Source organism: Tenacibaculum sp. DPLXC6, from assembly GCF_056815515.1.
In genome coordinates this window covers 832,672-890,342 of the sequence record NZ_CP141806.1, presented here as the reverse complement: position 1 = coordinate 890,342, position 57,671 = coordinate 832,672, and the positions used below count along the sequence as shown (strand labels likewise).

Genomic DNA, 57,671 nt, shown 5'->3' with positions numbered 1-57,671 from the left:
CAAATTCCTGCTTTCTATTTTGGAGATGGAAAGGAAGATTTTGTAGTAGCTGAAAATATTGAAGATGCAGTAAAATTAGCTCAAGAAAAAACAGGTAATTCTTCGTTGTCTGCGTCAGATTTAAAACAAGATCCAGATGCATTAGATACATGGTTCTCATCTTGGTTATGGCCAATGTCTGTTTTCGACGGAATCCGCAATCCTGAGAATGAAGAAATCAAGTATTATTATCCAACAAACGATTTAGTTACCGGACCAGATATTTTATTCTTCTGGGTAGCACGTATGATTATTGCTGGATATGAGTACAAAGATGAGCGTCCGTTTGAAAATGTATACCTAACAGGGTTAGTACGTGACAAACAACGTAGAAAAATGAGTAAATCCTTAGGGAACTCACCAGATGCTTTAAAGCTAATTGAAGATTTTGGAGCTGACGGAGTTCGTGTAGGGCTTTTATTAAGTGCATCGGCTGGAAACGATTTATTGTTTGATGAAGATTTATGTCAACAAGGAAAAGGGTTTGCAAATAAAATTTGGAATACCTTCCGTTTGATTAAAGGTTGGGAAATAGATGAAAGTTTAGCGCAACCAGAGACAGCTAAAATAGGATTGGTTTGGTATGAAGCTAAGTTTAATAAAGTGTTGTTAGAAATAGAAGATCACTTTAGTAAGTATCGTTTATCAGATGCATTAATGGCAATTTATAAGTTAATTACAGATGATTTTTCATCATGGTTATTAGAAATTGTAAAGCCAGGATACCAACAACCAATTGATGCAAAAACCTATAAGGCTGTAATAGAAGTATTAGAGAATAACTTAAAAGTATTACATCCATTTATGCCTTTCTTAACAGAAGAGATATGGCAACACATTACTGAAAGAACCCCAGAAGATGCGTTAATTATAGCTAAATATCCGACAGTAGGAGAAACAAACGAAGAGTTGATTACGAATTTTGAGTTTGCTACAGGTGTAGTTTCTGGAATTAGAACGATTAGAAAGAACAAAAATATTTCGTTTAAAGATGCTATAGAGTTATCAGTTGTAAATAACGAAAACTTCACTAAAGAGTTTGATGTAGTAATTCAAAAGTTAACAAATGCTTCAGAAATTAGTTATGTTTCTGATAAAGTTGACGGAGCTGCATCTTTCCGTGTGAAATCAAATGAATATTTTGTTCCAATTTCATTAGATACCATTGATGTAGAAGCAGAAATAACTAAACTAAATGCGGAGTTAAAAAGAGCGGAAGGTTTCTTAACAGGAATCCAAAAGAAGTTATCTAACGAGCGTTTTGTAAGTAATGCACCAGAAAAAGTAATTACTTTAGAACGTAAAAAAGAATCAGATACATTAGCAAAAATTGAAACGATTAAAGCTAGTTTAGCTTCGTTGCAATAAAGAAAGTAAATCTAGATAAATAAAAAATCCGCTGTAAGCTTACAGCGGATTTTTTTATTGTGGTTATTTAATTTTAATTTCTGTCAATAACATCTCCAGAACCTAGAGAGTTACTATCTATTTGTGAAGGTTTTCCTTTATAATATACACTTCCAGAACCTACTATTGTAGCTTTAATTTTTTTACTAACAGTGGCTAACACATCACCAGAACCTGCAATACTAGCTTTTAAAGAGTTAGTTTTTAAATCGTAACCTTTTACATTTCCAGAGCCACCAATAGCACATTTTAAGTTATCAGTTTTTCCTTTAAGCTTAATATTTCCAGAACCACCTATAGATGCTTTAACAGTATTAGCGTCAACACTAGCAACGATATTTCCAGAACCTCCTAAAGCAAAAGAAGTCTCATCAGCTTTTATACGTTTTTTGGCAATTACATTTCCTGACCCTCCTAAAGCAACCGATTTAATATTTTCAAAAGGAACAGTAACTATTAATTTTTTAGTGGTTTTAATATTGGTGTTTTCTTTAAAGTTAATATTTAACTTTCCTTTTTTAACCTCTGTTTCAATATATTTTAAAATATTTTCTTCCCCTTCTAAGGTTATTTTACCTTCAGCTCCATCTATCAAATAAACATCAAAGGAACCTCCAACGTTCACTTTGTCAAAAGAGCTAATCTTTCTAGTTTCTGTAATAACCTTTCCATTACCTTTAACTTTTTTAGAACTCCACCAGCTTTGAGAGTTAACGGTGAATGATAAGAGAATTAAAAGGCTAGTAATAAATTGTTTTTTCATTTTTAGTTATATTTAGCGTTAGTATGATGTCATTTAGTTTTAAAACTTTTAGTATAGCTTACATTGTAGTAAGTGTTTTATCATTATTTTTTATTGATGTTGATAAACCTATTACAGAGCTAATTCTAAAAATATTTTCTTTACAGTTTTTATCTTTTTTGTACTTAAGTTCTTCTCAAAAAATAAATTATTGGTACTTACTTATATTAATGAGTTCTGTTGTATCAGATGCTCTTTTAATTTTTGAGGATGATTTTTTAAAAGGAGGAGTTTTTTTATTGTTACTAAATAGAGTTTTATATTTAATAATAGCCAGAAAAGCTATGTATAAAACAAAACTTAAAACGTTGCTTACCTACCTTGTACCAGGGTTAATACTTTTTTTTATTATTTCGGTTTTATTAAGACCTTATTTAAAAGAACTCTCGTATTCAATTTTTATAATTTGCTTTTTAAATGCTACTATAGTTGGAATAACCTTTTTTAATTTTTTAAATAAAATGAGTAAAGAAAATTTGTTTTTCTTCTTAGGAATCTTTCTAATTATTACAGCTGATTTTTTAATAGCGTATAATAAATATATAGATTATAAGCTTTACTATGTTATCACGTACACTATAGTATATTATATTGCTCGTTACTTAATTTGTATTTCCATGATCGAGAAAAAAAGAGGAATTAATCATTTAATTTTAAAGAAACGCCTCCGTATCTAGACTTTATAGTAATAGTAGAGTTAGAGTTACCTTTACCAAAAGTCCCTTCATAATATTTCTTAGATGACTTACTAATGCTTTTAAACATTTTTACATGGTTATCAGGGTATCCAAATCCAGCGTAGCCTAAGTCAACAATAAAGTTAAAGTTGTTATCACTATTAGTACCAAGTTTAATTCCAGCATAACTACCATCAATAACAATACTTTCAAATCCTTTTTTAATATTTCTAACTCTTACACCACCATAGTCGGTATCAATTTTTAAGTTTTTTCTAAGAGTTCCTATTTTTATACTAGCATAATCAGAATTACCAGTAATATTTGAGGCGTCATCCACAGAAATACTTCCGTAGTCACTATTAAAGTCAACATTGTTTGCTGTACCTATTTTCATGGTAGAATAGTCGGCATTTACTTTTAAGTTTTCTGACTTCATAATAGCTAACTTAGAGTAATCAACACTTAGGTTTCCTGATTTCATAAAATTAATTTCAGAAGTACCACAATAATCTAAGTTAATGTTATTAGTTTCATTTAGTAATTGGTCAATTTGTATTTTACCATAATCACAGTTAATATTGGATTTACCTTCTAGTTTGTCTAATTCAATATTTCCGTACTTATTGTTTAAATCGGCATTATTGGTAACAGGCATTTTAACAAAGTAATTAATCTTGTAGTTTGTGTTATTACTGCCCCACCAAGACCAGCTAGATTTTGTTTTTTCAATAATAGTTCTAGCTTCTACTAAACTGGGAGTAGACTCAAATCGAACATCAATCGCTTTTAATTTACGTTCAACGTTAGACAAATCATTACCTTTTACAGTTATTTTTACATTAATCTCTATCCTGTTTTCGTTCCAAGTAGTCACGTTTACATTACCATATTTATTGTTAATATATAAGGTAGCGTTTTTGTTAACAGCAAAAGTTTTACGTATGTTTTTGCTTTTTTCGTGTTTTTTATCATTAGCTACTAAAAGAGTAGGAATGAATAGTAGTAGGAAAAATAATTTATATAATTTCATCTTCTAATATTTCTATTTTAGCGGGGTTTTGTTGTAATTCTAATCGTAAAAGAAGTTTTTCTAACACATCTAATCTTTGTTGATAATTTTGTATCATTTCTCTGATAATTTGATGCTTATTTTCTCTTTTAGATAATTCTTTTACAAGGGTTTTATACTGGTCCTCTAGTTCTTCAATTTCGTTTAAAGAATCTTCAATAACCGTTTCAGTTTCTAAATTTCTATATTGTTCAACCTCTTTTAACTCTTGATTTATAGTTGTTACAAAAAAGTTTTGAGCTTCAGCCATTTTAGGTGAAATATCAGCTAAATCGTAGGTGTTCTTTTGCTGATAACTACCTAGATAAAAACCTAAAACTAATACCACAGATGCTGCAATACTCATCCAAAAATAAGATGATTTTTTAGATCTTTTCGGTGTTTCTAGTTTTCGTTGAAAGCGATTTAAATGCCCTTGATGAGGCTCAAAAACATCAAAGTCATTTTCTTTGAAAAATTGATGCAGTTTATCCTCCATATACTTCTGTTTTATTAGTATTACTTGCTAATACTTGTTTTAACTTCTTTTTTGCTCTAGATACCGTTGTACGTACATTTTCATTAGTATAATTTAGTATTTGAGCGATTTCTTCATAATCATAGCCTTCAATTAGGTTTAAAGTCAATACAATTCTGTAATTATCCTTTAAGCTTTGTAAACAGTTTATAACTCTTTTAACTTCTAGTGAGCTATAATCTATCTCTATATCTTCAACTTCATAGCTAGGAATCACGTCCATCCTTACTTCATCATATCGAGTAACTTTTTTTAACTGGGTTAAACTTTTATTAATTACAATTCTTTTTAACCACGCACCAAAAGTAACTTCACCTTTAAAAGTATCTAATTTCGAAAAAGCAGTTAAAAATGCTTCTTGAATTAAATCTTCTGCTTCGAACTCGTCTTTTAATATACGATACGATGTGTTATACATAGCTTTGTAATAGCCCTGATATACCTGCATTTGAGCAGAGTTATCGTTCTTTTTACAGCGTTCGATTAGTTGGTTGATATGTGTTTGTTGCGACTCCAATGAAATCATTCTATACTAGAGACAATTTAACTTTTAAATTGTGACAGTTTACATCAATAAAAATAAATATTTTTCATAATTCAATCTTTTATTTATTGTATTTTACTGATAATTAAATGGTTGTGTGTTTGTTTTTTTGTTAAAGTTGAGTGAGCAATGCTAAGTAAAAAAAATGAATCAAAATATGTATATTTGACACAATGGTTAACAGTGTTAAAATTATTGAATGTCCAAGGGATGCAATGCAAGGAATTAAAAGCCATTTTATTCCCACAGAGACGAAGGCTAAATACATCAATTCACTGTTAAAAGTGGGATTTGATACGATTGATTTTGGAAGTTTTGTGTCACCAAAGGCAATTCCGCAAATGAGAGATACAGCTGAAGTTTTATCGAAGTTAGATTTATCTACTACTACAAGTAAACTTTTAGCAATTGTAGCAAATGTGCGAGGAGCAAATGATGCTTCACAGTTTGAAGAAATTGATTATTTAGGATATCCTTTTTCGATATCAGAAAACTTTCAAATGCGTAATACGCACAAAACAATAGATCAATCTATAGATACTTTAAGAGAGGTATTAGCAATAGCAAACCGAACAAATAAAGAGGTAGTAGCTTATTTATCAATGGGGTTTGGAAACCCTTATGGAGACCCTTGGAGTGTTGAAATAGTAGGAGAATGGACAGAAAAACTTTCGTCGTTTGGTGTTAAAATCTTATCTTTGTCAGACACAATTGGGAGCTCAACACCTGAAGATATAGACTACTTGTTTTCAAACTTAATACCTAGTTATCCTCAAATAGAATTTGGAGCTCATTTACATACAACACCAACTAAATGGCATGAAAAAGTTGACAGTGCTTTTAAAGCAGGTTGCCGACGTTTTGATGGAGCTATTAAAGGTTATGGAGGTTGTCCAATGGCTAAAGATGAGTTAACAGGTAATATGCCAACTGAAAAGTTATTGTCTTATTTTACAACAAATAAAGTAGCAACTAATATTAAACCAATGAGTTTTGAAAGTGCTTATAACAAAGCACTAGAAGTTTTTTAAAAGATTATGAAACTAAATATTATTTTTCTTTTTTTCTTTTTCTCAGTTTTTTCACAATCTACAGATAGTGAAAGAATAGGGGTATGGGATGTGAAAGGTAGTAAAGTGATTAAAAATCAAACAGTAAGTGATGATTTAGCTGCTTATTATTGGGGAGAATTTAACAGGATATTCCCAAAAGAACTCACTCAGAAATATATAAAACGTATCGTTTTAATGACGGATGGGGTAGATGAAAAAACGGGTGCTTTAGTTGCATTGAGTTCAAAAAACGATAAATGGCAGTTAGAAATAGACATTAGAGATGTTAATTTTGAAACTAAAGATAAAAGAAGGTTACACGAGTCAGTATATACTTTAGTACATGAGTTTGGGCACTTACTAACACTAAATAGAACTCAGATAAGACCAACAGATAAGAGGCAACAAGAAGAAGGAGAGTTATATTTAACTCTTGAAGGAGAAGCCTATAAAAACAGTTATATAAATAGGTTTGTTAACATATTTTGGAAAGGAGCATTATTAAATCGTTGGGATGTTATTCAAAGAAAATATTGTTATACAGAAGCAAACTGTGTAGAAAAACTGTATGATTTATATTTAAATAATAGAACAGAGTTTCTTACAGATTACGCAGCTGAAAGTCCAGAAGAAGATATTGTTGAAAGCTGGACAGCCTTTGTGTTAAGACCTAAGATTAAAAAACCTAGAACTATAGCACATAAAAAAATAAACTTTTTTTATCAATTTCCAGAATTGGTAGAGTATAGAAAAATGATAAGACAAAACACTCGTCAATATCTTCATTAGAATTCGTAAATTTGGTTTTCTTATAAAAAAAGCCAAATGAAGCAATTTAAAACCCTATTACTACTTTTAATAACTTACACTTTAGTTAGTTGTGGTTCTCCTCAAAAGAAAATAAATACAACTACATCAGAGACAACGTATCAGTTTAAAAAAGATAATGATAAAATCTATTTTACATTACTGCAATTAAACGATGTGTATGAAATTGCCCCAATTCAAGGAGGAATGTATGGAGGAATGGCAAGAGTAGAAACAGTTCACAAACAACTTTTAAAAGAAGATAAAAACACCATGCTAGTATTAGCAGGAGATTTTTTATCACCTTCTTTACTAGGAACAATGAAGTATAATGGTGAGCGAGTAAGAGGGAAACAAATGGTAGAAGTAATGAATACTATGAACTTTGACCTTGTTGCATTTGGAAACCACGAATTCGATTTAAGTTTTACACATTTACAAGATCGTTTGAATGAGAGTAAGTTTGATTGGATATCAGCCAATGTATTGCATAATGTTGATGGTAAACATTCTTATTTTCATAAAATCGTTGATGGTAAAAAAGAAACGTTAAAAGATTCTTTCATTAAAGAATTTAAGAATTCAGATGGAACTACTTTAAAAGTAGGGTTTATAAGTGTTTGTATTCCATCAAACCCCAAAAGTTACGTGTATTATGGAGATATGTATAAAGAAATAAAACGTTCTTATAACGAAATAAAAGATAAAGTTGACATCGTACTAGGGTTAACTCATGCATCACTTACACAGGATAAAGAAATAGCAAAACTTTTACCAAATGTGCCATTAATTATGGGAGGGCACGAACACACAAATAGTTACACAAAAGTAGGAGAGGTTACAATTACAAAAGCAGATGCTAACGCAAAAACAGCCTATATTCATAGGTTTGAATATAACCCAAAAACCAAAAAAGTTAACTTTAAATCTGAGTTAAAAGAAATTAATAAATCAATCCCTTTTGATGGGAATGTAAAAGAAGTTGTAGATAAATGGCAAGCAGTCTTAGAAGATAAAATTCAAGAAGTAGTATCGAATCCTTATGAAGTAATATACAAGGCAGCTGAACCTTTAGATGCAAGAGAAAGTACAATTAGAGTTGTACAAACCAATATGGGTAAAATTATTGCAGAATCAATGAGCTTAGCTTATAATAATGAAGTAGACTGTGCTTTGGTAAATGGAGGATCTGTACGAATAGATGATAAATTATCAGGAAATATAAATGCTGTTGATATTTTTAGAGTATTACCATATGGAGGAGAGATTTTAAAAGTTGAAATTAAAGGAAGCTTATTAAAGAAGGTGTTAGATTTTGGTGTAGAATCTTCAGGAACAGGAGCCTATTTACAAAGATTTAATGCTAATAAACATAATGGGGAATGGATACTTAAGAATGGTAAACTTCAAGAAAACCAAACTTATACAGTTGCTTTTTCAGATTATTTATTAAGAGGACTTGATATTCCGATGCTTTCAAGTAAAAGTAAAGGGGTTTTAAGTATTTATACGCCAAAAAAAGAAGAAGTAGCATATGATATACGTAAAGCAGTTGTTAATTTCCTTAAGCTAAAATAGTTTTAAAGTCTTGTTTATTAGTGATATAATTAGAAGTGTTAAAATTTATTTAAAATAAGTCTTAATAAGATTTGTGAGGTTGGATTTCTTATATAAATTTGCCAAATAAAATTAATTAAAACTTAATCTAAATAAGATGAAAAGAGTAATCCTTTCTATGATAGCTGTATCAGCTTTAGTGTTTACTTCTTGTTCGAGTGATGACGAGCCAGTAAATTCAGTAAAAGCACCAGCAACTTACAAGTTTGAAAGAAATAATGAATCCTCAGTAAGTTTTTCAGGTCAAACGACTCGAATTAAAATGGCTACTGAGTTAATTACTGAACTTAAAAACCCAGTAAAAACAGAAGCAGATTTAGATAAGATGTTTGCACATGCTGAAGGAGATGCAGACTTTACCGATGCAACATTAAACGCTTCAGGTAAAAATGTACGTAGTAAAACAGCAGCTTCAACCGATTTCTTTTCTGCAAATACAACAGAAGCTAATGCAATTAAAGCTCAATTTGATGCTTGGATAAAAGAGCAAGTAGATGATGTATTTCCAAACTGGGATGTTGACGCGGTAGCAGGAACAGCAGGTAAACTTCAACAAAATGGAGGAGGTTCTATTAGATACATAAACGGAAAAGGAGTTGAGCTGAATCAAATTTTTGCAAAATCATTAATCGGAGGTTTAATGGTTGATCAAATGTTAAACAACTACTTAGGTACAGCTGTATTAGATGCAGGAAATAATATTACTAACAACGATAATGATGTTGTTGAGGAAGGAAAAAGTTATACAACAATGGAGCATAAGTGGGATGAGGCTTACGGTTACTTATATGGTAACGAAGCTAACCCAGCTGAACCAGTATTAGAAGCTGATAAGTTTTTAAACGAATATTTATCAAAAGTAAATGGTGACGCTGATTTTGCTGGTATAGCAGATGATATTTACAATGCATTTAAGTTAGGAAGAGCAGCTATTGTTGCTAAAAATTATGATGTTCGTAATGAGCAAGCAGAAATTATTCGTGAAAAAATTTCAAATGTAATTGCAATTAGAGGAGTATATTACTTACAACAAGGTAAAAATTTATGGGCGACCGATAAGGCAGCAGCATTTCATGCTATTTCAGAAGGTTTAGGATTTGTTTACAGTTTACAATTTACTCGTAAAAATAATGCTACAGAAGCATACTTTACCAAAACAGAAGTAGAAGGTTTATTAGAAGACTTATTAGGAACAGGAAATGGTTTATGGGAAGATACTACACCAACAACATTAGATACTGTTTCTGAAACTATCGCTGCTAAATTTAACTTCACCGTAACAGAAGCAGGGAGCTAACAAGCAAATAATTTAAGAATTCTTATAAAAAGTAGTTATGATTTCATAGCTACTTTTTATATTTGCAAAAGTTTTATTTAGAATAAATAGAAATAAAAATGATTAAAAAGTTTTTACCTTTCCTATTACTTGCAGTTGTAGTTTATGCTTGTAGTTCAGATAGTTCAGATAATCCAACACCATCAGATGGCTTTGATAGAGGAGCAATGCTAACACATTTAGCAGATAATGTAATTATACCTTCTTTTGAAGCATTTGATAGCCAGTTAACTACGTTAGAAACAAAAGCAACTTCTTTTACAGATGCTCCTAATGCAACAACTTTAGCAGAAGTACGTACCGCTTGGTTAAATGCTTACAAAGCATGGCAACACGTGGAAATGTTTAATATAGGTAAGGCAGAAGAATTAGGTTTCGTAAACTTTTTTAATATTTATCCGCTTACGGTTCTAGATGTAGAAAGTAATATAAGTAACGGAACATACGATTTAAATAGTTCTAACAACCATGACGCACAAGGTTTTCCAGCGTTAGATTATTTATTGTACGGTGTAGCAGCAAATGATACTGCTATTTTAGAAAAATACACAACGGATGCAAATGCCGCTAATTACAAAAAGTATATAACTGATGTGATTGCTCAAATGACTGGATTAACAACTACAATTCTTAACGATTGGAAAGGAAGTTATAAGAATGAGTTTGTAGGTGCAACAGGAAATACAGTGACTTCTTCTGTAAATAAAATGGTAAATGATTATGTTCAACACTATGAAAAATCAATTAGGACTAATAAGGTCGGAATACCAACAGGAACTTTTTCAAGTGGAACTACCTTTCCTGAAAAAGTAGAAGCATATTACAGTAAAACATTTTCAAAAGAGTTAGCTTTAGAAGCATTGAATGCTTCACAAAATTTCTTTAATGGAAAACATTTCACAAGTAATATAACAGGAGTTTCATTTAAAAGTTATTTAGAGTATTTAGATAGAAATGATTTATCAGTAGCTATAATCAATCAATTCAATAGTGTTAGAACTCAAATTAATACTTTAAATGATAGTTTTTCAGATCAAATTATTACTGATAATACAGCTATGACAAAAACGTATGATGAACTACAGAAAAACGTTATATTACTAAAAACAGATATGATGCAAGCATTTAATATTAGTATTGATGCTGGTTATGTAGATAATGATGGAGATTAAAAGCTATGAATATTAATATAAGAACATAAATCCAATGAAAAAAATGAAAATGAAAAAAAAATACTATTTAACTTTTTTAATAGCCATATTTACGCTATTTGTACAATCTCAAACGACTACACAAAAATGTGCCAATTTTAGAGGATCGGGAGACCATTTTTGGTATGGATATAATAATGACTATGAATATTATGATGAATACGCTGTTCCAAAATACTTGTTCTATTCTCATATTTATATGGAAACACCTATCAGTAAAGGAAATAATAATGGAATTCCCATTATAGCAAAAAGTCATATAGAGAAAGTTAGATTTAAGATGTGGTTTAGTGATGTTTACCCAACTAATCTTTTAAATGGTTTTGGGGTTAATATGTATCCAAGTACTATAAAAAATTTTGATAGTTCAACTAGTTATATTGAGCTTACATATAATAATCTAAATATAAGTAATAGCTTTTCTGATGTAAGTATGTATTTAGGGGGGCAAGAAAACTTTCCTTCTAACCCCGTGTTTGAAAAAATACGATTTACTTTCTATATTTATGTTAAAAGTGAATACGCTAGCTTATATCCAGGAGGGACTTCTAATAGAGTATATCAAATGCATTCAGGAGATCAGCTAAGTACTAATGGAACATATTATTATGAGAGAAGCTACAGAAAATTAGTAGATGAAGACGGTGATGGTATACTTAATGACAAAGATAATTGTCCAACAACATACAACTCTGATCAGAAAGATACAGACGGAGATGGAAGAGGAGATGTTTGTGATAATTGTCCAAGCATAGCTTCAACTCATGAAATGATAGATACGGATGGAGATGGAAAAGGAAATGGTTGTGATGATGATGATGACAATGATGGAGTTTTAGATGGAAAAGATAATTGTCCTACAACTTATAATCCAGATCAGAAAGATACAGATGGAGATGGTAAAGGAGATGTTTGTGATACAGTAAATAATAATGAATTACCAAATTTAAAACCAACAAGGTTAGTGTTAACTGTAGGAGGTAGTACTTATGATACTAATGCAGCTAGTAATAATATACCAATATTGAAAAAGGGTAAAAGTCACACTTTTAAATTTACTATAGCTAATATTGATAAAGGAGTGGCTAAGAATGTAACTTACAGACTATTTGTATCTAAAAGCTCTACAGCATATCCTAATACGACTTCAATTCCAGCTTATCAGTTTAGAGGAAATGATGTTTTAGTAGGTGATATTTATGGTAATTCTCAGAAAACACATACATTCTCTGAATATATTTTTGATTGGATATCTAGCTTAAAATTAGAGGAAAATAAGGTTTATTATATGTTTGTTCATGTAGATTACAAAAAACAAATTACAGAAAGTAAAGAAAGTGATAATATTAGCATTATACAGTTTAAGTGGGATGATGGAAAATCAGGGAGATATTTATATTTAAACTTAGGAAATGGGCAAGTAATAGATGTCCCATTATTTACTGAAGTTAATAATGAACTTAAAAGTTCTCTAAATTCTTTAGAAGACCCAATAAAATTAGAAAGTAATTTAAAAATATATGATATTAATAATACTTATCGCCCAATTGTAGACATAAATACTTACCCTAATCAAGAGATAGACTTATCATATTTACAAACAGGTAAGATTTATGTAATTCATCTAAATGGGAGGTATGTGAAAAAATTTGTAAAAAGCGATTTGGTTATGCAACCTACTTCTGTTGATTTAAACAGGTAAAAAAGAAAAACTTAATACAGTGTGGAACTATACTAAATCAATTTTAAATAAAAAAACGAAAGCAGCCCCTTTGGCTGTTTTTCGTGTTTTTTTTGGGGTTATGATGCTTTTTGGTATCCTACGATTTTGGTATCATGGCTGGATAGAAAAACTATATTTACAACCTACATTTCACTTTTCATATTACGGTTTTGAATGGGTAAAACCTATTGGAAATTATACATATTTACTATTTATAATTAGTGGTTTATCAGCAGCATTGGTGGCTTTAGGATTTAAATATAGATTGGCTATTATAACATTCTTTCTAAGCTTTACCTATATAGAGTTAATGGATAAAACAACCTATTTAAACCATTACTACTTTATAAGCATACTAAGTTTTTTGCTAATCTTTTTACCCGCAAATGCTCGCTTTTCTTTAGATGCTTACCTAAGAAAAAGAGAATATACAAATGTGCCAAAATGGACAATAGATAGTGTAAAATTGCTTTTAGGAATTGTATACTTTTATGCAGGTTTAGCAAAATTAAATTCCGATTGGTTATTTAGAGCACAACCACTAAAAATATGGTTACCATCAAAATACGATTTACCTTTTATTGGGAATAATTTAATGCAACAAGAATGGTTTCACTACACAATGAGTTGGAGTGGAGCTTTGTATGATTTATCAATTCCCTTTTTATTATTGTATAAAAGAACACGTTTGTTAGCTTTCGGATTGGTTGTGTTTTTTCATGTATTTACTAGGGTTTTATTTCCTATAGGCATGTTTCCTTTTATAATGATTGTTGCGACACTTATTTTTTTCGATGCTTCTTTGCACGAGAAAATTATTCAATATATAAAACGAGTGTTCTCAATTTCATCAGAAACAGTTCAACAAGTTAAAGAATATACATATCCAAAACTTAAAAAGAAAGTCATCTTATCAATCTTAGGAACTCTTTTTATACTTCAAATTCTATTGCCATGGCGTTACTTATTGTATCCAGGAGAATTATTCTGGACAGAAGAAGGTTTTCGTTTTTCGTGGCGAGTTATGTTAATGGAGAAAGCAGGTTATGCAAACTTTAAAATTGTTGAAGGGGAAACAGGGAAGTTTTTTTATGTAAACAATACTGATTTTTTAACCTCTTTTCAAGAAAAGCAAATGAGTTTTCAGCCTGATTTTATTTTAGAATACGCCCATTATTTAGGAGATCACTTTAAAAAAGACGGTCATAAAAATATAGAAGTCTACGTGGAGAGTTTTGTAGCATTAAACGGACGATTAAGTCAACCATATATAAACCCTAACATAGATTTATATAAACAAAAAGAAAGCTTTAAACATAAAGATTGGATATTACCTTTTACTGATAAAATTAAAATTTATGGACTATAAACATATGTTCAAACACACACAATTAGCTCAGAATATAGTAAAGCTAATATGTGTATTATTCTTTACTGCCTCAACTTTTGCTCAAAACAAAGTTTCAGGAGTGGTAACTTCTGAAATGCATACGAAGTTGCAAAATGTAAAAGTATATGATAAAACGGGTAGATTGTTAGCAGAGACTAACAGTAAAGGATTTTATCAATTTTCAACAGAAAAAGAACAATTAGAATTGTTATTTTATGTTGAAGAATACCAATTAAAAGAGCTTAAAATTACAGTTGTAAAAGACGTTGTATTAAACGTTCAATTAAACTCTTTTTCAGAGGAGTTATCAGAAATACAAATCAAAACACAACGAAGAAAAGTATTTGAGTTAAAACGCTTAAAAGATGTAGAAGAAACAGCTATTTTTGCCGGAAAAAAGACCGAAGTTGTTTTAGTAAATCAATCTACAGCAGCATTAGCTTCTAATAACGCACGTCAGTTATACAGTCAAGTAGCAGGATTAAATATTTTTCAGAATGATGATGCAGGTTTACAGTTAAATATTGGTGGTAGAGGATTAGATCCAAACAGAACCTCTAATTTTAATACACGTCAAAACGGATACGATATTAGTGCAGATGTGTTAGGGTACCCAGAAAGTTATTATACACCACCGGCAGAAGCATTGAATGAAATTCAAATTGTAAGAGGAGCAGCTTCGTTACAATATGGAACTCAGTTTGGAGGGCTAGTAAACTTTATAATGAAGAAACCGAACCCTAACAAACCATTAGAAATCATTACAAGAAATACTTTAGGAAGTAATAATTTATTTACCAACTTTACAAGTGTGGGAGGAACCAAAGGTAAATTTAGCTATTACGGATATTACAATTACAAGCAAGGAGATGGTTTCCGTTCGAATTCAGAATTCGATTCAAAAAATGCCTTTGCACATTTAGGATATGAGATCTCAGACAGAACAAAGCTAGAAGCAGAAATTACATATTTGAAATATGTAGCTCAACAAGCAGGTGGATTAACTGATGCAATGTTTGTAGAAAACCCTTTTCAGAGTAATAGAGAACGTAATTGGTTTCAAGTAGATTGGTTTTTGTACAATCTTAAGTTAGCACATCGTTTTTCAGATAAAACAAATTTCACATTTAATTTCTTTGGTTTAAATGCTTCTAGAGATGCCGTAGGGTATAGAACTAATAGAGTTAGTGATGAAGATCCTGGTAGAGAAAGACAAGTTATAAAGGGAGATTTTAATAACTTCGGATTTGAAGCTAGGTTATTATCAGAATATAAGTTATTCAATAAAAAAGCTACTTTTTTAATAGGAAGTAAGTTTTACAAAGCAAATAATACATCAGCACAAGGTCCAGGGTCAGAATTATCAGATGCTGACTTTAAAATTTATTCAGAAGAGTATCCAAACTATCCAAGACAATCAAACAGTACATTTCCTAATTTAAATATCGCATTGTTTGGAGAAAATATTTTCTATTTAAATGATCAATGGTCAATAACTCCAGGTTTTCGTTTAGAACATATAAAAACCGAAAGAGAAGAATCCATAACAGATATTACCACAGATGCAGCAGGGAATGTTATCAATAGAAATGAAAGAGACGAGGAAGAAACAAAAGAACGTACTTTTTTATTATTAGGAGTAGGAACTAGTTATAAGCTTAATACCTCAATAGAATTTTACGGGAATGTTTCACAAAACTATCGTTCAGTAACCTTTGCAGATATCAGTACTGCAAACCCTGCTTTTGCAATAGCAGAAGATATTACAGACGAAAAAGGGTTTACAGCCGATATAGGAGTAAGAGGAGATTTTAACAAAGTAGCATCATATGATGTAAGTGTTTTTGGACTTTTTTACAATGACAGAATAGGTATTTATACAAGACCAGACGGTAAACCAGAAAGAGACAACATTGGAGATGCAAGGATTCTTGGTATAGAGAGTCTTTTTGATTTGAATCTAAAAAAGATGTTAGATATAAATAGTGATTATAACTTTAATTACTTCGTAAATACATCATATACAAACTCAGAGTATACCTCTTCAATAGCAAATGGAATTGTAGGTAATAAAGTAGAATTTGTGCCAGAATTTAACTTTAAAACTGGTGTTAAGTTTGGATATAAAAACTTATTATCAAGCTTACAATATACTTACCTAACACAACAATTTTCTGATGCATCGAATGCTGTTATAGCAGATTCAAATTCTAGTATAGCTAAAATAAGTGGAGTAGTAGGAGAAATTCCTGCTTATGGTGTACTAGACTTCTCAGCTTCTTACAAATACAAAATTTTCAAGTTAGAAGCAGGAGTAAATAATTTGTTAGACGAAAAATACTTTACACGTAGAGCAACAGGATACCCTGGACCAGGTATTATACCATCCGCTCCGAGAAACTGGTATGTAACATTACAGATCAAAATTTAAAATAAAGGGAGAAGCTTCGGTTTCTCCCTTTTTTAATCGGTAGAAATAAGAGAAGTTTTGTTAAAGATAATTTTCTCTATAACTGCTATAAATTATTAACAAACTATTTTTTCTTTTCTTTTTATAATTGTAATTTTAGCCAAATAACCAAATTAAAAAATTATAAAAGATGGGAAACCCAGTAAACGTTAATGGAGTTACATTAGAGTTAAAGTACTTTAGAAAATTTGATACAAATATTAGTGCAGAAAATGTACCTACAGGTCCTTTAGTAAACATGTCTAGAGATGAATCAGGAAACAGTGCAACTCCTAACACCGTAACGGTTTTAGCATACTTACCAGACAATACATTAAACCCAGTAGATAATACAAGTGGATTGCAATTAGAAGGAAACGAAGTTTATTTAAATTACTATGGAGTTACACCAACTAAAATCTTAAACAAAGATGGTGGGTACGATACTGTAAGTTGTAGAGACTTTAGAGTAGAGTTTAATTGCGATGAAGTAGCTAGCCAATACGATTTATATTATGTACAGTTTGCCTATCAATTAGATGAAGGAACTCCTTCTGTAGATATGATTTTAGTACGTAGTGAAAATGATGATCCTGAGACGGACAGAGGAACTGTGACTACTCCAAGTGACCCAGAGGGTTAAGATTGATGAGATATTTATACATAATTTTAGCTTTTATATTATTTCCAAATAATATAGTATTAAGCCAAACTAAAGGTTTATCTGACTTAGATAGTTTTTATGAAATTTTAGATTCTTTACAGAGTAATACAAAAGAAAATGACTTAAAAAAGGCTATAACCTTTTATAAAATTAGAAAAAAAGATTCTTCATATATATATAGTGGTAGGCTTTTGGTAAGAGCTAAAGGCTTAGAAAGAGATGTGTTAAATTATATACAAGGATTCAGTGCCATTAAGAAAAGGATGTATAAAAAGGCATTAATAAATTTTTTGGATATTTCAGAAGATAATAAATTCAACAATTTAAAGTTGACAAAATTAGGACTGATATATTTGAATCTTAAGAACTATGATGAGGCCATACGTTATTTTAAAAAATGGGAGAAAACTAGTGAGAGTACAGGACTGAAGCTAAAGAAAGGAGCTTTTCATGATATTGGTTTATGCTATATACATACAAAACAGTATTCTAAAGCTAAAGAATACTTTGAGAAAGAACTTTCTTTGATTGAACAAAAAGATACAGCTGCTGTTATAAGGACTAAAATGGAGTTGGCAAATGTATATTACAATCAGTATTTAGATGATGAAGCCATTCCATTGTTTAAAGAGGCATATGAGTTAGCAAAGTCTTATTCTGATTTAGAGCTTAAACAGAATTCTGCTAGAAATATGGCGGTTGTGGAGAAGAATAGAAAAAATTACCAAAAAAGTGTAGACTATTACATAGAATATGGTCGTTGGAAAGATTCTATTTGGAACCGTGATAAAATTTGGGAGCTTACAGAAAAAGACAAACAATTAGCTGTGGCTCAAAAGCAACAAGAAATCGTTTTACAAGAAGAACAGCTAAAGCGTCAAGCAGTGGTGCAAAAGAGTTTGGTAATAGGAGCTTCAGGTTTATTAGTTTTTCTCGGGTTTTTAGGTTATTTTTATAGAGAGTTAAAAAGTAAAAATAGGTTTATAACTCAGCAAAAGGAGGAGTTAAATGTAGCTAACAAAACGAAAGACTATTTATTTTCTGTAGTATCTCACGATTTACGTTCACCAATAAATACGATTAAACGACAACACGAAAAGCTAAAACGACAGTTAAAAAACAAAGAATACGACGCGGTAAGTGAAACTACCAATAATGCTATTACATTAACAGAAAGTACAAGTCACTTATTAAATAACGTGTTGCATTGGTCGTTAGAGCAAAATAATCAGTTATCGTTTAAGGCAGAAGAATATCCTTTAAAACCATTGGTAGAACAGGCTGTTTACAACTTTGAAGAAATTGCAGAAGCTAAAAACATTGCACTAACGACAAAGTTAGAAGCTACTATTTTGGTAAAAGCAGATAAGGAATCCTTAAAAATAGTATTGAGAAATTTGTTAGATAATGCACTAAAATACACAGGAGAAAACGGTAAAATTGAAGTAAAAACCTATAACGACTCTGAAGAATTTAGTACAATTGAAATTAAAGACACAGGTTTTGGAATTTCAGAAGAAAAACTAGCAAAAATTAAAGGATTAGAAGATTTAAGTATTGACAAAATTAACAGATCTGAGGGCGTAGGGCTAGGTATGTTACTATGTCAAACACTTATTAAAAAGAATAATGGAAAATTACTCATAGATAGTGAGTTGGAAGTGGGGACAACTATACGAATTTTGTTACCCAACGCAAGCGCATAAATTATGAAAAGACTACAATTACTATTGCTAGAAGATTCAGAAGAAGAAGCTTTAGAACTTTCTTCTTTTTTAGAAGATAATGATTACGAAGTATCATTAGCAAAAAATGCGGTAGAAGCAGAAAAGCTAATCAGAAATCGCTTTTTTGATGTTATTATTTTAGACATCATGATAAACGGAAGACCAGACGGGATTTCGTTAGCACACCGTTTGAATAAAGAAGGAATTAATGTGCCTTTTTTATTCTTAACAAGTATGCAAGGAAGAGAAATTTTTGATGAAGCAAAACTAACCAATCCGTTAGTATATCTTTTAAAGCCATATAACAAACTAGAATTGTTATTCTCTTTAGAATTGGCAATTGAGTCGTGTTATCAGCAAAACAACAGTATTAGTTTAGCATCAGACAATGGTGTAATAAGTCCAGCTTTTTTATTCATAAAGAAAAAAAGAAGCGTAGTAAAAGTTGATGTAGCTGCTATTAATTATGTAGAAGTAAAAGAAAAATACTGTAGTATAATCTGCGACTCAGGAAACTACCTAATAAAGTTATCGTTAACCAAGCTAAAAGACATGCTGTCTAATCCAGATTTTAGACAAGTGCATAGAAATTACTTGGTAAACGTTAAGAAAATCAAAGAAATTTACTTTGAAGATAACCTTATAGTATTAGACAATGAAGAGAAAATTCTCTTTAGTGAGCGTTATAAAACAGCATTTATAAAAGACAATACAATTTTTAGATAGTTATACAATTTTAGAAACTAAACTTATAACAAAGCCAAAGCCATTTTCGATATTAGAAATAGCTTTGGCTTTTTCGTTATTACTAATAGTAGCATCATCAATAAGTTTAAGTGTTTTTATGGCGTTAGCATTGGTGATTTTACTTTCCTTAATAAAAGTATCCACTTCACTAAGTTTTAAGTTAGTTAAACTAGCTAATTGTTTGTTAAATTCAGCATCAGTTTGTGAAGCAGCTTCTTTAGCTATATTGTTCCAATCTATAGAATTCATAATTGTTATTTTTCAGTAATTACTTTTTCAATATTTATCAATTTATTTAGAGTATTCCCAGTTTTATCAATACTCTGATTAATGGTGTTTTCAACCTTTTTTATGTTAATTCTGTCACCTGTAAGTTGATCTATAGCTGATAAAGCATCACTTTCTGTAGTTTTTACTTTTACAACAGAATTGATTAAGTTTTGAAGTGAAGTAGTAGCTTTACTATAATCGCTATAATTAGAATTTAGTTGGTTTAAAATATCTTGCCTTTGTAAATCCAATACACTTTGAAGAGAGTCTTTTTTACGATTAATAATAGGAACAATACTATTTAGAATATTAGGCAATTCCTTTTTGTAATCTAAAGAATCAGGTAATAAACCCTGAAACTTTTTTAGTAGTGTAGGGGTGTATTTATTCTCAATAAATAAATTTATTTTTTCTTTTCGTTCATCAAAAAGTCTGTTGACTAAAGAAACATTTAGCTGATGCATATTATCTGCTTCTTTAATAACCTCTTTCGTTAATGTTACAGTAGAACTTGGAATACTGGCACAAGAAAAAAGAAAAAAAGAAAAAACAGATACATAAAAGTATTTCATAAGTGTAGTTAGTTTATAATTAAAAAGAGGTTGCTACAGTATTGAGCTAAGTTCGGTTAGTATGCTGTAAGCTCTATTATAAATAATCACTTAACGTAACAACCTCTTTGTTTTTAAGTATAGTTAATTTGTATTGGTTTTTGGTATGATAAAAATGGACTTAACTCTATCTATAATACCCTGCAGGATACTAAAAATGGCTTCTGAAGAAAAACCTCCAATAAGAGCTAAAACTCCTTTGTTAAACAAGTTAATGTCTTCAGGACTTTTGGTGTAAAATGAAATAATTTCAGACATAATAAGTCCGGCAATAATACCAAGTACTATTTGGGCTAAATAAGAAATAGATTCTTCTGAAACCATGGTAGATTCTCTAATAGAATCGCTAACTCTTTTCAATAAATAAAAAATAACCCCCAAACCAGCAACAGATGCTAAATAAGAGAGGTTTAAAAGGAGTGGCAATCCAGAGTTGTTCATTAAGCCTTTATCTAATGAGTTATTATTTACATCAGGAGAAAGTGCAGTAACAATGAATAAAACCAAAAAGAAAAGCGCTAAGAAAATAAGATTCCTAACTATAGGAAGCTTACTGAAAATAGACTTATTTTGACCTTCATCACGAAGTGCTTTCGTGTATTCTATCGATTTTGGTGTTGCAGGAGCAATATTTTTAACAAGAATATTATGAGCATTTATCAAATCGTTCAGGTTCTTACTTTCAATTAAAGAGTTCACTTCAGTATTAATAACAATACCATTATAAATAGCGTATGATAGCATGTTGTTAATCTCAGTAATTAATTCTATAGATACTTTAGGGTAAACACCATTACTATTAGTGCTAACAATTTTTTTACTGTCTTTTTGAAGGGTGTTATTTTCCATTGCTTTGTTTTATGAGTTCTAATATATGCAAAAGCAATATAAATTTAAAAAAAAGGTGAAAAAGAAAATAGAAGAAAAACCCTCAACGTATAAAACTTGATTATTAACGTAATAGAAAAAAGGTTTAAATAAAATGCTACTAAAAAAATAAACATTTAAAAAATGATTTTCTTAACTTAAATTTAAAGGTTGTTTTTGCATTATTTGTAGTATATTTGCATGCAATTAATTAACAACACACTAAATTGATTGCATATGCAAGCTCATCAATCTAAAATACTAGGCGAAGGATTAACGTATGATGACGTTTTATTAGTTCCAGCTTATTCAGAAGTACTTCCAAGAGAAGTTTCAATTCAAACAAAATTTACAAGAAATATAACAATCAATGTTCCTATTGTATCTGCAGCAATGGATACGGTAACTGAGTCTGCTATGGCAATTGCTATTGCAAGAGAAGGAGGAATAGGAGTGTTACATAAAAACATGACAATTGAGCAACAAGCTCAAGAAGTTCGTAAGGTAAAGCGTGCAGAAAGCGGAATGATAATCGACCCGATTACCTTATCGTTAAGTGCAATCGTTTTAGATGCAAAACAAGCAATGCGTGAGCATAAAATTGGAGGTATTCCAATTGTTGATGAAGCAGGGAAATTAGTAGGAATTGTAACTAATCGTGACTTACGTTTCGAAAAAAATAACGAGCGTCCTATAGTTGAAGTTATGACCTCTGAAAACTTAGTAACAGTTGCAGAAGGAACTTCTTTAAAAGATGCTGAAGTTATTTTACAAGAAAATAAGATTGAAAAGTTACCAGTTGTTAATGACGATGATAAGCTTGTGGGGTTAATTACCTTTAGAGATATAACAAAACTTACACAGAAACCAACAGCCAATAAAGATACTTATGGACGTTTACGAGTAGCTGCGGCATTAGGAGTAACACAGGATGCAGTTGATAGAGCAGAAGCATTGGTTAAAGCAGGAGTAGATGCTGTGATTATTGATACGGCTCACGGACATACCAAAGGAGTAGTTTCTGTATTAAAAGAAGTAAAAGCAAAGTTTCCTGAATTAGATGTAGTTGTAGGAAACATAGCAACTCCTGAAGCAGCTAAATATTTAGTAGAAGCAGGAGCTGACGCAGTAAAAGTAGGAATAGGACCTGGGTCTATTTGTACAACACGTGTAGTTGCTGGTGTAGGATTTCCACAATTTTCAGCAGTATTAGAAGTAGCAGCTGCTATCAAAGGAACTGGAGTTCCTGTAATTGCTGATGGAGGTATTCGTTATACAGGAGATATTCCAAAAGCGGTTGCTGCAGGAGCAGATTGTGTGATGTTAGGATCTTTATTAGCAGGAACTAAAGAATCACCAGGAGAAACTATTATTTACGAAGGAAGAAAATTCAAATCGTACCGTGGAATGGGGTCTGTTGAAGCAATGAAACAAGGTTCAAAAGATCGTTATTTCCAAGATGTAGAAGACGATATTAAAAAGTTAGTTCCAGAAGGAATTGTAGGTCGTGTTGCTTATAAAGGTGAATTACAAGAAAGCATTCATCAGTTTGTAGGTGGATTACGTGCAGGAATGGGATACTGTGGTGCAAAAGATATTGAAACACTAAAAAATACAGGAAAATTTATCCGTATTACTGCAAGTGGAATTAACGAAAGTCACCCACACGATGTTGCTATTACTAAAGAAGCACCAAACTATAGTAGACGATAAAATATAAAGTTATTATTACCTTAATTAAGGTAAAGACAAAAGCTGTTAATTTAAATATTAACAGCTTTTTTAATTATATTTTAAAAAGTAAGAAGTAAAATTGTTTTTTGAATTAAAAAATCTTTTTTTTGCTATCAAATTAAAATTGTTTTTTGAATAGTAAGAAAAATACACTACTACTTTTTTTGTTATGTCCCCTTTTTATCTTTAGTCAAAATTTAGATAAGATAGGGAAGTCCCCGTTGTTTAAGTTAACGGGAGGCGTTGGAGTAAATACAGTGTATTATGACGGAAATTCTAATAGAGAGCCTTTTACCTATTTTTTGTCTGGAAATGTAAACGTAAATATCAGTGATATTTATAATATCCCAGTTTCTTTTTCATATTCAAATAGTAAATTTCAAACAAATACGCCGTTCACTTTTAATAGGTTGAGTCTTCATCCAAGTTATAAGTGGGTTACCGCACATATTGGAGATGTAAATATGAGCTTTTCGCCTTATACATTAAATGGACATCAATTTACAGGGGTTGGTTTTGATTTGTCTCCTAAAGATAAGTTAAAAATAAGTTTAATGTATGGTAGGTTGTTAAAAGAACGAGAGTTTAACGAGGATAATTTAAATGGAGAGGCAAATTACAAGCGAATAGGTTATGGTATTAAAGCTTCTTATAAGTTTGATAAGTTAACAGCAGGAGTTATATTTTTTAGAGCAAAAGATGATATAGAGTCTTTAAGAAATCCAATTCCAATTGAAAGGGAAATATTACCTAAAGACAATACAGTAGTAAGTTTTAATACAGAATTAGATTTTTTTAAAGATTTAAAACTTAAGGGAGAAGTAGCTTTATCAGCATTAACAGAAGATACAAGAGTTGAAGGGAAAAGTGACCATTTTGCTTCATTTTTATTATCAAGTAATCCAACAACCCAATATTATAAAGCATATAATTTAAACTTTGTTTACAAGGTAGGAAGAGGAGCAATAGGATTAGGATATGAATTAATTGATCCTAATTATAGAACTTTAGGAGGATATTTTTTTAACAATGATTTAGAGAACTTAACCGTTAATGCATCTCAAACTATTTTTAAAGATAAACTATCTATAAACTTAAATGCAGGCTTACAAAACGATGATATTGATAATACAAAAGCCACTCAGTTAAGTAGGTTGGTTAGCTCTTTAAATTTAGGGTATAACGCAAGTGAGAAATTAAACATTAGTGCAGGTTACTCTAATTTTCAGTCTTATACTAACATTAAAAATCAATTTGATTTTATTAATGGTGTATCTCAAATAGAAGAGGAATTAGATAAAGATAATATAAGTCAGATTTCACAAAATGCAAATGTGAATGTAAATTATATTTTAGAAGAAACTCCAAGTACTAGACAAAATTTAAACCTTAGTTTGTCTTTTCAAGATGCTGTAAACAAAATAGGCGATGAAGTTAGAGAAGAAGACGCATCTTCGTTTTATAATTTTACAGGAGCATATATCATTGGATACCCTGATTCAGATTTAACGATTTCAGGAGCTATCAATGCTAGTTATAGTGAGCTGGGAATAACAGATGATAACCTAATTTTTGGACCTACAATTTCTGCAACTAAGGGGTTTTTAGAAAAAAAACTAAAGTTAAATGGCTCGTTAAGTTATAACGAAAGCATTATTAATGGAGATAGAGAAGGTCAGGTAACTAATTTAAGAACAGGAGCGAGGTATGTATACCATAAAAGGCATAATTTTAATTTAAATGGACTTTTTCAATTAAGAAGCTCAACCAATATTTCGAATAATAGTATTACCGTAACATTTGGATACACATATAATTTTGGAATTTTTAACTCTAAAAATATCAAGTTTAAAAGAAAACCAAAGACAAAAAAAGAGAAAAAAGTAAAGAAGGTTAAAAAGCCTATTAGATTTATTTACAAAGACTCTTTATATGAAGGAACAATTCCTGAAATAAGTTCTAAAATAAAAAAACTATTAGATTCAGAAAATTTTAAGAGCATACCAAAACAGATAAATCAGAAATTGCAAGATGAGAGAGTACTAATAGCAAAGGAAAAAAGTAAAAGAGTATATAAAATAAAAGCAATTCAATTACTTGATGATATATATAAGTCTAAAGAATATTTAAAAGATTATAATGAGCTAATATATCAAGCTTTAATAGGTGTTTATAAAAGTGCTGTGTATTTAGATTATCCAACAGAACAAGATTACTTGAAAAATAAAAAAGAAATAAGAAAACATACTTTATGGAGTAAGACACCAGAAGAAAGAATAAAGTACTCTAGAGAACTACAAACTGAATTTAGTAGAATGAATAAAGTGTATAAGAGGTCTCTTAAAAAATTACTTGTACATAGGTGGATTGTTTCAAAGATAGAAGAATATGAAACTGTAAAGAAGGTTGAAGAAGACTCAGATGTGTTTGAAAAATTTAGAGAGCTGAATGCATCTAAAGTTTATAAGATGTTTAAAATGAATGAGAAAAGAAAGAAAATAAAATTATATTTGCAAGGACTCGTAATAGAGTTTTTAGCGAAAGAATCAGAAAAACATATTGATGAAAGTCAATATGAATTAAAATATATGGACTAACCCCTTTACCCTATTGTATGAAAAGAAAGCTACTCTTTGCTACATTTTTATTAGTTTTTTTTAATAGCATTTTTGCTCAACAGTTTCCAGTCAGTATTATTCCAAGAGTAAAAGCACCAGCACCAGTTAATTTTTATAATTATGCAGATGATGCTAGTTTAAATAGCCCTTTAACAGTACAAATTTTTTTAAACGATTTAACTATACCAAGTCGTCAAATAAGACTAAAAACGTATTTTGAAGGAGGTAACATACGTTTTTCAAGTAAGGATTTTGTAGTTGGAGCACAAGACTTGTTTTTAGAAGGAGGAATACCTTTAACATTAAGAAATACAGAGTTAGCACCATATTATAGGCTTGAAAATATACAAGGAATAAGTTCTTCTGTTTATGGACAAACAATACCAGAAGGAAGTTATAATTTTTGTTTTGAGGTATATGATTACATATCAGGAGCAAAATTATCAGCAAAAAAATGTGCTACTGTATTTATATTTAAAAATGAACCACCAATACTAAACATTCCATTAACAGGAAGTAATATTGAACCCACAGATTTTGAAAACATTATTTTTCAATGGACACCTCGTCACATCAATGTTAGCAATGTAGAGTATGAGTTTAGTATTGTTGAAGTTTGGGATAATTCAGTAAACCCTCAAACAGCATTTTTATCACAAATCCCTATTTATGAGGAAACAACTAGAAGAACAACCTTAATTTATGGGCCAGACAAGCCTTTATTATTACCTGGGAGAAAATATGCTTGGAGAGTAAAAGCTAAAGCTTTACAAGGCTTAGAAGAAATAGGATTGTTCAAAAACCAAGGATACAGTGAGGTTTTTTGGTTTTCAAGAACAGCACCGTGCCAAGTACCACAAGGGATATCAGCAGAAGCTAAAGGAACTTCAAAAATTAATGTTTTTTGGGAACAAGATCCAACAGTTTATTCAGAATATATTATAGCATATAGAGAAAATGGAAAGGCAAATGCCAATTGGTTTACTAAAAGAACTAACAGTAGTTGGGCAACTATATGGAACTTAAAACCAGGAACTACTTATGAATATAAAATAAAAGGAAAATGTAGTTATCAGTTTAGTGATTATTCAGAATTACAATATGTAACTACAGACTTGATACAAAATGAAGATGCTAATTATAATTGTGGTATAGTTCCCGATGAAATAGCCATTTCTAATAGAAATCCACACGCTGGATTAACTATAGGTGATGAAATTACTGCTGGAGATTTTAAAGTAATTATAACAGAGATTCAAAGCCAATCAAACGGAAGGATTTCAGGAAAAGGTTATGTGGCTATTCCGTACTTAAAGTTTGCTAGGTTTGGTGTAACTTTTTCAAATATTTTAATAAATACAGCTAATCAATTAGCAGAGGGAGAAATAGTAACATTATACGATCCAGAATTTGGAAAGGGGGCATCAGCTGATGTGGATGTAGATGTGGATATTTCTGATGGAATTAATGGAGATGATGGAATTAAGGACGGTTTAGTAGAAGTTGATTTTGTAATAGATGAAGTAAAAATAGATGCAAACGGGGCAATCGTCGTTACAGGAACAAATGGAGAAGAAGCGATTATACCAGGTGATGATGATATAAGTATAAAAAGTGCTAATGGAGATGTATGGTCGGTAGGAGAAGATGGAACTATTACAAAAGAAGAAGGAGCAGAAGGAGGTGCTGTTGCTGAGAATACAACAAATGGTATAGATAATGAAGGTAATGTTAATTCAATAACAGCAACAGGAGTTACAGTTGTTTTTCAAGAATCTGGAGATTATTACTTCGATGCATTACCAGAAAACACTTCTACAACTTTTGAAAAAGAATACAAAATCTTAGAGGCAAATGGTACAAAGTATAAAGTACCATATAAAGCAGTATCAGATATAGAAGGAGAAGATTTTATTACAGCTAAGGTTGCTATCAACGATGCTAGTATTTCAAAAGAAGATATCATTTTTAAAACAAAAGACGGAGCAAAAGTAGAAGCTAACTGGAATAATAATAGTACAGAAGTAACATTAAAACTAAAAAGAAAGTTTGATTATGCAGATGAGGAAATTTTTGCGGTTGTAAAGTCTAAAGAGGATAATGAAAAATATGATATAGCGGGTAGTTTAATAACAACACACTTAGCATCTAAAGAATTAGAAGCTATAAATGTAACCTTAATACCAGTAGGAGACGGTGTTGTAATTAACGATGCTTTAAAAGAAAATACAGCAAAAATATATAGTAAAGCAGGTGTTCGATTAAATATTCAAACAGGGCAAAGTATTTTGCCAGATGAGATATATGGTTGGGATAAAGACGGAAACAAAAGATTAAAGGTAGGAGACAGTTCTATACTATCACATTACACGGATGAACAGCTGATGTTTAATAACTATGTTAAGCAACAAGAGTATTATACAGATAAAACATATTATGTTTTTGTTACGAATATATCTATAACTAGTACCAATGTTTCTGGTTTTATGCCATTGAAAAGACAGTTCGGTTTTGTATTTACTCAAAATGCAACCACAGTAACAAAACAATCTAGAACTTTAGCACACGAATTAGGACACGGAATTTTTGGATTAGAACATACTTGGGATGAGTACCAATTCGGGCAAGGTGCTACTAACTTCTTAATGGATTATGGTAGTGGTACTGTTCTAAACCATTTAGATTGGAAAAAAATGCATGCTCCAGGTGTGCAATTGTATTGGTTCCAAGAAGATGAAGATGGGGCGTATAAAGATGATGAGTACCTATCGAAAGTTTTTCAAAAGATTAGGTGTGAATTTGGTAATGGAAAAATAGAATTAGAACCAGATTTCTTTAATAAAGAAGGGAGTTTTTTAAGTGATGATTCAAATTATGGAGAAATAAAGGTGACTTTAACAAAGAATAAAACAGCACTTGGAAAAACAGCACTAAAGATAGAGGAGAAAGCTTCAGGAGGAGGAAGTAAAGAGTATACATACAAATTATATACCTTAAGTTATGGAGGTGTAGAAATTTCTTCAAAATGGTATAATGAATTAAGTAAAACAGAAGAAAATCTTGAAAAGCTTCAGAGTTATTTATTTCCTGAAGATAAGAGTTTAATTAAAGAAGATTATAAAGAAGTTCTTACTAGGCTTGAAGGGAAAACTGAACTTACCGATGAAGATATTGTTGCGATTAAACAAATAGCAAATTGTGGAGCTAGATACTTCTCTATTGAAGAGAAGTATTCATTAATATCTAAAATAGTAGATAGTGCTTGGGTTTTAGATGAATATTATGAAGATTTAATTCTAGATTTATTAGCGAATTACTCTCAAGATAGTAAGTTGTATTCAAAGAGAATCTTAGAACTATTAATAACAGATAAAGACCTAACCAAGAAATTATTTAATGGTATAAGTGATGAAGAAGGAATTTATTTATGGAGCGGGAATGAAAATAATTTTTCTAGATTTTTAAATGAAATTTCTCAATTACTATCGTTTACAGAAGATGATGAACTAATATGGGAAGTAATAAACTTATTTATAAATATTAGGTTTGATGATATAGAAGAAAAAGAAACCAAGTTTTTAAGTGAAACATTTTCTTATTTAAAGATAAAAGAGTTTGGTTCAGATGAAAGTTTTTCTATAGCAACTCTTTTTGTAAAAATGCTTAAAGAATGTGAAAATTTAAAGGAACATGAATTACTACTTGATATAACAGTTTTAAGAAACCAAAATAGAGAAGCTTTTGCTGCTTTTACTCAGGTAGAGAAAAGTGTTCCTAGAGGAGAAACTGGAGCTTCTGGATACGATCAACTTAACTCTCTTTCTTGGTTAGTCCCTAATAATAATGAGTTTAGATTGTACTTAGGTGGTGGTGCTTCAAAAATTGTATTAGAATTAGCCGAGGATGTTTTTTATTGGCGAAAAATTTTAACAAATGAATATCCAAATCAGAGTAACGCTTCTATAGTAGATAAAAACCTTAGTGATAAGGAAAGTTTTAAATACTTTTTAGAGAAGTTTAAAGAAGAGTATATTAACTTTTTACCAAAGTTTGAAAACGAAACTAAATATTTTTGGGATAAGTATTATTCTAATTATAAGTTACAAAAAGATAAAATTGATAAAGACTTTGAGAAAATCTTGAAACACATTAATCGTTTTGAGAATAAGAAAAGCCTCAAGGATGTAAATGAAAGTGTTCGATTATATGTATTTGAGAGAATTCTATTAGAACCAAAATTTGAAGATAATGTAGATCCTGTTTATAAAGGTGATTTTGATAATGCATTATCAAAAGTAAGCAGATCTTTTGATTACAGAAGAAGAGGAGTAATTAATGCGTTTGAAAAAATTGGTTTTGATAACATAAGCAAAAATCTACATAATGAAAGATTAACTGAGTTTCTTCTTTGGATAAGTGAATATATAATACAGTCTAGAGCTGTTGAGCATGGTAGTCCAGAGAACGAGCTAGCTGAATTTGATAATATAAAATCTGTTGAAGAATTAAGTGATAATAATAAAGTTATTAAGTTGGAGGCAAATATTTGTCAATTACAAAATGTTTCAGCTGAACCAATAAATAAAACAACTTTTAAGATTAATCAACTAGATTATGAGTACAATAGAATGTTATATGCTATAGCCTATGACGACTTCAAGTTTTTTAATAAAACGTATAAGAAAGGAACAATATTTTATATACCTGCAGTACAAGTATATGCTATGAGCAAAAGCAATTGGGATATAGTATTAGACAAATCGGCAAATGTAGGTGTAGATGTTGTGTCGTTTGCATTTGGTATTGGGGGAGTTTATAAGGTTTTTAAAGCAGGAACAGCAATAACTAAGGCAATAGCAACAGGAGGAACAATTTCAGGAGGTACAGATATCGTTTTAGGATTATTAAATGAAAGTGCAATTAGTGATGAAGTTAAAATAAAAATCCAACAGATTCAATTTGCTGTATCATTGGCAGAATGGGGTGAGATGAGTTTTAAGATTAAGAAACTAATTAATGAAACAGAAAAGAAAATTTATACAGAGAGCCCGAATTTAAGTGACTTGAATCAAAGAAAGATACAAGATTTACTCGACGAAGTTAAAAGTAAGGTATATGTATCTGAACTTTCTGGTAAGTTTAAAGAGTTGAATTTAAACAATCTTAAAAACAGCTTTGATAAACTAGATAAACCAACTCAGATTAAGTTTTTAGATGATTTTAAAGATGCTTCAGACGAAGTTCTTAAAGCTTTGGATAAAGATGACGCTTTTAAGGCATGGAAACACTTTAGAGAATTAAATAAGAGTACCACAATTTGTAATTAATTACTATAATAATTAGAAAATGAAAAATAAGCATTACTTTCTAAAAAATTTATTAGTAACACTATTATTGTTGATTGCATCACAAGTTTATGCAATAAATCAACCATGTTGGTTAAAAGAACTGATAAAAGACTTAGCAAAACCAGATGTATCAATAGAGTTTAAAACATTTTTTAAAGATGCACCAGAAGCTAATTATGAGGCGTATAAAATTTTATATAGAGGAAATAAAACAAAACTAAGATATGATATTGAGGCTTTGAAAACGGTAAAACGTTTAAAAGCAGATGAAAATTTTGTTAATTATATCGAAAGTTTACAAATCCCCAATGTAAAGAATGTAGATGAATTTCTTGGTAAAATAACAGGATGGTATAATCAATCCAGTGAAGGAAAGAAATACATAGAAGTTCTGGAAAATATGCAAACTTTTGTTTCTACATTAAAAAAATCAAATACTCAGTGTAATAATTGTGTATATCTGTTTAACAGGTTTATAGTAAATGACACACCAACAGGAGTAAATAGACAAGCATGTTTTTGGCTAATGGAAGATGTAGCTGCAAACCCTAACATGATTAACAATAAAACTATAAGTGTTGAGGCTCCTGTTACTGGAGTAGATGGAACTATTCAGAGGGTTGATTTAAAAGTAGGGAACTCACCAGGTGTGAATTTAGAATATAAGTGGTTATCTAGTGATACTCCTATAGGAAAAGAAACGTTTATAAGAGAGTTTGTAAAACGTGATTTGTTTAGTGTTAATTCCTTAGAAGAAATACAATGGAGAATTAAATGGAACTCTTCAAGTTCAAATAAATTAACTAAAGACCAAATGATAGTTTTTTTAAGTTCTATAGAAGGAAAAGAAGCACTGAAAGCTGTAGGTTATGAAAAACTTAAAAGAATCTTCCCTGATGATGGTTTTATGAACGTAAATAATTTTGTTGATAGAGTTATAAAAAACTTTGATAATGAAACTACATTCAATAAAATTTTTATCTATTAAATGAAAAAGGTTAACCAAATAGAAAATGTGTCTTATTTAGGTAGGCTTAAAGATAAAGTTATCTTCAGTTCTAATAATACTCTTTATTCATTTAATAAAGAACATAATTATGATGAATATATTAAACAAAACAATGAGATTCAATATGTAGAAACTTATAATAAAGAGAGAATTTTATTAAACGAAAATAGTATTTACAAAGATGATACTCTAGAAGTTCAATTTGATAAAGAAAATCAATCTATTAATGTTTATTCTAACGGATTAATACTAAAAGAAATAGATTTTGAGAAAGAGAAAATCGACTTTTTTAGATTTAATATTCTAACTAAAGAAAAAGAAGAGCTTAATGTTAATAAAACCTCAATACCTATAGCTTTGTATAAAGATGTATTAATTTTAAAATCTTTAGAGAAAGATGATTACTTTATTAATTTCTATGGTATTCTTAGTGAAGAATATTTTGAAAAATTTTCTTTAAACAAACTATTGAAAAATAACAACGCTAAAGTTTATGGAAAACCAATAGTATTAAACGATAGGCTTTTTATTTATCTTTTTGATAGTACACACAAAACAAATAATAAAAAAACAGTTTGTTTTGATATTAATAAAGGTGAGTTATTATGGGAAAGTAGTGTTTTTACTGGCTGGTTAACTATCTCACAAGATAAAATTTACTCAGTTAAAAATAAATCTGTACAAGTATTAAATCCTAATACATTTGAATTAACCAATATAGATCTTCAAGAAGAATTATCAGTTTTAGATTATAGAATTAATGATACAGTGAACAGTATAGTTTCAAATGTGTTTTTTTCGTTATCGACATCGGTTTATAAAGTTTACAACAATTATTTATACTTTTCTCAAGAAAAAGGAAGTACTGTAGGAGTTATTGATTTAGAAAACAAGAAATTAGTATGGCATTCTAAAATAGAAATAGAGAGTGGTGATATTATTCCTTTAGTAATGAAAATAGAGTTTAATAATAATCACTTGTATGTTTTGGACTCCAGTAATACTTTACAAATTTATGTAAATGATAAAGTTCTATAAAAATTAATATGAATTAGAAAAACAATTAACCAACTAAGCTAAATGAATAAAAAATTACCCCTAAGTTTTTTAATACTATTATTTATAAGTGTTTCGTTGTTCGCTACACCAAATTTTACAGAGCGTGACAGTTTAACTGTAAAAGAAGCAGATAAACCAACATTAAATCTAGAAACTAAAACACTTCGTAACTTTTCTTCACTCGATAAGTTTGATGAATTAGAAGAAGCTTTAGCACCAAAAATACAACAACGATTTACCCAGCAAGGTTTTCAGTTTAATACAGCTGATTCACTAATCAATAAAAAGTGGTTAGATATGGCTACCAATACATTTAAAAGTATTGAGGAGTCAGAAAATTATATTGATGTTTTAACAAAAGACGGATTAAGTCAGCTTCCTGTAGCTATAAAACCTGTAAGTATTAGCAATGTAAAGTATACTGTAGGAATAGCAAAAGCCGTATTTAAACCATCATATTCAGAATTAACAGTTTTTTTAAAAGTAGAGTTACCTAATACAAATCCTGATAGGGGAGAACAGGTGTTAATTTTAGGAGCTTCCAATGTAAAGTTATCTCATGAAGGAGGAATTATAGGAGATGCGAGACTACATTTAATATCGAAATTCACAGTTAATTTCAATAGCGGAACATTACTACTTACTTTAAATGGAAGTATGGAAGAACCAGGAACCTATGCAATTATTGATTGCTCTGGGTTTAAAGAAATGGGACTGGATGCAAATGTGAAATTTGCCAATGGCTTATTACATCCTGTTGATGAAAAAGGAAAAAAGAAGGTAGGTTATGTAGAAGCAGATTTTAAAACTTCGATTTCAGATTGGAATGATATGGTTGTGAATATATCACTACCAGAGTTTGGAATTAAAGGCATAGAAGGAACTACGTTCAAATTAAATACAGCTGTATTTGATTTTAGCGATTTAAGAAATGATGAAGAAACTCCAAAGGCATACTTAGATAAGTTTTATAGTACGGAGCCGAATTTGTGGAGAGGAGTATATGTGAAATCACTTCAAGTAGTTTTACCACCTGAATTTAAAAAGAAAAATGAAGATAAAAGAGTTGCCTTTGGTGCTACAGATTTAATTATAGATGGGCAAGGAGTAACTGGTAAGTTTACAGGAGAAAATGTAATTGGATTGAACGAAGGAAGTGCTTCAGGTTGGGACTTTTCATTAGACTATTTTTTGTTAGATATAGAAACAAATCATTTAAAAGCAGGAGAGTTTGATGGAAAGCTAGTGCTCCCTGTATCTCAGCTAGACAGTCTACAATACAATGCTATTTTTCAACCAGGAGAATATAAATTGGCAGTTAAAACAGAAAAAGATATCAAGTTTAATGTTTGGAAGGCAAATGTTCATTTAACCAAAGATTCATATGTAGAAATGAAGGTTAAAGAAGGGAAGTTTAGACCTAAAGCAAATTTAAACGGATCTATGAGCCTTGCTTCTGGATTAAAAAAGGATGAAAAGGAAAGTAATGATACATCAAAAAGTATTATAAAATTCAAAGGGATAACATTCCAAAAAATGGTGTTACAAACAGAGTCACCTAAATTCTCTGTTGATTATTTCGGAGTTAAAGGGAAGTTACAACTAGCAAACTTTCCTATAGTAATTAATGAAATAGGTTTAAGAACCCCTGCGGATAATAAAGCAGAATTAGTTTTTGATTTTGCAGTGAATTTAACATCAGAATCAGATGGAGGAAACGGAGGAGCTTCAAAACTAGCTTTCAAAGCTAAAATGGATGAATCCGGAAACAAATGGAAGTTTGACGGTGTACGATTAGAGCACCTGTATATAAAAATGGATGTTGCTGGTATGCAGTTAAAGGGGGCAATTTTCATTTTTGAAGATGACCCAACCTACGGAACTGGATTTGCAGGTGCGGTTGGCGCTAAGTTTTCTACAGGAATAAAGCTAGAAGTAGAAGCAAAAGCTCTTTTTGGAAGAACAGATTCATTTAGATATTGGTATGCAGATGCTAAAGTAACATTGCCACAAGGAATTCCAATTTTTCCAGGTTTTGCATTGAATGCTTTTGGAGGAGGTTTTTACAATAAAATGCGTATGGCAGGGAATTCAAATGCGCAAGACGCTGCCTTCACAGAAATTGGAGCTTCAACTTCAGGAGTAATTTATGAACCGTATGAGCAAAACTCATTTGGAATGAAGGCGTCGGTAGGAATCATTACTCAAAACTCAGAAGAACTTTTTCATGCTACAGTAGAGTTTGGTATGGCTTTTAGAAAGTCAGGAGGATTACAAGAAGTATATATGAAAGGTTTTGGAGAACTAATAGCTTCTTTACCAGGTGATTTTTTTGATACAGTAAATAGTAACTTATCTAGCATCGCAGCAGTAGGAGGCCAAGGAATTCCTGCACAAAGCCCAACAGCAGCAATTTCAGCAAATGTTTTTATTGGATTTGACTTTGTCAATGATATTTTCCATTCCACATCCGAAGTATATATAAATTTCGGAGTTTTAAAAGGAATTGGTCCTTCAGGAAGAGCAGGTTGGTTAGATTTTTATGTAGCACCAGATGAATGGCACATGCTTGTTGGAACTCCAGAAGACAGAGTAGGAGTAAAAATTGATTTAGGAATTCTAAAGATTAAAATGGATAGTTACTTCATGACAGGAGAAAACTTACCAGGAAGTCCGCCTCCACCTCCAATTGTTGCTGATATTTTAGGAGTTGATGTTGCTGAACTCAACTATATGAGAGATGCTAATATGTTAGAATCTGGAAAAGGTTTAGCTTTTGGATCTAGCATGAGTGTTTCTACAGGAGATTTGAAGTTTTTAATCTTTTATGCTCGATTTGATGCAGGAATAGGTTTTGATATCATGTTAAAAGACTATGGAGAAGCTTATTGTAAAGGATCTTCAGAAGCTATAGGAATGAATGGTTGGTATGCTAACGGACAAGCGTATGCTTATTTACAAGGAGTTTTAGGTGTGAAATTCAAACTCTTTGGAATTAAAAAGAAGCTACCTATCATAGCAGGTGGAGGTGCGGTATTGTTACAAGCAAGGCTACCAAATCCAGCATGGTTTAGAGGTTATTTGGCAGGAAAATATAACTTATTAGGAGGCTTAATTAAAGGAAGATTTAGATTTAAAATAGAGTTAGGAGATAAGTGTGAAATAGTAGGAGGAAGCCCGATAGATGGTATCGTAGTAATTAGTGATTTAAAACCAAAAGAAGGAAGTACAGATGTAGATGTATTTGCTGCTCCACAGGCAGTATTCAATTTACAGATTAATAAAATTTTTGAAATTCCTGACGATACGGGAGATAGAAAGTATAAAATTTTATTGGATGATTTTTCTGTAACAAAAGATGGGCAAAATATTGTAGGGGAGATAAAATGGAATGATAGAAATGATGTAGCAGTATTTTATTCACATGAAATTTTACCACCACATGCTCAATTAAAAGCTAGGGTTCAATTACATTTTGAAGAATATAAAGGAGGAAGCTGGCAAAAAATGAAGTCAGGAGGACAAATAGCTACAGAAGTTAAAGAGGTAAATTTTACAACAGGAGAAGCACCAGAGACAATACCATTAACTAATATAGATTATATGTACCCTGTGCTAGGGCAAAAAAACTTCTTTATTGATGAGTATAATACAGCATATGTAAAATTAAAAAGAGGTCAAACATACTTGTTTGATGCTGCGCCAGATTGGAAAAAAGAAATGATAATGACCAGTGAATCTGGAGAAAGTTTCTATAAAGAGTTCACATATAACTCCGCTAAAAAGCAGTTAGTTTATACGCTACCAGCAAATCAAATGCAGACACAAACGCAATATGATGTAAGCTTGAAATTAACATCAGAAGCAGGGGATTTGGATGCTAATGTATCAGAAACATATGCTTCTAAAAATATTGGGGGAAGCTCTGAAAATACAGTTGAAGTAAAATCAAGGAAAGCAGAAGGAAATGTAAGTAAAGAAGGGGAGAAAGAATTGTTGGTGTATGATTTTAGAACAAGTAAGTACGAAACCTTCAGAGATAAAATGCGAGATATGAATAAAAGTAAAGATTTATATCAACACATTGTTTATCCCTATGGATTAACATTATTGTCAAGTATTGATTACCAAGAAGCATTTGATTTGGCAGAGTTGAGAGGAAATGAATATACTAGGTATCAGCCTTTAGTAGTATCAAGAGCAACTTTAGATGATAGTTACTATAGAAATCAGATTTATCCGTTAATTTATAACAACTACCCCTATGAAGGAAATATTTCAGTAAGTAGAGAAATTAATAAGGTAGGAGTACCACCAGTAGAAGGAGTGGAACCGATGACTTGGTATGTAACTTATTTAGAGAATAATTATTCGGGAGAAATAAATTTATATAATCCGTACAGGTATAATCTTACGTATTACTATTTAGAAGATTACGAAGATTTGAGATACCAATTAGTTAGTTCAAATATTAATTGGAATGGAAATCCTCAGTATATAAAATTAATAACGGAAGCTTTTCCTTATATGCGTCAAGGAAGATACAAGGCAACGTTACAATACGTTTTACCGGGTCAGGTAAAAAAGAGCAGAATAAATTCATTAAAATATTTAAACCCATTAAATGATTAAGAAGAAGAGTACACCTATCATCTTTATGCTTCTGATGTTGGGTATTACAGTAAAAACCTATGCCCAAAAAGAAATAGGTAATATTAAAGCAGAGGTAAAAGCAATTGCAACAGTATCCGAAAATAAAATACTACTACGATGGGGAGTAACGACTCCTACAGCTTGGAACTATGCTAATAAATATGGATATATAATTGAAAGAAAAACAATAGCGGTAGATAAAGAAATACTGGAGAAACCTGTAATAAAACAGCTAACACCTATTCCGTTAAAACCCTATCCAATGATGGAATGGAAAGAGTTTTCAGAAGAAAATGATTATGCTGCATTAGCAGCGCAAGCACTATATGGAGAAGAGTTTGATGTAGAGATGAATAATGGAGGGAATGGATTACTAAATATTATAAATAAGGCACAAGTACTAGAACAGAGGTTCACTTTTGCCCTTTATGCAGCAGATCAGGATTTTAAAGTAGCTAAATTTTCAGGGTTGGCATTTACTGATGATACGGTAAAACCAAGAGAACGTTATTTATATACCATAAGAGTAGCTTTACCACAAGAGAAAAAAGACTTGATAAAATCTGGAGGGGTATATTTAGGGTTACTAGATAAGAAACCGCTACCCGAACCACAAGAATTCGCAGGTGTTTTTAAAGATAAGACGGTTATTCTAAGTTGGAACCAAGCTATCTTAAAAAAGTACTATACAAACTACATTATTGAGAAATCGGAGGATGAAGGTAGGACTTTTAAAAAACTATTAGGTACTCCAGTAGCTACATTAGGAGAAAAAGAAAAGAACCCATCAAATAGAATGATGTATATAGACAGTCTTTCTCAAAACAATAAAACATACTCCTATAGAATTAAAGGAATATCTCCTTTTGGTATTGAAGGTCCTTATTCAAAACTGGTTTCAGGTAAAGGAATAAAACCATTAACACATACTCCGTTTATTACAGATGTAAAATTAAGTAATCAAGGAGGAGTTTTGAGTTGGGAGTTTCCTTCAGAAGGAGTTAGTACACTTAGTAAGTTTAAATTAGTAAGATCTAATACCCCAAAAGGTAAGTTCCTCACTGTAATAGACAATATATCAAAGAGCAAAAGAACTGTTAAGTTAGAAAATTTACAAGCTATAAATTATTATAAAATCGTGGCTGTAGGTAACAATGGAGGTACACGAGAATCGTTTCCAAAAATGGTACAACCTGATGATAGTACACCTCCTGCTGTACCAACTATGTTAAACGGAACTATAGATTCTCTTGGAGTAGTAAGATTACAATGGAAACAAAATACAGAGATAGATTTTTTAGGGTATAGAGTATTTAAAGCGAATTTAAAAATAGATGAATTCACTCAAGTAACATTTGAACCTACACCTAATAGTGCTTTTATTGATACGGTGAACATAAAGACACTAAATAAAAAGATTTATTATAAAGTCCAAGCTTTTGATAAAAGATATAATCCATCAGAATTTTCTGAAGTTTTAGAATTAAATAGACCGGATATAGTACCTCCAACTGCACCCGTTTTCACTTCTTTTAAATCAGATAAAGGTAGAGTTGAAATAGAATGGATATCAAGTACTAGTAATGATGCTCAATCTACCGTAATTTATAGAAAAGAAAAGGGTGTAAAAGAGCCATGGTTGATGTTAAAGAGTTTACCGCTATTAGAAAATAAATTTATAGATGAAACTGGAGTTGTTGGAAAAACATATCTGTATACAGCTTTGACTATAGATGAATCTGGACTTGAATCAGAACCTATTACACCTTTAAAAATAACAGTTTTAGATAATTCACCTAAGTCAAGTATAGAAAAATTTACAGGATATGTAAATAGAGAAGATAGATATATTGAGCTGAATTGGAATTACAAAGAAGCAAATACTAAAGAGTTTGTTTTATACAAAGCAGAAGAAGGTAAAAAGCCAACGATGTATAAAGTTTTTAAAGCAGATACTAATAAGTTTAAAGATAAAGATTTATTAATAAACACAAAATATACATTTTTAATTCAAGCAATTTTTGAGTCAGGAGCAAAATCTCCACTTAACAAAATTGAAATAAACTATTAAAAGGAAGCTATATGAAAAGAAATATACTCTTAATTATATTCTTATTTTTTTCAATTATATCGCAAGCACAAAAGTATACCATAAAAGTTGAAGGTTATATAGGACAAGGAAGGTCTTCTTGTGGTTCTAACAAAAATGGTTTAGGAGGAATAAAAATGTTTTTCTCTGATGGAACCACAAAATATTTAAGAGATCCTGCGATTTATGGGTTACGCTTTATTAATCAAATGTATTCACATGAAGACACTTTTAATGTATCAAAAAAAGTAACCAAAGTAGAGTTTCATACAATCACTAGAAGAAATGGAACTTTTGGATGTAAAAGTTCTAAAGAATCTTGGATTTCGGTAAATGTAACTTCTCCTTGTTTTTATAAACAATATCAGAAAGATGAAGTATACAGAAGTGATATAAATAGAGGTTGGGCACGGATCTCTATAGAACCTGATATTTCTCTATCATATCCCGATGGATCAAGTACTTCAAGAGTAAAAACAGTTTGCGAAAGTAGTCCAGTTAGAATTAAGGCAACTTCAGGTTTTACTCCAGCTTCAGGTGTATATGTTTGGGAATTCTTTGATCCAGTAAATACTGAGACTAGAACACATCCAGATTATCAAGATTTATTAAATGCTGTATCTTCAGCAGAAGCAGCTTATGATGATTGTGTAAGAAGAGAGAGAGACATTGACAGGTGTTCAGGTTTTATGATGGCTTTATTTGAGGCGAGGAGAAATTTGAATAATTACACAGGTCCTAAAACGATACAGGTAAGTGTTTGGAGAACTATCACGAATAAAACAGGGCAAGCCACAATTGATTTAAAACTATCTGATTTGTATTCTTCAGCTACAGATAGAAAAAAGGCATTGACTAAAAATATAAACATACATGTAAAACCAAGCTGCAACAGCTCTATTACTACGAACAATGTTACTCTACAATTTTTACCTGATGCTCCGCAGATAGCAAAAGCTCCAACAATAAAGCAACCTACTTGTTCTTACAGTACAGATGCAGACTTTAAACTGTATTTCACAAGACAACTTTTTAGTTATGAAAAAATAGATTTTAATCTTTTAAAGAAAACATTAACAAATGAATATGTAGCTGTTGATAATAACCCAGGAATTACTTCATTTGTAAGTTCAGGAGGATATTGGATGTATGATTGGGATTCAAACTCAGGAACATTAGCATCAGGAGATTATAGGGTTGAAGTAACTGGGTTTAATAGAAGCACAGGCTCTCCTTTATGTGAAAAATACTCATATGATTTCCAAATAAAGTCTCCATCAAAGGTAACTTTCAAAGCTACTAAAATTCAAGATGAAACATGTTATAATAGTAAAGATGGAAAAATTAAAATAGAGGGATCAGGAGGATCAGGTAGTTTTTACTATAGTTTAAATAATGGAGCTACTTGGAGTACTTCAACGTTTTCAGGAATAACCACGGTAAGTGGATTAGCCTCTGCAAATTATATTATTAAAATAAAAGATACTAAAGGTTGTATAGATCAAGATAACACTTCTGATGCTATAACTATAATTGGGAAAAGTAAAATAACACATGCTTTACCTTCAAATGCAGTTACGCATCCTAGCGCAGTAGGAAGCACTGATGCTTCTATAAAAATAAGTAGTGTAAGTGGAGGTATGCCTTTTAGTAACTATTACAATTATACAGTTTTACTAAATGGAAGCACAACTAATACTAGAAGTGGTAGGGCCTATGTAGGAGGTTTTACAATACCTAATTTACCTGCAGGAACCCACAAAATTAGATACACAGATAAAAATAACTGTACGCAAGAATATACACTTCCAAAGATTATAGACCCAAAACCAATAACATTTTCTGTTAGTTCAGTAAAACCTGATTGCTATCAAGGTAAAGGAACAATTAATGTAACAAGTATTACAGGAGGGTATCCTAACTATACAGTTATTTTAAAAAGAGGTTCAACAATACTAAGTACATTAACAGGAAGAACAAATAGTGCCTCTTTTAATATTGAGGCAGGAAACTATACTGTTTTAGTTAAAGATAGTAAACAAGGTAGCTTAGAAAAATCTATTGCAGTAATAGAACAATCAGAGGTAGTTATTTCAAGAGTAAACTTGACAGCTCCAATAAAATGTAGTGGAGGTAGAGCCTCTGTAAGTATTACAGCTACAGGAGGAAAGTCAAATGCATATCAATATGCAGTATACAAGAGCTCGGGAATCTTATGGCAAAATAGTAATGTGTTTTCGTTACCAGCAAGTAGTACTGGATATAGGTTTATAGTGAGAGATAAAAATATAACTACTTGTAGATCTAAAGTTTCCTCGTCAATAACAATAACAGAACCTTTACCAATTGAAATGATGGTTAACTCTGTAAAACATAATAATGTGTTCGGAGAGGCTAAAGGGGAAATATCATTAACCATAGATGGTGGAATTCCAAACTATACTATAACATGGAGAAAGAAATATGATACTTCTTTTTCTAGAACAGGAAATACAATTACAGGACTAAGGGCAGGGTTTTATATAGCTACCATTAAAGATAGTAACGGGTGTACAATAACTTCTAATGAAATACAAGTTAGAGAAAACCCTCAATTAGTTGCTTCTCTTACTGTTAGTAAAGCCATTAGTTGTAATGGTGGTGTAGGCTCGTTAATAGTGAATCCATCTGGAGGATCAAATAGTTATTCATATAAATGGTTTAAAGGAGGTACAGAATTGATAGGGAAAACAACCAATCAGTTGGTAAATATTAGTAAGGGTAATTACTCTGTTACTATCAATGATGGATTTACAAGTATTTCAAGAAGTATTTCATTAATAGAACCAAGCTCGATTACTTTAAACATAACTAAAACAGATATTTCTTGTTATGGAGCTGAGGATGGAAAAATAAAACTTACCATCGGAGGAGGAACTCCACCGTATGAATACTCTATTGATAATCAAACATCGTTTCAAACAGTAAGTAGTTTAGTTAATAATACAATTGATGGATTAACGGTTGGAAATTTTACTGTTTTGATTAGAGATAGTAAAGGGTGTTTAGTTAGTACACCAGCAACTACCATAATAAAACAGCCGACTCAAATTAAAATTGATAGTTTTTCTATAATAAATTGTGAAGTAGCAGGGAATAATGAAGGAGCTATAACAATAGAAACATCAGGAGGTGAAGGAGCGCATAACTATAAATGGACAAAAGAAGGTGATGCGTCTTTTACTAGTAATACTAAAGATATAAATAATCTATTTGCAGGAATTTATCATGTAGTTATAAGAGATGCAAAAGGATGTGAAATAACTCAGTCATATGAAGTAAAGGAACCACAGCCTATACAAGTAGCTATAAAACAAACAAAAAATATTTTATGTAATGGTGATGAAACTGGTGAATTGCTAGCTGAGGTATCAGGTGGATATCCAATATATTCAACTCCAATTGACTTTGATTATAAATGGTATGATATATCTTCAGGGGCACCGGTTTTATTAAATTCAGACCTAAAACAAAATAAAATAAGCAACCTTAAAGCAGGAAGTTATAGAGTGGTAGTAAATGATATAAAAGGAGCTACTACACAAAAAGAGATTATAATTAGCCAACCAGCTAAAATTGAAGTAAACTTAGCGTCGAGTACAAACGTGAGTTGTTTTGGAGGAGGAGATGGTAGTATTGATATTACTATTTTAGGAGGAACTAAACCATATAATTTTTCTTGGAAGAGTACTAATAACACAGCCTTTAATAAAACAACGGAAGATGTTACAGAGTTAAAAGAAGGAACTTATTATGTAGAGGTTACTGATAGTAATGGGTGTACATTTACTTCTAATAACTTTACGATAGAACAGCCTTTAGCAGCGTTGGAAGTGTCTAGCTATACAGTTAATAACTTAACAGGTTTTGAAACAAAAAATGGAAGCATATCTGTTGATGTTGTTGGAGGAACACCAAGCTATACATATGAATGGAGACAAAAAGGAAACACGACTATCTTAGGAACAGCCAACCCGTTTAAGAATATAGAAGCAGGAGAATATGAATTAACTGTTAAAGATGCTAATGGTTGTATTACAACTGGAAGTTATACTGTTACAGAACCAGAATTATTAGTGGTTGATAATATAATTGAACAAGGAGAAAACCTTTGTTTTGGAGATAATGATGTAAACTTAACAGCTGAAGTTAGCGGAGGAGTAACTCCATATAGTTATTCATGGAAATTAAAAGGAGGAGGTGTAGAACTAGGTACTATCAATAAACTTAGTAATATAGGTGCAGGAATTTATGTAATAACAGTAACAGATAAAAATGGAAATATTGCTACAAAAGAATATGAAGTAATAGAACCATTACAGTTAGAAATTACAGGAATAACTAAAGTAGACGTGTCTTGTAATGGAGGAGCAGATGGTTTCATAGATGTAAACGTTTCAGGAGGAACTGCACCATATACATATAGTTGGAAGCATGGAACAATTGGTAGTAGTTTAAACTCTTTACAAGCTGGTATATATGAAGTGGTTGTTAGAGATAAAAACCTATGTGAGGTTACAACAAAGGTTACAATTAAAGAACCAACAATTTTAGCTATAGATAATTCAGTAATAAAAGATGTTACAGGTTTTGGGTTATCAAATGGAGAAATAAGTATAAATGTTGTTGGAGGAACACCAAACTATACTTATGAATGGAAAAATTCAAGCGGAATTGTACAAAGTAGTATAACCTCTAAATTATCAGGAATAAAAGCTGGGAAGTATTCAGTAAAAGTAACAGATACTAAAGGATGTATAGTAGAAAAAACATATACAGTTAATGAACCAGAATTGTTAACGGTAAATGTAAACGAGACTTCAATTTTATGTAAAAATGGAGTAGGAACACTAACAGCTGAAGTTAAGGGAGGTGTAATACCATATACGTACTCATGGAAGTTAAAAAGAAATGCTACAGTAGTAAGTACTACTAATTCACTTGAGGATGTAGGAGTAGGAGTCTATGTAGTGACAATTACAGATAAAAACGGAAATACAGCCACCAAAGAATATGGGTTAACCGAACCATCATTACTTGAAATTACAGGGATAAGCAAAGGAGATGTAGCATGTTATGGAGGTACGGATGGATTTATAGATATAACCGTTTCAGGAGGAGTAGTACCTTATACCTATAGTTGGAATCATACAAGTTTAGACACTAGAAAAGTAGAAAACTTATCTTCAGGTATATACTCAGTTGTAGTTACTGACAAGAACGGGTGCAAAACAACAAAAGAGGTAACAATCAATCAACCAGAAAAATATGATATAACGAATGTAAAATTAATAAGACCTTCATCAAACTTAGTAGATGATGGTAGTATTGAAGTGGTTTTCGTAGGAGGAGTAGCACCTTATTCATTTGAGTGGAAAAATGAAACAGGGAATACAATTTCTACAAAAGCATCTAGTGATTTATCCGATAAAATAGAGAACCTACCAGAAGGGATCTATACAATTACAATAAAAGACGCTGAAGGTTGTATAATTGAAGAAACATACAATTTAGCAAGTCCAGGAGAATTATTAGTAGAAATAACACAGGTACAAGAAGTAAAATGTCATGATGCCTCAAACGGTATCTTAGATGTAATTACCGTTGGTGGAGTTGGAGGAAACAATTATGCATGGTATAATGCAGATAGTAATGAGCTTATAGGGACAGAAAAACAGCTTAAAAATATTTCAGCAGGTAATTATTATGTAATAGTAAATAACGCTGAAGGAATAGAAGAAAAAAGTTCAATTTTTACAGTTTCAGAACCCACAGAAATTCAGTTAGCAATAAAAGAAATAGATTTAAGTTGTTTCAATTCCAATGATGGAAGTTTTGAGGTAGAAGTACAAGGAGGAACAGGAAATTATCAATTTAGATATAGAGATGTATCAAGTTTTAGCGATTGGATAAGTGTAACAGGAAGTACTATAAAAGTGAATAACTTGAAGAAGAACACTTATACACTTCAAGTAAGAGATGCAAACAATTGTTTGGCGTTAAATACCGTTGGAAGTTCAGACTTTACAATGGAAATCACTCAGCCATTACCATTATCAGTATCAAATGTTTTGATAGAAGAAGTTACAGGGTTTGGATTATCAAACGGATCAATTTCTGTGGGAATAGTAGGAGGAACACCACCTTATGCTTATGAATGGAAAGATAGCTCAGACACGACGATTTTAACAGGTAGTAATAAAATTACATCTATTTCGGCAGGTAATTATCAATTAATAACAACAGATAGTAAAGGCTGTACTTTAATTAAAGAGTATGTAATAAGTCAGCCGTTAAAATTGGAAGTAACTATAGTAAAGACTTCAGTAATTAGTTGTAATGGAGAGGAAGACGGAACTTTAACAGCTCAAGTTGTTGGAGGAGTAAAAGGATACACTTATAAGTGGTATAAAGAATCAAGTAGCCCTTTACCATTAGGAACTTCGCAATCAGTTTCAGGTTTAGGTGAGGGAGCATATTATGTAGTAGTTGAAGATTCAAAAGGAAACATAGTAAAGAGTGATTTATATAATTTAAAAGAACCAGAAATATTAGGATTACAGTTAGGTTCAGACTATACTTTGTGTGGAACAGGAAATGATTGGACAGTAAATACAACAGTAACTGGAGGGACTGCACCATATAGCTATCTGTGGAATACAGGAGATAACAATGCTATGTTACAAAGTGTACCTATTGGAGACTATAGTGTAACCGTTGTTGATGCTAATGGTTGTAGAATATCTGGTGAAATAAAATTAACACTACCACCAGAAATATCAATAGTAAGTGAAACAATAACAAAACCAACTTGTTTTCAAGGAAATGATGGTAGTATCGCATTAGAAGTTACTGGAGGAGCTCCTCCTTATGAATATACTTGGAGTAATTCAAGAAAAGGTAAAGTTGTTACTGGGTTAACTTCAGGAGAATATACTGTAGAAGTAAAAGATAGTAAAGGGTGCTTTATAACAAAATCTTTTATAGTTGAAGATCCGGAGCAAATAGAACTAGATTTAGGTACTGATGTAACACTGTGTGTAGATCAAACATATATTTTAGATGCAACTATTATTGATGGTGTAGCATATAGTTGGAGCTCAACAAGCGGATTTACCAGTAATGAAGCCATTGTTGAGGTAAAAGAAGAAGGAACTTACACGGTAATAGCAACAGATAAAAAAGGATGTGTGGTAGAAGATAGTATTGAAATTATACGCTCAAAACAAGAGATATCTGCAGATTTAGCTGTATCAACACAAGTGTTTACAGATGAAAGTTTTGTAGCAGTAAATATTAGTAGTGTTGTAGCAGATGAGGTAGTATGGATATTGCCAGACGAAGCAATTATTAATGAAAGTAACGATAGTTATACAGAAATAGAATTTGTAAAAGAGGGAGAGTATGAAATAACTATGGTAACTAGAATAGGAAGTTGTGAAGCAATGATAACAAAGAAAGTAATTGTCATCGATAGAGAAGTTACAACAACTGAAGAAGACCAAAGGAGTGCCTCGCCAATGATTAAAGACCTAGTAATATATCCAAACCCATCTTCAGGTAAGTTTACGGTAGATATAGAATTAAAAGAACAAAACTTAGTTAGTATGAAGGTTTTAGAAATGCTTGGAGGTAGTTTAGTAGATGCTAAAACTATGAATGGTGCTGATAAGTATAAAGTTGATTACGATTTGAGTTTAGTTTCAGGTGTATATTTTATCTTAATAGAAACAGAAGAACAAAGAATAATTCAGAAGTTAATAATTAACTAAATAAGAATTAGACATTATAAAAAGCCGTTAATAATTAAATTAACGGCTTTTTTTTATGGTCTGAAACCTTCTTTTTCCAAAATGTAAGGTGTAATAGGATCTAATTCTTTCAAAGTTTCAGGGTGTATGCCTCTATCTGTAAAAAACTCTCGTTTCCCTTCTGTATTACTTCCATACCAAAAGTTTGGGTTACCATTTGTGAAAAACTCCATGCCTTTGGTAAGTGTTACCTTTTTAAAGGTATCAATGTCTATAGAAAGTGCATCTCTACTTATAGCGTTTTTAGTAGTGCAAGAAGTTTTTTTATAGTGGTCTTTTTCCCAAACGAAGCAGTTACCACTATTAAGGAATGACACTCTGTAAATAAATAAAAAAGGGACAATTATAATAATCCCCACTACAATAATAGATTTTTGTTTTTTTACTTTTTCCTTACCAGGAGAATTCTCTATGTTATAATCAAACCCATCATTTTTTTTAGAAGACTTATTCTTAGAAGAAGTGTGTTTGTTTACATAATCTTCATAATTCTCATAGTTTAAATACTTAGCTATAAAATCTCTTTGGTGGCTATTAGGCAAACTTACACTTACCCCTTCTTTTTCTTCCACATACTTTTCGTAATACCGTTTGGCCTTTCTTTCGCTTATATAATTTTCATCATTATAGCCTACTTCCTGTAACTCGTTAGCCCAAAAAACAGCCTTTGCATTTTTATTGGTTTTATACTCATTTTCCTCAATAGCATTAAAAAAATCGGTTATAAGTTGTTTAATCATGGTTATTTGGTGTTTGGCCAAAAGTATCCAAAGTGGTCACTTTTTGGTTACGGTTAACCATAAAGTGCACAAATACAGTATGGAGAAAAATTGGTTGAATAATGGTTCATTTTAAACCTTTTTCATTGTCAATATTTGCATCAGAATTAATCGAGAAAACAAAAAACAAAACAATCGATTGGTTCTAATTATAAGATAAACATTAGTGGATTTTCGTAGAGGGGGAGCTACTAAAAAACACTGATGTTCATCTTCACTTCCCGCAAAAGAGATGCGCACCTCTTTTAAAAATTCTACACCCAAACTCGGTGTAACTGTAGCTAAGCAAAGTGCTTGGACAGGATAAATACTATCAATTTTTAAAAGAAACAAAAATGAACAAGGTTTTATTAATTATAACATTTTTAGTAACAAATGGATTATACACTATAAATACAAACTCAACAACTGTAGCACCTGAAACAAACTCTACGGAAACAACAACAAGTGATACAGGTGGAGAGGAAGATCCGACTCCTGTTGAAGATGACGAAGATTAGAAAAAAAAGGCGCATTATATAATGCGTCTTTTTTATATTAGTAGAATGAAAAAGATTCTATTTTTTTTTCTTTTTATATCAGTAAGCGAATTGGTGTGTCAAAATAAGTTTGATGAGTACACTAATATTTCAAAAAAAATAAGATTCTATCACCAAAAGAATGAAAAAGATAGTGTTTATAAGTTTTTAAACAAATATTTGATTTTATCAAAAAAGAAAGAAGACACTCTTAGTTTGGGGAAGGGATATTTTAAAAAAGGAATTTATTATAATAAGTATAATAGAAAAGATTCTGCATACTATTTTTATAAAAAATCAATTCCATACTTTTTAAATTTAAAAGACAGTTTAAGAGTTTCTAAAAGCTTAATAAATATATCCTTTATTTTATCAAGTTTTGAAAATTATTCAGATAGTGATTCAATAGCAGTAGAAGCTTTAAAGTATTTAAATAAGAGTGAAAATAAATATAGAGGTATGGCATTCAATTCTTTGGCTATAAGTTCAAAAGGAAGGTTTAATTATGATGATGCCATTAAGTATTACAAAAAAGCAATTGAACTACCTAATAGTAAAAAGAATTTAATTAAATACTACAGTAATTTAGCTAATTCATATGGCTATAAAGGAGAGTATAGAAAAGCTATTATTATTTATCAAGATTTATTAGATACTACAGATTTTAGTGATTTAAAAAACACAAAATCTAGAGTTATAGATAATTTAGCGAGAATTAAATGGGAGAATAAAATAAATAAAAACGTTTTAAAGGATTTTATTAAAGCAAAAGATTTAAGAGAAAAAGAAAAAGATTATGAAGGCTTGATATCTAGCTATAAAAATTTGTCTAATTATTTTTTTGAAATTGATAAATACAAAGCTTATGAGTATGCAAGGAAAATGTATCATTATGCAGATATAGAGGGAAATAAGAGAAGTGAGGTAGAAGCTTTGAATAAGTTAGTTCTTTACCCTAGTTCTAAACAGAATGTATATTTTGAAGAATTAAAAAAAATAAAAGATAGCATCAAACTATCAGAAGGAACAAAAAAAATAAGGTTTGCAAAAATTAAATATGATGCTGAAGAAGAAAAAAAACAAAAACTCGAAGCTAGAGCTCGTTTAGCAGAGTCAAACCTTAGCTTAGAACAACAAAAATCACAAAAACAACTTTGGATTTTTACAGTTATCCTTACTGTTTTATCCTCATTAGTATACTTCTTTTACAAAAGAGAAAAAACTAAAAAAGAAAAAGCCATAGAAGTATATAATACAGAAACCCGTTTGTCTAAAAAAATACACGATGAATTGGCGAATGATGTTTATTCGGTAATGAATACTCTACAAAACAAAGCAGAAACAGACACCAAACTACTAGCAAGAGTAGAAAAAATATACGCTCAAACTAGAGATATTTCTCATGAGAATAGTCCTGTACTTACAGGAGAACATTTTGAGAGCTTTTTAAAACAGTTGTTTATAGATTTCACGAACGATACTTGTAAAGTAATCCATAAAGGGTTGAAAGAAGTAGTAGTAAATGAGTTACCAAAAGAAAAACAAATAGTACTATACAGAGTGTTGCGAGAACTCTTAGTAAACATGAAAAAACACAGTGAAGCAAGTTTGGTGCTTATTACATTTTCGCTGTCTAAAAAAACATTATCTGTTGCATATCAGGATAATGGGAGAGGTGTTAAAGACTTATCAATAAAAAACGGTTTACAAAATATGGAAACCCGTATTAAATCAGTAGGAGGTATTATTACTTTTGAATCAAAGCAAGAAAAAGGATTTCAAGCAAAGTTTCACTTTAAAAAGTAGTTATGTTCAAAAAAATATTGATAGCAGAAGATGCCGATTTCATGTCAAGTGGAATTCAAGTAGCCTTAGAAGACATGCAAATACCTACTATAGAATATGCACAATACTGTGATGAAGCTTATTTAAAATTAAAAAAGGCATGGTTAGACGAAGAACCATTTGATTTATTAGTAAGCGATTTATCATTTAAAGATAACATACATGAGCAACGATTAGAATCAGGAGAAGATCTTATAACAGAAGCTAAAAAACTACAACCAGCTTTAAAAACTATAGTATTTTCTATAGAAGACAAACCATATCGAATACAGCAATTATGTAACGAGTTAGCAGTAAATGCGTATGTATGGAAATCTAACCATGGACAAAAAGAACTAAAAAAAGCAGTACAGTCTGTTTATAACGGCGAGTTTTTTATTACTCCGCAGTTAGCACATGCCTTGCGAAATAAAGAAGCATTTGAGATTACAGATTACGATGTGTTTTTACTAAAGCATTTAGCTGAGGGGTTAGATCAAAAAGAAATTAGCGGAGAACTTAAGAATAGGAACATTAAGCCAAGTAGTATAAGTTCAGTAGAAAAACGCTTAAAACTATTAAAAGAAAATTTTAATGCCAATAACCCTACACAGCTCATAGCAATTACTAAAGATTTTGGGCTTATTTAAAAGCGTAGTTTGCACAGATATTTTTGTCTTAAACATCAGACAGTAGTGTATGAAGTCATTAGACACTACTGTCTGATGTTAAAGGATAATAGTGTCGGGTGTCACAATACACTAGCTTATCCGAGTCTGGAGTTTAAATTTTCTTTTTACTTTCAAAAGTATTATTAAACTTGATATATATAGTGGAAATGTCTTTTCGTACCTAATGGAAAAGGCATTTAGTACCTAGTAGAAGCATTATTTTGTACTTAATAGAAAAATTTAATAATTAAAATTAAGTTAACCTTATGGAAACCCGTAAGGTTTTGTTTTTTAGAGGGATTAGTTTTGTAGAGATAACCAAAACTTAAAAAAATGGAACTTGCAAATAAACTAAGAGAACTCTCACAGAGAATAATAACATTAAAAGAACAAATAGAAACAGAAGAAGCAACTAAAACTGCTTTTGTTTTACCTTTTATAGATTTGTTAGGTTACGATATTTTTAATCCCACAGAGGTTATACCGGAGTTTACAGCAGATATAGGATTGAAAAAAGGTGAAAAAGTAGACTATGCAATTATAGAAAACAATGTTCCAATTTTAATAATTGAGTGTAAACATTGGAAAGAAGACTTGAATACACATAATTCACAACTGTTTAGATATTTTCATACATCAAAGTCAAGATTTGCACTTTTAACTAATGGTGTGGAGTACAAATTTTTTACTGATTTGGAAGAAACAAATAAAATGGATGAAAAGCCATTTTTAGAGTTTAATATTACTAAGTTAAAAGAGTCAACAATAAACGAAGTAGTAAAGTTTCATAAAACAAAATTTGATGTTGACCAAATAGTTAATAATGCAAGCTCATTAAAGTATTCTAGGGAAATAAAAAAGATATTTAATGTACAATTAATAGAGCCAGAAGGTGATTTTATAAGGTTTTTTTCTTCTAGGGTTTATTCAGGGAGACAAACAGAGAGAGTGTTAGAACAGTTTAAAGAGCTGGTGTCAAAGTCAATTAATCAGTTGATAAGTGAAAAGGTAAATGATAGGCTACATAGCGCTTTAAATAAAGAAGAAGAGAAGTTGGCAGAAGAAAGTATAGAGCAGGAAGAAAAAAATGAAAGTAAAATAGTAACTACAGAAGAAGAAATGGAGGCTTATAGGGTAGTTGTGGCAATTTTAAGAAAAGAAATTCCTGTAGAAAGAATAGCCTTTAGAGATACACAATCTTACTTTGGTGTTTTATTAGATGATAATAACCGTAAACCATTGTGTAGGTTTCATTTTAACGGAAAAACTAAATATATAGGGCTTTTTGATGCTAATAAAAAAGAGTCAAAAGAGAAAATTGAGAATATAGGTGATATCTATAAATTTGATGTAGCTCTTTTAAGCACAATAAATTTTTATAAAGAGCTAGAAGTAGAAAAGGTTAATTAAAACAAGTATTATAAGTTACAAAACAACCAAACTAAATAACAAATGAAAAAAGTCATAATAATGCTACTATCAGTAGGTGTGTTAGTGGCATTTCAAAAAGTAGAAGACAAAAAAGTGTATATCTGTAGCAGTGTAGCAAGCACAAAATATCACTTTAAAAAAAATTGTAGAGGATTATCGCAATGCAAAGCAATGATAAAGGAAAGTACAGAGAAAAAAGTGAGGAGATATGGGAGATTGCTCTGTAAATGGGAGAAGAAAGCATTAAAAAAGAAATAAAACGAACTCTGTTGATAACTATATTAACAGAGTTTTTTATTTTTTCTGGCGAAGTACTATTTTAGCACAGACTTCAATTCACACGATTTTTTATGACGCAAGAAACACAATATACCGAAGACAATATACGCTCGCTCGATTGGAAAGAACACATCCGTATGCGACCTGGGATGTATATTGGTAAACTTGGAGATGGATCATCACCAGACGACGGAATTTACATTTTGGTTAAAGAGGTTTTAGATAACTCTATTGATGAATTTGTCATGGGAGGAGGTAAAACCATAGAAGTTTCTGTACAAGGAAATAAAGTAATCGTTCGAGACTATGGACGTGGTATTCCGCTAGGAAAGGTAGTTGACGTAGTTTCTAAAATGAACACAGGAGGAAAGTACGACTCAAAAGCCTTTAAAAAATCAGTAGGATTAAACGGAGTTGGTACGAAAGCAGTAAATGCGTTATCAACCTACTTTAGAGTAGAATCGAATCGTGATGGTAAATCAGCTTCAGCAGAATTTGAAAAAGGGAATTTAACCAATCAAGAATTATTAGATGAAACATCACGTCGTAGAGGTACTAAAGTAACCTTTATTGCAGATGAAACCATCTTTAAAAATTACAAGTATCGTCCTGAATATATTTCTAAACTATTAAAAAACTATGTATACCTAAACCCAGGGTTAACCATTGTTTTTAATGGAGAAAAGTTTTATTCAGAAAACGGATTAAAAGACTTATTGGAAGACAACAACAACAAAGAAGATATGTTGTATCCAATAATTCATTTACGAGGAGATGATATTGAAGTAGCAATAACACACAGTAGAACACAATATTCAGAAGAATACCATTCGTTTGTAAACGGACAAAATACTACACAAGGAGGAACACACTTAAATGCCTTTAGAGAAGCAGTAGTAAAAACAGTTCGAGAGTTTTTCGGAAAGAACTTCGATGCTTCCGATGTACGTAAGTCAATTATCGGTGCCATTTCAATCAAAGTAATGGAGCCTGTTTTTGAAAGCCAAACAAAAACGAAATTAGGTTCTACAGAAATGGGAGGAGACTTACCAACCGTAAGAACCTACATTAATGACTTTGTAAAAACACAGTTAGATAACTACTTACATAAAAATACAGAAATAGCTGATAAACTTCAAAAGAAGATATTACAGGCAGAAAAAGAGCGTAAAGAATTATCAGGAATACGAAAGTTAGCTCGTGAGCGTGCAAAAAAAGCAAGTTTACACAACAAAAAACTACGCGATTGTCGTATACATTTTGGTGACACTAAAAAAGATGGATATTTAGATACTACGTTGTTTATTACGGAGGGAGATTCGGCAAGTGGATCCATAACAAAATCACGTAACGTAAACACACAAGCAGTATTTAGTTTAAAAGGGAAGCCATTAAACTCGTATGGGTTATCTAAAAAGATAGTGTACGAGAATGAGGAATTTAACCTACTACAAGCAGCTTTAAATATTGAAGACGGACTGGAAGACTTACGTTATAACAATATTGTAATAGCAACCGATGCCGATGTAGATGGTATGCACATTCGTTTGTTATTAATAACATTTTTCTTACAATTCTTTCCAGAAGTAATCAAAGAAGGACATTTGTATATTTTAGAAACTCCGTTATTTAGAGTACGAAATAAAAAAGAAACCATTTATTGTTATTCAGAAGAAGAAAAGCAAGCTGCGATAAACAAACTAAGAGGAAAGCCAGAAATTACTCGATTTAAGGGGTTAGGGGAGATTTCTCCTAACGAATTTGTCCATTTCATTGGAGATGATATTCGTTTAGACCCAGTAATGTTAGACAAAGAAATGTCGATAGAACAAATGTTAGAATTCTATATGGGTAAAAATACTCCTGACAGACAAAAGTTTATCATTAACAACTTAAAGGTTGAGTTAGACTTAGTAGAAGAAGTTTAAAATGAAAGAATCTTGTTTAAAGATAGATGACAGAATAGATACAAAGTATAATTAATGAAGATTATTAAACTATCCTCCAAAGATATAACTCATTTGAAAAAACAGATAAAAAATGATTATATGTTATTGTTTTTTATGATGGTTATATTAATACTTTTTTGGTACTTATTTAATGATAATGGAATTTTTGGAAAGTTAATTATAGTATTTGGAGGAATAGGTATCCTTGGGATATTTTTAAATAGGTTGGTAATCTATCAAGATTTAATAGAGAAAAAAAAATATTCTGGAGAATTTAAGGTAATAGAAAAAATTGAAAGAGTAAGAGGCGGAGGGCATGATACTGATTCTGGTTATATAAGTAGTGTTGAAGATATTATATACTTAATTAAATTCAATGATTGGCGGATAGGAAATATAAGGTTTGAAAAGGAATATTGGGAAAAAGTATCTGAAGGAGATTTTTTCAAAATAGAACAAGCTATAAATTCACAATATGTGTTAGAAATTAGCAGAGGTGGAGAAGATTTTAATAAAGCTGTTGCATTAGATTACAATGATAGAAAGAGTAGTTTAGATAGGTAAATTACTTTTTTTAAAGATATATGATTCAGGCAAAGAATAAAAATAAACTAACTCTTAAACGAATAAACGTTTAAACATTCATATATGAGTGAAGAAAACAATAAGTACGAACAAGACGAAGAATTAAATCAACCCCTTGAAAATACAGAGACTATAACCAAGGTTACGGGAATGTACAAGGAGTGGTTTTTAGACTATGCTTCGTATGTAATTTTAGAACGTGCAGTACCGTCAATGGAAGATGGGTTTAAACCAGTGCAACGTCGTATTATGCATTCAATGAAAGACTTAGATGATGGGCGCTATAACAAAGTAGCAAATATTGTTGGTCACACAATGCAGTATCACCCTCATGGAGACGCTTCAATAGCCGATGCCATGGTGCAAATGGGGCAAAAAGAACTGCTAATAGACATGCAAGGTAACTGGGGTAACATTTTAACAGGAGACCGTGCCGCAGCCTCTCGTTATATTGAAGCACGTTTATCAAAATTTGCGTTAGATGTTGTTTTCAATGCTAAAACTACTGAGTGGCAAGCTTCGTATGACGGACGTAAAAAAGAACCTGTAAACTTACCCGTAAAATTCCCTTTGTTATTAGCACAAGGAGCAGAAGGTATTGCGGTAGGATTATCAACAAAAATATTACCGCACAACTTTAACGAGTTAATAGATGCTTCTGTAAAGTACTTAAAAGGAAGAAGTTTTACTATTGTACCTGATTTTTTAACAGGTGGAATAGCAGATGTTACCAATTATAATGATGGTAAAAGAGGGGGGAAAGTAAGAGTAAGAGCAAAAATATCAGCTCTAGATAAGAAAACACTGGTAATTACAGAAGTTCCTTTTGGTACAACTACATCATCATTAATTGATAGTATTTTAAAAGCCAATGATAAGGGCAAAATTAAGATTAAACGTATTGAAGATAATACAGCAGCTAATGTTGAAATCTTAGTGCACTTACCAGCTAATGTATCACCAGATAAAACGATAGATGCATTATACGCTTTCACTAATTGTGAAAACTCAATATCTCCGTTATGTTGTATTATTGAAGACAACAAACCTGTATTTATTGGGGTAACAGAAGTCTTAAAAAAATCGACAGACTTCACAGTAGAGCTGCTTAAACGTGAATTAGAAATTCAGTTACACGAATTAGAAGAGCAATGGCATTTTGCTTCTTTAGAACGTATTTTTATTGAGAATAGAATTTACCGTGATATTGAAGAAGTAGAAACTTGGGAAGGAGTAATTGAAGCAATTGATTTAGGGTTAAAACCGCATACTAAACATTTAAAAAGAGAAGTAACTGAAGAAGATATTGTTCGGTTAACAGAAATAAGAATTAAGAAAATCTCTAAGTTCGATATAGACAAAGCGAAACAATTTATTGAAAGTTTAGAGGAAAAAATAGCAGAGGTTAAACATCATTTAGATAATTTAATTGACTTTGCCATAGACTATTTTAAAGAGTTAAAATCAAAATACGGAAAAGGGAAAGAACGTAAAACCGAAATCCGCATTTTTGACGATATCGTAGCTACCAAAGTAGTAATGCGTAACTCAAAACTCTATGTAAATAGAGAAGAAGGATTCATAGGAACATCCTTACGAAAAGACGAATATGTTACAGATTGTGCCGATATTGATGATGTTATAGTATTTAGAGAAAATGGCTCTATGGTAGTAACTAAAGTAGACTCTAAAACTTTTGTTGGTAAAGGAATTATTCATGTTGCCATATTCAAGAAAAAAGATAAA

Annotated in this window: 36 protein-coding genes and 1 pseudogene (2 of these 37 only partly in view); 29 read left to right on the top strand and 8 right to left on the bottom strand. The window is 30.9% G+C overall.

From position 1 onward, the window contains the following. Positions 1-1,407, top strand: partial view of a valine--tRNA ligase gene (locus tag VCM48_RS03950; protein ID WP_482271703.1) — the 3' portion only. The gene continues 1,233 nt to the left of window position 1, outside the view; 1,407 of the gene's 2,640 nt are visible here — the last part of the coding sequence; its start codon lies off the left edge, out of view; its stop codon occupies positions 1,405-1,407. Positions 1,408-1,480: 73 nt separating this feature from the next. On the opposite strand, the gene VCM48_RS03945 is transcribed toward VCM48_RS03950, so the two are convergent. Further along, on the bottom strand, positions 1,481-2,209 hold the full coding sequence (locus VCM48_RS03945; RefSeq protein ID WP_482271702.1) for a head GIN domain-containing protein: 729 nt from the start codon (positions 2,207-2,209) through the stop codon (positions 1,481-1,483). Between the two features lie 23 nt (positions 2,210-2,232). Here VCM48_RS03945 and VCM48_RS03940 point away from each other — a divergent pair, with 23 nt between their 5' ends. After that, positions 2,233-2,925, top strand: coding sequence for a lysoplasmalogenase family protein (locus VCM48_RS03940; RefSeq protein WP_482271701.1), 693 nt, complete (start codon positions 2,233-2,235; stop codon positions 2,923-2,925). On the opposite strand, the gene VCM48_RS03935 is transcribed toward VCM48_RS03940, so the two are convergent. From VCM48_RS03935 to VCM48_RS03925, 3 genes are read right to left on the bottom strand one after another with little or no spacing between them, the layout of a single operon-like run. After that, positions 2,888-3,958 (bottom strand): hypothetical protein, encoded by a 1,071-nt coding sequence (locus tag VCM48_RS03935; RefSeq protein WP_482271700.1) that lies wholly within the window; start codon positions 3,956-3,958, stop codon positions 2,888-2,890. The two genes, VCM48_RS03940 and VCM48_RS03935, sit on opposite strands and share 38 nt — an antisense overlap. Continuing rightward, entirely contained in the window at positions 3,945-4,475 is a 531-nt protein-coding gene (locus VCM48_RS03930) for a hypothetical protein (RefSeq protein WP_482271699.1), read from the bottom strand. Before VCM48_RS03930 ends, VCM48_RS03935 begins: the two co-directional genes overlap by 14 nt. Further along, positions 4,465-5,031 carry an RNA polymerase sigma factor gene (locus VCM48_RS03925; protein ID WP_482271698.1) on the bottom strand — a complete coding sequence of 189 codons (567 nt, stop codon included), beginning with the start codon at positions 5,029-5,031 and terminating at the stop codon, positions 4,465-4,467. Before VCM48_RS03925 ends, VCM48_RS03930 begins: the two co-directional genes overlap by 11 nt. Before the next feature lie 200 nt (positions 5,032-5,231). On the opposite strand from VCM48_RS03925, the gene VCM48_RS03920 reads away from it, so the two are divergent. The 11 genes and pseudogenes from VCM48_RS03920 (at position 5,232) to VCM48_RS03870 (ending at position 19,760) form a co-directional block, all read left to right on the top strand. Continuing rightward, entirely contained in the window at positions 5,232-6,089 is an 858-nt protein-coding gene (locus VCM48_RS03920; RefSeq protein ID WP_482271697.1) for a hydroxymethylglutaryl-CoA lyase, read from the top strand. Between the two features lie 6 nt (positions 6,090-6,095). After that, entirely contained in the window at positions 6,096-6,899 is an 804-nt protein-coding gene (locus tag VCM48_RS03915) for a hypothetical protein (RefSeq protein WP_274641034.1), read from the top strand. Positions 6,900-6,935: 36 nt separating this feature from the next. Then, a complete protein-coding gene (locus tag VCM48_RS03910) occupies positions 6,936-8,495 on the top strand; it encodes a bifunctional metallophosphatase/5'-nucleotidase (RefSeq protein ID WP_482271696.1) in 1,560 nt (519 codons plus the stop codon). Positions 8,496-8,631: 136 nt separating this feature from the next. After that, complete coding sequence (locus VCM48_RS03905; RefSeq protein ID WP_482271695.1) at positions 8,632-9,831, top strand: DUF4856 domain-containing protein; 1,200 nt, start codon at positions 8,632-8,634, stop codon at positions 9,829-9,831. Positions 9,832-9,929: 98 nt separating this feature from the next. Next, positions 9,930-11,042 (top strand): imelysin family protein, encoded by a 1,113-nt coding sequence (locus VCM48_RS03900; protein ID WP_482271694.1) that lies wholly within the window; start codon positions 9,930-9,932, stop codon positions 11,040-11,042. A 673-nt stretch (positions 11,043-11,715) separates the two neighbouring features. Continuing rightward, positions 11,716-11,997 (top strand): annotated as a pseudogene (locus tag VCM48_RS03895) (thrombospondin type 3 repeat-containing protein); the annotation flags it as partial. Between the two features lie 805 nt (positions 11,998-12,802). Then, complete coding sequence (locus VCM48_RS03890) at positions 12,803-14,173, top strand: HTTM domain-containing protein (protein ID WP_482271693.1); 1,371 nt, start codon at positions 12,803-12,805, stop codon at positions 14,171-14,173. After that, entirely contained in the window at positions 14,163-16,625 is a 2,463-nt protein-coding gene (locus VCM48_RS03885) for a TonB-dependent receptor family protein (protein ID WP_482271692.1), read from the top strand. Before VCM48_RS03890 ends, VCM48_RS03885 begins: the two co-directional genes overlap by 11 nt. Positions 16,626-16,794: 169 nt before the next feature. Continuing rightward, positions 16,795-17,286 carry a hypothetical protein gene (locus VCM48_RS03880; protein ID WP_482271691.1) on the top strand — a complete coding sequence of 164 codons (492 nt, stop codon included), beginning with the start codon at positions 16,795-16,797 and terminating at the stop codon, positions 17,284-17,286. Between the two features lie 5 nt (positions 17,287-17,291). Further along, entirely contained in the window at positions 17,292-19,013 is a 1,722-nt protein-coding gene (locus tag VCM48_RS03875) for a tetratricopeptide repeat-containing sensor histidine kinase (RefSeq protein WP_482271690.1), read from the top strand. A 3-nt stretch (positions 19,014-19,016) separates the two neighbouring features. Then, a complete protein-coding gene (locus VCM48_RS03870) occupies positions 19,017-19,760 on the top strand; it encodes a LytR/AlgR family response regulator transcription factor (protein ID WP_482271689.1) in 744 nt (247 codons plus the stop codon). Here VCM48_RS03870 and VCM48_RS03865 read toward each other — a convergent pair whose 3' ends face one another. The 3 genes from VCM48_RS03865 to VCM48_RS03855 form a co-directional block, all read right to left on the bottom strand. Further along, positions 19,761-20,030 (bottom strand): hypothetical protein, encoded by a 270-nt coding sequence (locus VCM48_RS03865; RefSeq protein ID WP_274641026.1) that lies wholly within the window; start codon positions 20,028-20,030, stop codon positions 19,761-19,763. Positions 20,031-20,035: 5 nt separating this feature from the next. Then, positions 20,036-20,623 (bottom strand): hypothetical protein, encoded by a 588-nt coding sequence (locus VCM48_RS03860; protein ID WP_482271688.1) that lies wholly within the window; start codon positions 20,621-20,623, stop codon positions 20,036-20,038. Positions 20,624-20,746: 123 nt separating this feature from the next. Next, on the bottom strand, positions 20,747-21,511 hold the full coding sequence (locus VCM48_RS03855) for a hypothetical protein (protein ID WP_482271687.1): 765 nt from the start codon (positions 21,509-21,511) through the stop codon (positions 20,747-20,749). A 255-nt stretch (positions 21,512-21,766) separates the two neighbouring features. Here VCM48_RS03855 and guaB point away from each other — a divergent pair, with 255 nt between their 5' ends. The 8 genes from guaB to VCM48_RS03815 all read left to right on the top strand — a co-directional run bounded on the left by guaB (position 21,767) and on the right by VCM48_RS03815 (position 47,850). Then, positions 21,767-23,242 carry an IMP dehydrogenase gene (gene guaB / locus VCM48_RS03850; RefSeq protein WP_482271686.1) on the top strand — a complete coding sequence of 492 codons (1,476 nt, stop codon included), beginning with the start codon at positions 21,767-21,769 and terminating at the stop codon, positions 23,240-23,242. Positions 23,243-23,484: 242 nt separating this feature from the next. Further along, positions 23,485-25,860: a TonB-dependent receptor gene (locus tag VCM48_RS03845; protein WP_482271685.1), complete on the top strand. Its 2,376-nt coding sequence runs from the start codon at positions 23,485-23,487 to the stop codon at positions 25,858-25,860. Between the two features lie 17 nt (positions 25,861-25,877). Next, positions 25,878-31,208 (top strand): fibronectin type III domain-containing protein, encoded by a 5,331-nt coding sequence (locus VCM48_RS03840; RefSeq protein WP_482271684.1) that lies wholly within the window; start codon positions 25,878-25,880, stop codon positions 31,206-31,208. A 19-nt stretch (positions 31,209-31,227) separates the two neighbouring features. After that, the gene (locus VCM48_RS03835) at positions 31,228-32,217 is read left to right on the top strand and encodes a hypothetical protein (RefSeq protein ID WP_482271683.1); all 990 of its coding nucleotides are present in this window, start codon (positions 31,228-31,230) and stop codon (positions 32,215-32,217) included. Then, positions 32,218-33,276 (top strand): PQQ-binding-like beta-propeller repeat protein, encoded by a 1,059-nt coding sequence (locus VCM48_RS03830; protein WP_482271682.1) that lies wholly within the window; start codon positions 32,218-32,220, stop codon positions 33,274-33,276. A 42-nt stretch (positions 33,277-33,318) separates the two neighbouring features. Further along, entirely contained in the window at positions 33,319-37,929 is a 4,611-nt protein-coding gene (locus tag VCM48_RS03825) for a hypothetical protein (RefSeq protein WP_482271681.1), read from the top strand. Beyond that, positions 37,922-40,021: a hypothetical protein gene (locus VCM48_RS03820; RefSeq protein WP_482271680.1), complete on the top strand. Its 2,100-nt coding sequence runs from the start codon at positions 37,922-37,924 to the stop codon at positions 40,019-40,021. Before VCM48_RS03825 ends, VCM48_RS03820 begins: the two co-directional genes overlap by 8 nt. A gap of 11 nt (positions 40,022-40,032) precedes the next feature. Then, positions 40,033-47,850 (top strand): T9SS type A sorting domain-containing protein, encoded by a 7,818-nt coding sequence (locus VCM48_RS03815; protein WP_482271679.1) that lies wholly within the window; start codon positions 40,033-40,035, stop codon positions 47,848-47,850. Positions 47,851-47,903: 53 nt separating this feature from the next. Here the strand turns inward: VCM48_RS03815 and VCM48_RS03810 are convergent, their stop codons facing one another. After that, complete coding sequence (locus VCM48_RS03810) at positions 47,904-48,629, bottom strand: hypothetical protein (protein WP_482271678.1); 726 nt, start codon at positions 48,627-48,629, stop codon at positions 47,904-47,906. A 374-nt stretch (positions 48,630-49,003) separates the two neighbouring features. Between VCM48_RS03810 and VCM48_RS03805 the strand changes: the two genes are divergently transcribed. The 8 genes from VCM48_RS03805 to VCM48_RS03770 form a co-directional block, all read left to right on the top strand. Next, a complete protein-coding gene (locus VCM48_RS03805; RefSeq protein WP_482271677.1) occupies positions 49,004-49,168 on the top strand; it encodes a hypothetical protein in 165 nt (54 codons plus the stop codon). A 45-nt stretch (positions 49,169-49,213) separates the two neighbouring features. Next, entirely contained in the window at positions 49,214-50,992 is a 1,779-nt protein-coding gene (locus VCM48_RS03800) for a tetratricopeptide repeat-containing sensor histidine kinase (RefSeq protein WP_482271676.1), read from the top strand. Positions 50,993-50,994: 2 nt separating this feature from the next. Continuing rightward, on the top strand, positions 50,995-51,660 hold the full coding sequence (locus VCM48_RS03795) for a response regulator (RefSeq protein WP_482271675.1): 666 nt from the start codon (positions 50,995-50,997) through the stop codon (positions 51,658-51,660). A 354-nt stretch (positions 51,661-52,014) separates the two neighbouring features. Next, a complete protein-coding gene (locus VCM48_RS03790) occupies positions 52,015-53,091 on the top strand; it encodes a type I restriction endonuclease (protein ID WP_482271674.1) in 1,077 nt (358 codons plus the stop codon). A gap of 42 nt (positions 53,092-53,133) precedes the next feature. Then, positions 53,134-53,370 (top strand): hypothetical protein, encoded by a 237-nt coding sequence (locus VCM48_RS03785; protein ID WP_482271673.1) that lies wholly within the window; start codon positions 53,134-53,136, stop codon positions 53,368-53,370. Between the two features lie 92 nt (positions 53,371-53,462). After that, positions 53,463-55,319, top strand: coding sequence for a DNA topoisomerase IV subunit B (locus tag VCM48_RS03780; protein WP_274641010.1), 1,857 nt, complete (start codon positions 53,463-53,465; stop codon positions 55,317-55,319). A 93-nt stretch (positions 55,320-55,412) separates the two neighbouring features. Further along, the gene (locus VCM48_RS03775) at positions 55,413-55,904 is read left to right on the top strand and encodes a hypothetical protein (protein ID WP_274641009.1); all 492 of its coding nucleotides are present in this window, start codon (positions 55,413-55,415) and stop codon (positions 55,902-55,904) included. An 84-nt stretch (positions 55,905-55,988) separates the two neighbouring features. Continuing rightward, a protein-coding gene (locus VCM48_RS03770; RefSeq protein ID WP_274641008.1) for a DNA gyrase/topoisomerase IV subunit A crosses the window boundary here: on the top strand, positions 55,989-57,671 show its 5' portion. It continues 1,032 nt past the right edge of the window; the window shows 1,683 of its 2,715 coding nt (coding positions 1-1,683); it begins with the start codon at positions 55,989-55,991; the stop codon falls past the right edge of the window.

What these genes read in the sequence shown, in the direction of transcription:
- guaB (WP_482271686.1), top strand. Translation starts at nt 21,767, where the DNA reads ATGCAAGCTCATCAATCTAAAATACTAGGCGAAGGATTAACGTATGAT.
- VCM48_RS03880 (WP_482271691.1), top strand. Translation starts at nt 16,795, where the DNA reads ATGGGAAACCCAGTAAACGTTAATGGAGTTACATTAGAGTTAAAGTAC.
- VCM48_RS03900 (WP_482271694.1), top strand. Translation starts at nt 9,930, where the DNA reads ATGATTAAAAAGTTTTTACCTTTCCTATTACTTGCAGTTGTAGTTTAT.
- VCM48_RS03910 (WP_482271696.1), top strand. Translation starts at nt 6,936, where the DNA reads ATGAAGCAATTTAAAACCCTATTACTACTTTTAATAACTTACACTTTA.
- VCM48_RS03835 (WP_482271683.1), top strand. Translation starts at nt 31,228, where the DNA reads ATGAAAAATAAGCATTACTTTCTAAAAAATTTATTAGTAACACTATTA.
- VCM48_RS03855 (WP_482271687.1), bottom strand. Translation starts at nt 21,511, where the DNA reads ATGGAAAATAACACCCTTCAAAAAGACAGTAAAAAAATTGTTAGCACT.
- VCM48_RS03885 (WP_482271692.1), top strand. Translation starts at nt 14,163, where the DNA reads ATGGACTATAAACATATGTTCAAACACACACAATTAGCTCAGAATATA.
- VCM48_RS03875 (WP_482271690.1), top strand. Translation starts at nt 17,292, where the DNA reads ATGAGATATTTATACATAATTTTAGCTTTTATATTATTTCCAAATAAT.
- VCM48_RS03870 (WP_482271689.1), top strand. Translation starts at nt 19,017, where the DNA reads ATGAAAAGACTACAATTACTATTGCTAGAAGATTCAGAAGAAGAAGCT.
- VCM48_RS03790 (WP_482271674.1), top strand. Translation starts at nt 52,015, where the DNA reads ATGGAACTTGCAAATAAACTAAGAGAACTCTCACAGAGAATAATAACA.
- VCM48_RS03930 (WP_482271699.1), bottom strand. Translation starts at nt 4,475, where the DNA reads ATGGAGGATAAACTGCATCAATTTTTCAAAGAAAATGACTTTGATGTT.
- VCM48_RS03905 (WP_482271695.1), top strand. Translation starts at nt 8,632, where the DNA reads ATGAAAAGAGTAATCCTTTCTATGATAGCTGTATCAGCTTTAGTGTTT.
- VCM48_RS03800 (WP_482271676.1), top strand. Translation starts at nt 49,214, where the DNA reads ATGAAAAAGATTCTATTTTTTTTTCTTTTTATATCAGTAAGCGAATTG.
- VCM48_RS03840 (WP_482271684.1), top strand. Translation starts at nt 25,878, where the DNA reads ATGAAAAGAAAGCTACTCTTTGCTACATTTTTATTAGTTTTTTTTAAT.
- VCM48_RS03860 (WP_482271688.1), bottom strand. Translation starts at nt 20,623, where the DNA reads ATGAAATACTTTTATGTATCTGTTTTTTCTTTTTTTCTTTTTTCTTGT.
- VCM48_RS03815 (WP_482271679.1), top strand. Translation starts at nt 40,033, where the DNA reads ATGAAAAGAAATATACTCTTAATTATATTCTTATTTTTTTCAATTATA.
- VCM48_RS03945 (WP_482271702.1), bottom strand. Translation starts at nt 2,209, where the DNA reads ATGAAAAAACAATTTATTACTAGCCTTTTAATTCTCTTATCATTCACC.
- VCM48_RS03780 (WP_274641010.1), top strand. Translation starts at nt 53,463, where the DNA reads ATGACGCAAGAAACACAATATACCGAAGACAATATACGCTCGCTCGAT.
- VCM48_RS03810 (WP_482271678.1), bottom strand. Translation starts at nt 48,629, where the DNA reads ATGATTAAACAACTTATAACCGATTTTTTTAATGCTATTGAGGAAAAT.
- VCM48_RS03820 (WP_482271680.1), top strand. Translation starts at nt 37,922, where the DNA reads ATGATTAAGAAGAAGAGTACACCTATCATCTTTATGCTTCTGATGTTG.
- VCM48_RS03785 (WP_482271673.1), top strand. Translation starts at nt 53,134, where the DNA reads ATGAAAAAAGTCATAATAATGCTACTATCAGTAGGTGTGTTAGTGGCA.
- VCM48_RS03935 (WP_482271700.1), bottom strand. Translation starts at nt 3,958, where the DNA reads ATGAAATTATATAAATTATTTTTCCTACTACTATTCATTCCTACTCTT.
- VCM48_RS03825 (WP_482271681.1), top strand. Translation starts at nt 33,319, where the DNA reads ATGAATAAAAAATTACCCCTAAGTTTTTTAATACTATTATTTATAAGT.
- VCM48_RS03915 (WP_274641034.1), top strand. Translation starts at nt 6,096, where the DNA reads ATGAAACTAAATATTATTTTTCTTTTTTTCTTTTTCTCAGTTTTTTCA.
- VCM48_RS03865 (WP_274641026.1), bottom strand. Translation starts at nt 20,030, where the DNA reads ATGAATTCTATAGATTGGAACAATATAGCTAAAGAAGCTGCTTCACAA.
- VCM48_RS03805 (WP_482271677.1), top strand. Translation starts at nt 49,004, where the DNA reads ATGAACAAGGTTTTATTAATTATAACATTTTTAGTAACAAATGGATTA.
- VCM48_RS03920 (WP_482271697.1), top strand. Translation starts at nt 5,232, where the DNA reads ATGGTTAACAGTGTTAAAATTATTGAATGTCCAAGGGATGCAATGCAA.
- VCM48_RS03830 (WP_482271682.1), top strand. Translation starts at nt 32,218, where the DNA reads ATGAAAAAGGTTAACCAAATAGAAAATGTGTCTTATTTAGGTAGGCTT.
- VCM48_RS03795 (WP_482271675.1), top strand. Translation starts at nt 50,995, where the DNA reads ATGTTCAAAAAAATATTGATAGCAGAAGATGCCGATTTCATGTCAAGT.
- VCM48_RS03940 (WP_482271701.1), top strand. Translation starts at nt 2,233, where the DNA reads ATGATGTCATTTAGTTTTAAAACTTTTAGTATAGCTTACATTGTAGTA.